This is a genomic window from Oligella sp. HMSC09E12 (assembly GCF_001808505.1).
In the GTDB taxonomy this organism is placed as follows: domain Bacteria; phylum Pseudomonadota; class Gammaproteobacteria; order Burkholderiales; family Burkholderiaceae_B; genus Oligella; species Oligella urethralis.
The window spans coordinates 8365-61148 of sequence record NZ_KV793551.1 but is presented as its reverse complement, the minus strand read 5'-3'; the positions used below and the strand labels follow the sequence as shown (position 1 = coordinate 61148).

General features: G+C 46.6%; 48 protein-coding genes. 21 read left to right on the top strand and 27 right to left on the bottom strand.

All coding sequences use genetic code 11. The annotated features are described in order from the left end of the window. Positions 1 to 187 precede the first annotated feature (187 nt). The 3 genes from HMPREF3179_RS03370 to HMPREF3179_RS03360 all read right to left on the bottom strand — a co-directional run bounded on the left by HMPREF3179_RS03370 (position 188) and on the right by HMPREF3179_RS03360 (position 1521). Positions 188 to 676, bottom strand: a complete 489-nt coding sequence (locus HMPREF3179_RS03370; protein ID WP_070469718.1) for a hypothetical protein — start codon at positions 674 to 676, stop codon at positions 188 to 190. Positions 677 to 901: 225 nt separating this feature from the next. Then, positions 902 to 1282: a zeta toxin family protein gene (locus HMPREF3179_RS03365; RefSeq protein WP_070469717.1), complete on the bottom strand. Its 381-nt coding sequence runs from the start codon at positions 1280 to 1282 to the stop codon at positions 902 to 904. A gap of 2 nt (positions 1283 to 1284) precedes the next feature. Further along, positions 1285 to 1521, bottom strand: a complete 237-nt coding sequence (locus tag HMPREF3179_RS03360; RefSeq protein ID WP_036558735.1) for a hypothetical protein — start codon at positions 1519 to 1521, stop codon at positions 1285 to 1287. A 16-nt stretch (positions 1522 to 1537) separates the two neighbouring features. Between HMPREF3179_RS03360 and HMPREF3179_RS12095 the strand changes: the two genes are divergently transcribed. Beyond that, entirely contained in the window at positions 1538 to 1753 is a 216-nt protein-coding gene (locus HMPREF3179_RS12095; protein WP_371441417.1) for a benzoate/H(+) symporter BenE family transporter, read from the top strand. A gap of 79 nt (positions 1754 to 1832) precedes the next feature. On the opposite strand, the gene HMPREF3179_RS03355 is transcribed toward HMPREF3179_RS12095, so the two are convergent. Then, a complete protein-coding gene (locus HMPREF3179_RS03355) occupies positions 1833 to 2111 on the bottom strand; it encodes a DUF4282 domain-containing protein (RefSeq protein WP_018026745.1) in 279 nt (92 codons plus the stop codon). Between the two features lie 186 nt (positions 2112 to 2297). On the opposite strand from HMPREF3179_RS03355, the gene HMPREF3179_RS03350 reads away from it, so the two are divergent. Together HMPREF3179_RS03350 and HMPREF3179_RS03345 are read left to right on the top strand one after the other, a co-directional pair. Next, entirely contained in the window at positions 2298 to 2990 is a 693-nt protein-coding gene (locus HMPREF3179_RS03350) for a M48 family metallopeptidase (protein ID WP_018026746.1), read from the top strand. 16 nt (positions 2991 to 3006) lie between these two features. Continuing rightward, entirely contained in the window at positions 3007 to 3264 is a 258-nt protein-coding gene (locus HMPREF3179_RS03345; RefSeq protein ID WP_018026747.1) for a hypothetical protein, read from the top strand. A gap of 67 nt (positions 3265 to 3331) precedes the next feature. Here the strand turns inward: HMPREF3179_RS03345 and HMPREF3179_RS03340 are convergent, their stop codons facing one another. Beyond that, positions 3332 to 5734 (bottom strand): Tex family protein, encoded by a 2403-nt coding sequence (locus HMPREF3179_RS03340; RefSeq protein WP_070469724.1) that lies wholly within the window; start codon positions 5732 to 5734, stop codon positions 3332 to 3334. A 140-nt stretch (positions 5735 to 5874) separates the two neighbouring features. On the opposite strand from HMPREF3179_RS03340, the gene HMPREF3179_RS03335 reads away from it, so the two are divergent. Then, a complete protein-coding gene (locus HMPREF3179_RS03335) occupies positions 5875 to 7944 on the top strand; it encodes a DNA repair helicase YoaA (protein WP_070469716.1) in 2070 nt (689 codons plus the stop codon). Positions 7945 to 7991: 47 nt separating this feature from the next. Here HMPREF3179_RS03335 and HMPREF3179_RS03330 read toward each other — a convergent pair whose 3' ends face one another. Beyond that, on the bottom strand, positions 7992 to 8816 hold the full coding sequence (locus tag HMPREF3179_RS03330; RefSeq protein ID WP_018026750.1) for an outer membrane protein assembly factor BamD: 825 nt from the start codon (positions 8814 to 8816) through the stop codon (positions 7992 to 7994). A 169-nt stretch (positions 8817 to 8985) separates the two neighbouring features. Here HMPREF3179_RS03330 and HMPREF3179_RS03325 point away from each other — a divergent pair, with 169 nt between their 5' ends. The 6 genes from HMPREF3179_RS03325 (at position 8986) to HMPREF3179_RS03300 (ending at position 15433) form a co-directional block, all read left to right on the top strand. Next, entirely contained in the window at positions 8986 to 9963 is a 978-nt protein-coding gene (locus HMPREF3179_RS03325; protein WP_070469715.1) for an RluA family pseudouridine synthase, read from the top strand. 20 nt (positions 9964 to 9983) lie between these two features. Further along, positions 9984 to 10835, top strand: a complete 852-nt coding sequence (gene pgeF / locus HMPREF3179_RS03320; RefSeq protein WP_070469714.1) for a peptidoglycan editing factor PgeF — start codon at positions 9984 to 9986, stop codon at positions 10833 to 10835. Between the two features lie 211 nt (positions 10836 to 11046). Further along, on the top strand, positions 11047 to 12696 hold the full coding sequence (locus tag HMPREF3179_RS03315) for a PHA/PHB synthase family protein (protein WP_018026753.1): 1650 nt from the start codon (positions 11047 to 11049) through the stop codon (positions 12694 to 12696). A gap of 164 nt (positions 12697 to 12860) precedes the next feature. Then, positions 12861 to 13604 (top strand): acetoacetyl-CoA reductase, encoded by a 744-nt coding sequence (phbB, locus tag HMPREF3179_RS03310; RefSeq protein WP_018026754.1) that lies wholly within the window; start codon positions 12861 to 12863, stop codon positions 13602 to 13604. 30 nt (positions 13605 to 13634) lie between these two features. Next, positions 13635 to 14216, top strand: a complete 582-nt coding sequence (gene phaR / locus HMPREF3179_RS03305) for a polyhydroxyalkanoate synthesis repressor PhaR (protein ID WP_070469713.1) — start codon at positions 13635 to 13637, stop codon at positions 14214 to 14216. A gap of 230 nt (positions 14217 to 14446) precedes the next feature. Further along, on the top strand, positions 14447 to 15433 hold the full coding sequence (locus HMPREF3179_RS03300; RefSeq protein ID WP_070469723.1) for a cytochrome-c peroxidase: 987 nt from the start codon (positions 14447 to 14449) through the stop codon (positions 15431 to 15433). 73 nt (positions 15434 to 15506) lie between these two features. Here HMPREF3179_RS03300 and HMPREF3179_RS03295 read toward each other — a convergent pair whose 3' ends face one another. Then, positions 15507 to 17000, bottom strand: a complete 1494-nt coding sequence (locus tag HMPREF3179_RS03295; RefSeq protein ID WP_070469712.1) for a CoA-acylating methylmalonate-semialdehyde dehydrogenase — start codon at positions 16998 to 17000, stop codon at positions 15507 to 15509. 116 nt (positions 17001 to 17116) lie between these two features. Between HMPREF3179_RS03295 and HMPREF3179_RS03290 the strand changes: the two genes are divergently transcribed. After that, positions 17117 to 18013 (top strand): LysR family transcriptional regulator, encoded by an 897-nt coding sequence (locus HMPREF3179_RS03290; protein ID WP_026156871.1) that lies wholly within the window; start codon positions 17117 to 17119, stop codon positions 18011 to 18013. 2 nt (positions 18014 to 18015) lie between these two features. Here the strand turns inward: HMPREF3179_RS03290 and purU are convergent, their stop codons facing one another. From purU to HMPREF3179_RS03265, 5 genes are all read right to left on the bottom strand, one after another. Continuing rightward, on the bottom strand, positions 18016 to 18873 hold the full coding sequence (purU, locus tag HMPREF3179_RS03285) for a formyltetrahydrofolate deformylase (protein WP_036558713.1): 858 nt from the start codon (positions 18871 to 18873) through the stop codon (positions 18016 to 18018). Positions 18874 to 18908: 35 nt separating this feature from the next. Next, positions 18909 to 20021: an NAD(P)/FAD-dependent oxidoreductase gene (locus tag HMPREF3179_RS03280; RefSeq protein ID WP_036558710.1), complete on the bottom strand. Its 1113-nt coding sequence runs from the start codon at positions 20019 to 20021 to the stop codon at positions 18909 to 18911. Continuing rightward, entirely contained in the window at positions 20018 to 20539 is a 522-nt protein-coding gene (locus tag HMPREF3179_RS03275; protein WP_018026761.1) for a flavin reductase family protein, read from the bottom strand. The genes HMPREF3179_RS03280 and HMPREF3179_RS03275 overlap by 4 nt, the downstream gene beginning before the upstream one ends. A gap of 33 nt (positions 20540 to 20572) precedes the next feature. Beyond that, entirely contained in the window at positions 20573 to 21205 is a 633-nt protein-coding gene (pdxH, locus tag HMPREF3179_RS03270; protein ID WP_070469711.1) for a pyridoxamine 5'-phosphate oxidase, read from the bottom strand. A gap of 145 nt (positions 21206 to 21350) precedes the next feature. Next, entirely contained in the window at positions 21351 to 22013 is a 663-nt protein-coding gene (locus HMPREF3179_RS03265) for a gamma-glutamylcyclotransferase (protein WP_083290683.1), read from the bottom strand. 111 nt (positions 22014 to 22124) lie between these two features. Here HMPREF3179_RS03265 and HMPREF3179_RS03260 point away from each other — a divergent pair, with 111 nt between their 5' ends. Next, positions 22125 to 22940 carry a tRNA threonylcarbamoyladenosine dehydratase gene (locus HMPREF3179_RS03260; protein WP_141743430.1) on the top strand — a complete coding sequence of 272 codons (816 nt, stop codon included), beginning with the start codon at positions 22125 to 22127 and terminating at the stop codon, positions 22938 to 22940. Here the strand turns inward: HMPREF3179_RS03260 and HMPREF3179_RS03255 are convergent. Together HMPREF3179_RS03255 and uvrA are read right to left on the bottom strand one after the other, a co-directional pair. Next, entirely contained in the window at positions 22931 to 23629 is a 699-nt protein-coding gene (locus HMPREF3179_RS03255; protein ID WP_036558706.1) for an SIR2 family NAD-dependent protein deacylase, read from the bottom strand. The genes HMPREF3179_RS03260 and HMPREF3179_RS03255 overlap by 10 nt on opposite strands. 18 nt (positions 23630 to 23647) lie before the next feature. Next, positions 23648 to 29383 (bottom strand): excinuclease ABC subunit UvrA, encoded by a 5736-nt coding sequence (gene uvrA / locus HMPREF3179_RS03250; RefSeq protein WP_070469709.1) that lies wholly within the window; start codon positions 29381 to 29383, stop codon positions 23648 to 23650. 290 nt (positions 29384 to 29673) lie between these two features. On the opposite strand from uvrA, the gene HMPREF3179_RS12205 reads away from it, so the two are divergent. Then, positions 29674 to 29814 (top strand): hypothetical protein, encoded by a 141-nt coding sequence (locus HMPREF3179_RS12205; RefSeq protein WP_018026767.1) that lies wholly within the window; start codon positions 29674 to 29676, stop codon positions 29812 to 29814. A gap of 272 nt (positions 29815 to 30086) precedes the next feature. Beyond that, positions 30087 to 31010 (top strand): glycosyltransferase family 2 protein, encoded by a 924-nt coding sequence (locus HMPREF3179_RS03245; RefSeq protein WP_018026768.1) that lies wholly within the window; start codon positions 30087 to 30089, stop codon positions 31008 to 31010. Between the two features lie 51 nt (positions 31011 to 31061). On the opposite strand, the gene HMPREF3179_RS03240 is transcribed toward HMPREF3179_RS03245, so the two are convergent. Next, the gene (locus tag HMPREF3179_RS03240) at positions 31062 to 31622 is read right to left on the bottom strand and encodes a hypothetical protein (protein WP_070469708.1); all 561 of its coding nucleotides are present in this window, start codon (positions 31620 to 31622) and stop codon (positions 31062 to 31064) included. Positions 31623 to 31810: 188 nt separating this feature from the next. Here HMPREF3179_RS03240 and ettA point away from each other — a divergent pair, with 188 nt between their 5' ends. Together ettA and HMPREF3179_RS03230 are read left to right on the top strand one after the other, a co-directional pair. Further along, a complete protein-coding gene (gene ettA, locus HMPREF3179_RS03235; protein ID WP_070469707.1) occupies positions 31811 to 33484 on the top strand; it encodes an energy-dependent translational throttle protein EttA in 1674 nt (557 codons plus the stop codon). Between the two features lie 243 nt (positions 33485 to 33727). Continuing rightward, the gene (locus tag HMPREF3179_RS03230) at positions 33728 to 33937 is read left to right on the top strand and encodes a glycine zipper 2TM domain-containing protein (RefSeq protein WP_018026772.1); all 210 of its coding nucleotides are present in this window, start codon (positions 33728 to 33730) and stop codon (positions 33935 to 33937) included. Positions 33938 to 34004: 67 nt separating this feature from the next. Here the strand turns inward: HMPREF3179_RS03230 and minE are convergent, their stop codons facing one another. The 7 genes from minE to HMPREF3179_RS03195 all read right to left on the bottom strand — a co-directional run bounded on the left by minE (position 34005) and on the right by HMPREF3179_RS03195 (position 40441). Next, a complete protein-coding gene (gene minE / locus HMPREF3179_RS03225) occupies positions 34005 to 34289 on the bottom strand; it encodes a cell division topological specificity factor MinE (protein WP_018026773.1) in 285 nt (94 codons plus the stop codon). A gap of 3 nt (positions 34290 to 34292) precedes the next feature. Then, on the bottom strand, positions 34293 to 35108 hold the full coding sequence (gene minD / locus HMPREF3179_RS03220; RefSeq protein ID WP_018026774.1) for a septum site-determining protein MinD: 816 nt from the start codon (positions 35106 to 35108) through the stop codon (positions 34293 to 34295). Positions 35109 to 35216: 108 nt separating this feature from the next. Next, positions 35217 to 35990 (bottom strand): septum site-determining protein MinC, encoded by a 774-nt coding sequence (gene minC / locus HMPREF3179_RS03215; protein ID WP_036558702.1) that lies wholly within the window; start codon positions 35988 to 35990, stop codon positions 35217 to 35219. A 28-nt stretch (positions 35991 to 36018) separates the two neighbouring features. Next, positions 36019 to 37770 (bottom strand): glutamine--tRNA ligase/YqeY domain fusion protein, encoded by a 1752-nt coding sequence (locus HMPREF3179_RS03210; protein WP_070469706.1) that lies wholly within the window; start codon positions 37768 to 37770, stop codon positions 36019 to 36021. A 171-nt stretch (positions 37771 to 37941) separates the two neighbouring features. Further along, positions 37942 to 38649: a hypothetical protein gene (locus tag HMPREF3179_RS03205; RefSeq protein WP_036558698.1), complete on the bottom strand. Its 708-nt coding sequence runs from the start codon at positions 38647 to 38649 to the stop codon at positions 37942 to 37944. A gap of 41 nt (positions 38650 to 38690) precedes the next feature. Beyond that, positions 38691 to 39392 (bottom strand): N-acetylmuramate alpha-1-phosphate uridylyltransferase MurU, encoded by a 702-nt coding sequence (murU, locus tag HMPREF3179_RS03200; protein WP_026156874.1) that lies wholly within the window; start codon positions 39390 to 39392, stop codon positions 38691 to 38693. After that, positions 39392 to 40441 (bottom strand): aminoglycoside phosphotransferase family protein, encoded by a 1050-nt coding sequence (locus HMPREF3179_RS03195; RefSeq protein WP_070469705.1) that lies wholly within the window; start codon positions 40439 to 40441, stop codon positions 39392 to 39394. Before HMPREF3179_RS03195 ends, murU begins: the two co-directional genes overlap by 1 nt. 181 nt (positions 40442 to 40622) lie before the next feature. Between HMPREF3179_RS03195 and HMPREF3179_RS03190 the strand changes: the two genes are divergently transcribed. Genes HMPREF3179_RS03190 through rsmA form a run of 3 tightly spaced genes read left to right on the top strand, consistent with a single transcriptional unit; the run spans position 40623 to position 45359 of the window. Continuing rightward, on the top strand, positions 40623 to 43040 hold the full coding sequence (locus HMPREF3179_RS03190) for an LPS-assembly protein LptD (protein ID WP_246824351.1): 2418 nt from the start codon (positions 40623 to 40625) through the stop codon (positions 43038 to 43040). Further along, positions 43041 to 44531, top strand: coding sequence for a peptidylprolyl isomerase (locus HMPREF3179_RS03185; protein WP_018026781.1), 1491 nt, complete (start codon positions 43041 to 43043; stop codon positions 44529 to 44531). Positions 44532 to 44555: 24 nt separating this feature from the next. Further along, complete coding sequence (gene rsmA / locus HMPREF3179_RS03180; RefSeq protein ID WP_070469704.1) at positions 44556 to 45359, top strand: 16S rRNA (adenine(1518)-N(6)/adenine(1519)-N(6))-dimethyltransferase RsmA; 804 nt, start codon at positions 44556 to 44558, stop codon at positions 45357 to 45359. Between the two features lie 64 nt (positions 45360 to 45423). On the opposite strand, the gene gloA is transcribed toward rsmA, so the two are convergent. The 5 genes from gloA to glyQ are packed head-to-tail and all read right to left on the bottom strand — an operon-like array spanning position 45424 to position 50299. Beyond that, positions 45424 to 45837: a lactoylglutathione lyase gene (gene gloA, locus HMPREF3179_RS03175; protein ID WP_018026783.1), complete on the bottom strand. Its 414-nt coding sequence runs from the start codon at positions 45835 to 45837 to the stop codon at positions 45424 to 45426. A 45-nt stretch (positions 45838 to 45882) separates the two neighbouring features. Then, on the bottom strand, positions 45883 to 46656 hold the full coding sequence (locus HMPREF3179_RS03170; protein WP_070469703.1) for a lysophospholipid acyltransferase family protein: 774 nt from the start codon (positions 46654 to 46656) through the stop codon (positions 45883 to 45885). A gap of 13 nt (positions 46657 to 46669) precedes the next feature. Further along, a complete protein-coding gene (gmhB, locus tag HMPREF3179_RS03165) occupies positions 46670 to 47233 on the bottom strand; it encodes a D-glycero-beta-D-manno-heptose 1,7-bisphosphate 7-phosphatase (RefSeq protein WP_018026785.1) in 564 nt (187 codons plus the stop codon). A 26-nt stretch (positions 47234 to 47259) separates the two neighbouring features. Next, the gene (gene glyS / locus HMPREF3179_RS03160; protein WP_070469702.1) at positions 47260 to 49389 is read right to left on the bottom strand and encodes a glycine--tRNA ligase subunit beta; all 2130 of its coding nucleotides are present in this window, start codon (positions 49387 to 49389) and stop codon (positions 47260 to 47262) included. 1 nt (position 49390) lies between these two features. Next, positions 49391 to 50299: a glycine--tRNA ligase subunit alpha gene (gene glyQ, locus HMPREF3179_RS03155; protein ID WP_018026787.1), complete on the bottom strand. Its 909-nt coding sequence runs from the start codon at positions 50297 to 50299 to the stop codon at positions 49391 to 49393. Between the two features lie 212 nt (positions 50300 to 50511). Between glyQ and HMPREF3179_RS03150 the strand changes: the two genes are divergently transcribed. Both HMPREF3179_RS03150 and HMPREF3179_RS03145 read left to right on the top strand, forming a co-directional pair. Continuing rightward, positions 50512 to 51282, top strand: a complete 771-nt coding sequence (locus HMPREF3179_RS03150; protein WP_070469701.1) for a crotonase/enoyl-CoA hydratase family protein — start codon at positions 50512 to 50514, stop codon at positions 51280 to 51282. Positions 51283 to 51367: 85 nt separating this feature from the next. After that, positions 51368 to 52784: fumarate hydratase (locus HMPREF3179_RS03145; protein ID WP_070469720.1), on the top strand; the 1417-nt coding region annotated here is incomplete at its 3' end.

Here is a 52784-nt window from a genome sequence, read left to right as displayed (position 1 = left end):
GCATTCTTGAGTTGTGTGCGTTGGCGGTTTTGCCTCGCAATTTCTTACTATGCTCAGTTTGAGCGTTAGTATTGTGTTGTTTAGTCATATATATAACCTCAATTACCACACAGGCGGCAAAGCCCACATCTTTATTTGTGGGCTTTTTCTTTTACAAACTAAAAATATTCTAAGCGGTTTAACCTATTTACCGCTCAAGATATAATTCAAGCAATTCATCAAATTGGCAATTGATAAAATCTTCCAGATCATACCAATCAATGTGCGTGAGGGTGTTTCTATCTACCTCATTCCCATTAGCATCAAAAAACATAACGTTATCATTACCTACAATTTTATCAGCGGTATATTTCTCATCATTTATTTGAACAGTCAAGTAGAATTGATTATGAGAAGTTTGTTCAGCGTTTTTGAATTCAATGGTGTTTTGAAAGTTATCAACCAACTCAAACCAATCTCTTTCTAAAAAGAGAACGTGCGCATTACCATCATAAGTGTAAGGAGCCGAAAATTCCAACGAAGGGTTGTCATCAATAGACACATTGTCAACGGCATCTATTGCTTGAGTCATTATGCTATCCCAAGAAATATTTTCTAAAGTCCTTTTTGAAAGGATTTTTTTGACTTCCTCAATAAATTTGGCTTCAGCCTCATTAGATCGAAATACATTAAACATATTCTACTCCTTGTGTGTTAATAACATGATCTGCCGTTCAACTCATTAACTTTATTATAGTGTATACACTATAATTAGTCAACACCTTTTATCATTTATTTTTGTGTACCGTAAAATGTGGTTTGTTGTACGCAAAGGGATTTATGTATTGTTGGCTGAACGCTATTTTGTGGGCACTGTATAAATCCCACATTTTTCCCACTTAACTTCCTGAAAGCCTTTGTTTTAAATGATTTCGGCTCTCCCCGTGGTTTCTAAGATAATATTATATTTTTCTTTAACCGCTTTGCTAAAAACTTGTTTTGTTATTTCCCAGGCAAACTCCCCTGTGTATTTTCCTGCGCCTTCACCATGTATTTTTTGTATTTCTTCATAATATTCATGGTATTTTCTATATTCATCCGTATTTATAACTAATACGTTATCTAGTGTTTTTAACAACTCTTCGATTGCTTGTGATTTTCCAGCCCCTGCTTGACCTCCGACAATAACACCGAAAGGTTTGTTATGTTCAGGCGTGACCCCTGTTGAATTCAAAAGAAAATCCCATATCAATGGTAATTTATCTTTTAAATCCTTATGTAGATCATAAATTTCTATATTCAAGTTTATCTTTTTAATTTAGGCAAGTCTTTGTATCGGTTGATAATGGTTCGGACGTTTTTAACAATATCATCAAAATCCAGTTTTTCAGGTTTTGAACGGTAGATGGTCATACGTAAATTAGCCAAGTATTTTATATCTTCGCTTTCCTCTAACTCAGCTCTTTGTAGTCTAGAAAGCATGGTTGCGCTTGCGGTTGCCACAAACTCAATAAGTACATCTTTTTCCATTAAAGTAGCCATTTAAAACTCCTTTTTAATTAATGTATTATATTACATCAGTTTAGCTTTTACTTTTTTAGGCTCTTCTTTTTTTCACCAAGCGGCGTTATTGACGTTTATTGCGACGGCTTCTGGCATGAGCTGGTTTGGGCTAGCTTCTGCCTTTTGGGGTATTCTGATCGGTATGTGTGCTGCCTTACTATTTAATCCTAAATTGCGTGGTGGGATCCGGTCTTTATTAAAGAAAGCCTAGGGGTGAGGAGTTAAAAACTTGCTAAGACAGGCTTTTTTGCGCATCACCCCTAAAGCACCAGTGTTTATAGTCAATGCACTTATGGCTCAATGGTAGGTGTGTTTTTATCCTGTTGTAGGGCTTTGCTGCTTAAAATAGCTAAATGCTCGTTAATTTTAAAGAGTACCACCGTTAATTCACAATAAATACGTCCGGCAATCACACCACCAATTAAAACCGCAAGACCGGATAAAATTTGACCGTTGATGATAGCGGACAAAGAAGCAATCACAACGGCCACCAAGATAAACCAATAAACGAAGGTGACGATTTTTGGGAAAATAAACTTGTCTAAATATAAAAAATCACGGAAATTCATAGCTATTCCTCCTAAAAAAAAATGATGATAAGTTGTCCAAAGGAGTGTGGATTTTTAGTTTAACAGCGTAAAGTGTAAATCAACAACCCTTTGTACAGGTGCTGAGAAAGCACAGCTTAGCCTAGGCTATAATAGCGATACCAAGTTATCACTAGACCTTCTCATAGATAAGATTAACGTCTTTTTATGAAAATTATTCGTATCGATTCCATTCCTATTAAGCTGCATTTTAAAGCGATTAAAAATCTGTATATTCGTGTGTTACCGCCCGCAGGAGAGGTAGTGGTGTCGGTGCCACAGAGGATGAGAGAGGAGTTGGCGCTGGCGTTTATTAATCAGCGTTTGTCTTGGATTAAGAAGCAGCGGCAAAAATTTGCTCATTATCAAGCCGTGCCAGCGCTGCAATATGAAACCGGTGAACGACATTATTTATGGGGCAAGCTCTACCCCTTGTATGTGTTTGAGGGTTATGCTAAGCATGAGATTTATCACGATGCGGAGGGCTTAAATATGTTTGTGCGAGACGGCACGAGTAGCAAAGGTAGGGCCTTGGTAATGCAGAATTTCTATAAAGCGCAGATACGGGCCGCTTTAAAGGATTATGTGCCCAAGTGGGAGAGACGCATGGGGATTAGTGCGCCTATCATTGATTTGCGCACTATGAAAAGCCGGTGGGGCAGTTGCCGCAGTGATGGACAACGTATTTGTTTAAATACGGAGCTGGCTAAAAGACCGCTTGAAAGTTTGGAGTATGTGTTGGTGCATGAATTAGTGCATTTGTTTGAGCAAAGTCATAACCAGCGCTTTCAAGCCTTGATGGATAAGTGTTTAGCGGATTGGCGAGAGCGTAAACAGCGTCTCAACCAGCCTTTAGTTTAGAGAGTAAGGAGTTTTGATGGCAGTGGTTTTATCCATGATTGCTAAGGGTTTATATATCATCGGTGGGGTGACGGTGTTTTTTGCGATTTTATGTCTCAGCACCTTAAATGCTAAGCCTAATGCCAAAAACCAAGCATTATTGGCGCAATTGAGTCCCGAACAAATAGCGCAGGGCAAGAAAAACGCTCGCAATGCCATTATCTATATTTTTTTGCTGGGATTAATCCTTGCATTAATCGGCTATGTGTTGAGTGTGTTTAGCGGTCGTTTATAGGGGGGTATCAGGGGCTTGCGCAATGGCAAACCCCTGATGATTGCTAGTGAGATGGGCGTTTATTCGTTTATTTTTTAAGCTTGGCAAAGGCCGCTGCCATTGCACCCATCGGCGCATCATCACGTCGATTTGAGGCGTGTGTGCCGGTACGCTGATGTTTGCTGCGATTATCACGCCGTTCATTGTTACGACTATCGCTACGTGCTGTGCGATTGCTGCTGCCAATGTCATCATCTAAACGCATGCTGAGATTGATACGATTTCTATCTACCTCTACTTCCAGTACTTTGACTTTCACCGTTTGACCGACACGCACCACCTCACGTGGATCAGTGACGTACTTATTGGATAAGCAGGAAATATGCACTAAGCCATCCTGGCCTACACCAATATCCACAAAAGCACCAAAAGCGGCTACATTACTAACCACACCTTCTAGAATCATACCGGGAATCAGGTCGCGTATGGATTCAATCCCTTCTTGGAAGGTGGCTGTTTTGAATTCAGGGCGTGGGTCGCGACCGGGTTTTTCTAACTCATTAAAAATATCTTTAACCGTTGGTAAGCCAAATTGTTCGTCAGTAAAGCTACTTGGCGAGAGTCCTTTGAGAGCATCGGTTTTGCCCATAATATCTTTGATATCAGCTTGAATTTTTTCTAAAATGCGCTCAACTACTGGATAGGCTTCGGGGTGTACCGCCGAGGCATCCAGTGGATTGTCGCCGTTTTGAATGCGTAAGAAGCCGGCTGCCTGTTCAAAGGTTTTAGGGCCGAAGCGAGACACTTCCAGTAGCTTTTGGCGATTGTCAAAGGCGCCGTTTTGGTCACGCCAGGCGACAATGTTTTTAGCCAGGGTGCTATTTAAACCAGAAACGCGCGCAAGCAGTGCTGCCGATGCGGTGTTGACATCAACCCCTACGGCATTGACGCAATCTTCAACCACCGCATCCAAGGAGCGGGCTAGCTCGCCTTGATTAACATCGTGTTGATATTGACCGACGCCAATGGCTTTGGGCTCAATTTTAACTAATTCGGCTAATGGGTCTTGCAGACGACGGGCAATGGAAACTGCACCACGTAAACTCACATCCAGATCGGGGAATTCAGTGGCCGCTAGTTCTGAAGCAGAATAAACTGAGGCACCAGCTTCGGAAACCACGATCTTTTTAACCTTATCGAGTTTAAATTCCTTAATCAGTTCGCTAATTAAACGCTCGGTCTCACGCGAAGCGGTACCGTTGCCGATGGCAATTAACTCAATATTATGCTTGGCCACTAACGCTGCTAGGGTATGAATACTGCCTTTACGGTCAAGGCGGGGTTCAAAGGGGTAAATGGTCGTGGTCTCAAGCACCTTGGCCGTGGCATCAATGGCGGCTACCTTGACCCCCGTGCGAATCCCAGGGTCCAAGCCTAGCACGGCTTTAGGACCTGCTGGCGCTGCCAATAATAAGTCCTTTAGATTGTCGGCAAAGACTTTAATTGCCTCTTCTTCAGCGCGTTGGCGTAACTGACTAATAAACTCAGTTTCAAAGGCGGTGAGTAATTTTACACGCCACGTCCAACGGCAAACATCGGCTAGCCATTTGCCGCGGGCTGAGGCATCTGCGTCAAATTCTGCACCCAAATCAAAGTAGCGCTCAATGCGCTCAATACAAGGATGCGGTACCAGCTCCTCCTGCGCTTCAGATAAGCCAATACGTAAATCCAAGCAGCCCTGTTGACGTCCGCGTAGCATGGCTAGAATACGGTGCGAGGGTAGACTCGCCAAAGACTCACTAAAGTCATACCAATCGCGGAATTTATCGCCTTCATCTTCTTTGCCGGCGACCACGGTGGAGTATAAAAGACCTTGTTGAGACAGGAACTCTCGCAGCTGTGCTAATAAATCCGCATCTTCGGCAAAGCGTTCGGCCAGGATATCGCGCGCACCATCCAATGCCGCTTTAGTATCGGTGATTTTATGCTCTGCATTTAGATAATCTGCGGCTAAGGTTTCAGGATCCGCAGTATGATCCTCTAGGATAGCATTTGCCAAGGGCTCTAAACCAGCTTCTATGGCGATTTGAGCACGGGTGCGACGCTTAGGCTTATAGGGAGCATACAAGTCCTCTAAGCGTTGCTTAGTGTCTGCCGCCATTAGCTGCTGCATTAACTCGGGTGTCAGCTTTTCTTGAGCATGAATCGATTCCAGAATGGCGAGTCGGCGCTCTTCCAACTCCCGTACATATAGCAATCGTACTTCTAGTTGACGCAACACTGTATCGTCCAAACCACCAGTCGCTTCCTTACGATAGCGTGCAATAAAGGGCACCGTGGCACCTTCATCTAATAAATTGACGGCTGCAGCAATTTGACTGGCTTTTACCGTTAGTTCCTCAGCAAGTTGTTGAATAATACGCGCACTATCGACTTCCTGTGGAATAGCTAATGATGAATGTTCAGGTTGTAGACTTACAGATTCGGTCATCTCACTCTCAAGTTTTTTGGTTTGAAAGCTTGTCATTTTGCCACAATTAGGTGGCTAAATATATTCATTGACTAGGATTGCTACAATTGCTTATGTGAAAATAAGCATAATAAGTGACGTCTTTTTTGTAGGAGCCGCTCTTGAGTTTTGATGTCAGTCGATTTTTTTCAGATGATGGGCCTTTTGCCGAATCTGTTAGTCGCTATACTAAGCGTCAGGCACAGACTGAGTTGGCGCAAGCGATAGAAAATACTTTCATGACAAAGGGCACGCTGGTGGCTGAGGCAGGTACCGGTACAGGTAAGACCTGGGCCTATTTAGTACCCGCATTATTAGCGCCTGGCAAGGTGATTATATCGACGGGTACACGCAATTTACAGGACCAGATCTTCACTAAGGATGTGCCACAGGTTTGCCAGGCCATGGGTATTCCAGCCTTGGTCGCTGTGCTTAAGGGACGTTCTAATTACGTTTGTCACCATTATTTAAAGCAGCTTGAGGAGTCAGATGCGGGTTTGCACTCTAAGCTAGAAGTGCCCATGCTGCAAGCGATACGCCGCTTTGCTGATACTTCCGCAACGGGTGATAAGGCGGATTGTGCTGCCGTACCTGAGACAGCGAGCATTTGGCAACGGGTGACTTCCACTGCTGAGAATTGCTTAGGTCAAGACTGTCAGTTTGCAGAGGAGTGCTTTACGAATAAGGCGCGGGCGCGTGCTCAAGAGGCGGATGTGGTGGTGATTAATCACGCTTTGTTTATGGCGGATTTGTCCCTTAGGCAGGAGGGTATTTTTGATTTATTGCCTAGCGCAGAGGCCGTCGTCTTTGATGAGGCGCATCAACTGCCGGATTATGCGACGCGCTTTTTAGGTGAGCAAATTAGCGGTCAAAAAATTGCTGATTGGCAAAAACGCAGTCTTAGCATCGTGCGCGCCCAGTTAAAAGGCATTGCCAAGGACATTGAGCCTATCGTGCAGGAGATAGCCAAGGCGCTGATGGAGTTTAGACTACAATTGATGCCGCTTGAGGAAATGCCAAATGCGCAGGCTTTGGTGCATAATCTGGAAAATTATGAACGAGTGATGGGGCGTTTTGATGAGTTGGCGCAGGCAATTCAGCAATTGGTGCGAACTTTATTAAACTATCAGGAATCCCATCCCGATATTAAAGCAGCAACCCGTGAGGGCGCGGCACTATATGATAGTTTGATGCGTTGGGCACGTAGCCATCAGCCAGCGGCTGATGCAGAGGGTGCCACGCAGGTCGCTGCAAGTAGCGCTAGTGATAGTCTCAGTTCCTTGGTGGCTGAGCAGATGGATGAAGAGCACCAAGCAGTGGCTGAGCTTGAAACAAGCTATGTGTGTTGGCTCAATTTAACTCAACACTATTTTCAGCTTCATCGGGCTCCCTTGAGTGTGCGACATTTCGGTCGCTTTAAGCAGGCAGATCAGGCCTGGGTCTTTACCTCAGCGACTTTGTCAGTGAATGGTAATTTTGATCATTTTGTTAATAATCTTGGGCTCTATGGTGCCATTGAACGGGTATGGGAATCACCCTTTCAATATCAGGATAAAACCATTATGCTGATTCCTAAACTGCCGTTGCCGGATGATTTTTCATTTAGAGAACGCTTTCTGGACGTGCTGATGCCTTTGATTGAAGCAACGCATGGCGGTGTTTTGTTGTTATGCACTTCCCTGAAAGCGGTTGATGAGTTTTCAGAGATGTTATTAGCGCGGCTGGATGAGGCAAATATTGATCGTGCTTTATTAAAGCAGGGGGATAATTCTCGCGCTTATTTGATGGAAAAATTCCGTCAAGAGGGCAATGCTATTTTGGTGGGTAGCTCCAGTTTTTGGGAGGGCGTGGACTTTCCCGGCGATTTATTGACCTTGGTGGCAATAGATAAAATCCCATTTATGTCACCAGATGACCCGGTGCTGGATGCACGCATTAGGGATTGTGAAAATCGTGGCGGCAGTCCCTTTTTTGAGATCCAGATCCCGCATGCTGCAATTGCTCTCAAGCAGGGGGCGGGACGTTTGGTGCGCAGTGAAAATGAAGCAGGGGTATTGCTCATTGGTGATGTACGCTTGGTGGAAAAAGGCTATGGTAAAAGGCTTTGGCAGGGTTTACCGGACTTTTATCGAAGCCGAAATCCAGAGGATGCCTTACAATTTTTGCGCTATTTGGCCGAGCAAGGTAAATAAAAAGTAAAAGGGGTTTAGTTTTCGAACTAAACCCCTTTAAGTCTAAACTAATTAAACCACGTTGCTGGTTTGAAAACATCTAACCAACTGGAATCCTTGTCAAGACCATGCTCCGGATAGTCGGAGTTTGGGAAGTTCTGTGTAAATACACGCTGAGCGTCAGCGGCTTGATCATGTAGGCCTAAAGCCTCATAGGACTTCATCATAATATACAGCGCACGCTCCGTTGCCGTTACTCCAGAGAAATCTCTTAATACCGCCTGTGCACGGTTAATGGCAGCCACATAGCCATGGCGCTCATAGTAGTATTGGGCGACATTGACCTCGTTTTCAGCGATGGTGCTAATTAACCAGTTTAGACGTAGTCGTGAGTCCTCGGCATAGCGACTCTGTGGGAAGCGCTCGACTAGCTCACTAAAGGCGGCATAAGACTCACGCAAGCCCTTAGGGTCACGCTCGCTCGGGTCCTGACCCGTATAGCTGCTTAAGAAAGCGCTCGGCGGGGTGAAAGTAATTAAGCCCTTAAGGTAGAGCATATAGTCGGTATGCGGGTGATTTGGATATAAGCGATGGAAGCGATCAATCACTGCCTTGGCTTGCTCCGGTTCGTCATCACGCCAGAGCACATAAGCCTCGTCAATCATGGCTTGCTGTGCGTAGCTGGAGTAGGGGAAGCGTGTGCCAATGGTATGTAAATAGGCACTGGCGGTATTCCATGAGCTACTACGAACGTTTTCGCGAGCCGCATCATATAGTTGAGGCGCAGACCAACCGATGGTCTCATCGTTAATCTTGTCACGGGTGCTTGAGCAGGCGGTTAATAAACTGACGCCAAGAACGAGTACTATGGATTTAAAGGTGTTAGTTTGCATATTTACAATTTAAAATAAGAATACTTGCGTGATATGATGCTTTATTCTGTTTAATAGAAACTATGATAACAGCCTTTTAGGATCCTATCGTTGCTGTTGATTACAATATTCGAAAAATCAACAGCGTATTTTGCCAGATCAATTAAAAACTCATTACACAGAGCCTGCTATGACCGACCAATCCCTTGAAACCGCTGAGCATTTCGACGACGATGCAGTAGAACCTGAGGCTTTGGAATTTGAAATGCCCTTAAACTTCAGCAGCGAACGTTTGGATAAGGTACTAGCTACCTTATTGCCGGCGCATTCACGCAGTCGCTTACAACAGTGGATCAGCGATGGTTGGGTCAAGGTCAACGGACAAGCAGCTAAAGTGCGCCAAACCATTCGAGCGGCTGATCGCATTACCGTAAGGGAACAGGCGGCACCGGAGCAAATGGCATTTAGCCCGGAGAATTTGCCGCTTGATATTATTGCGGCTACTGAGCATTATATTATTGTGAATAAGGCTGCTGGTATGGTGACGCACCCGGGTGCTGGCAATTGGTCAGGTACCTTATTAAATGGCTTGTTATACCATTTTCCAGAGTTGGCGCAGATACCGCGCGCGGGCATTGTACATCGACTGGACAAGGATACCTCCGGCATCTTAATGGTGGCCCGTACGGAAATTGCTCAAACCGATTTGGTGCGGCAATTACAAGCACGTTCGGTAGGACGTCAATACGTGGCTTTGTTAAAAGGGCATATTGCCGAGGCGGGTACGATTGACGCAGCGATTGGTAGAGATCGCCGCGTGGCGGTAAGAATGTCCACCGACTCACCTATTGCGCCCAAGGAAGCGCGCACGCATTTTCAACGACAGGCCTTGGGTACATGGCAGGGACATCCGATCAGTCGGGTTGAATGTCGTTTAGAGACGGGTCGTACTCACCAGATTCGAGTACATTTAAGTAGTCTAGGGTATCCGCTACTGGGTGATGGTTTATATGGTGGTCCAGCTTGGCTGGGGGCAGAGCGGCAGATGCTACATGCTCAGCAGTTGAGTTTTATGCATCCAGTGGATGGCGTGCCGCTGCATTTTACGGCACAAATACCCGCAGCGATGCAGCAGATAATAGATGCTGTTGATTGGATTGAAAGTTAATCGTAGCCGCAGGAGGCGTGATGGAGGTTCCTTTTTTCTATCCTAAACCCCATGCAGCGTATCGTGAGTTGCATGGTCTGCCCGTCATTAGTGGTCCTGCTATTGATGGTCTGGCGTATTTTAGTAGCACCGCTAGCAGTGGCCGCGACGTGTCGGCCAGCGGCTCAGCCGATCGTGATGCCTTTAGTGCAGCAGGATTTAATTTGGGCTTATCCACGGGCGCCGAGCGCGATTTGGTACTAGCCAACCGCAAGCGCTTACAAGAGGAATTGCCGGCGGCGCCGATTTGGATTGCACAGGTACATGGTGCAGCGGTTTTTGATGCTGACCAATGGCAGCCAGCTGATGAGATCACTCGAGCGGATGCCAGCATTACTACTCAGCCTGAGCGTGTGTTAGTGGTACAAACGGCGGATTGTATGCCGCTTGTGCTGTTGGGTGCAGAAGCACAAGTGCTAGGAGTGGTGCATGCGGGGTGGCGTAGTTTATTGCTTGGGGTGATTGAAAACACTATTGAGGCAATGAGGCAGAAGGTGGCTACGCCAATTGCTCATGTGTGGATAGGCCCTTCTATCGGTGCGGCTGCTTTTGAGGTGGGAGCGGAGGTGCGCGCAGGCTTTGTAGAGTCTAACCCAGCGTATGCGGCTTTTTTTACACCTTCTAAAACGCAGGCGGATAAATACTATGGTGATTTAGTAGCTATTGCCAATCATAAACTGCACAGTCTTAAGCCTCGAGGATGGGTGGCTGCAGATTGCGGGATCTACTTTTCAGGACTTTGTACTTATAGTCTTGCCAGTTGCTTTTATTCCTATCGTCGTAATGCGCAGACGGGGCGGCAGGTGACCGTGGCTTATTTAACTAAGCCTTAATTAATTCCAGTAAGCAGCTGTGTGCTTGCTAAGAGGGGCGCAACTCAGCACCGCCAGATGAATTTAAATTTGCTTGTCATAATTCTTATTTACAATAAAGAATTAGGTGTTTGTTCAGATAATTGGAATATTTCTTTGCTACACTATAAATAGAGATTCAAGTTCTATGCTAGACACCAAAGCCTATCGCATTCTTAGATGGAGATGATTAATGGAGCAGTTTAATTTAGCCAATAACCCATGGCTGGCCTCATGGAATAATTTGACCAGTTCAGCCGATTGGGAAGTATTTAAAAGTGATTTTGTCAAAAAGTTTCAACATCTGATGCAGCTTAGCCAAGAGGGTAATCTTCCGGAATTACGTGACCGTCGTTTCCGTGATGCGGCTTGGGCCGAAAATCCGCAGCTTCATTTATTAGCGCATTTATATGTTTTATCATCTGAAACAGTAGAAAAAATGACGGCTAAGTTTGATCTACCTAAGCGTATGCAAGAGCGTTTACAGTTTTCGGTAGATCAGTGGTTAGCGGCGATTGCTCCTTCTAACTTCTTTAGTTTTAATGCCGAGGCCTTAAAGGCGTTCCAAGACACTTCCGGTGAGTCTCTACAAAAGGGGATGCAGAACTGGATGGATGACTTACGCAAGGGTCGCATGACGCAGACCGATGAGACGGCCTTTGAAGTGGGCGTGGACTTAGCGGTGACTGAGGGATCGGTGGTTTTTGAAAATAAATTTTTCCAGTTGATCCAATATCAGCCGAAGCTTGATCAGGTGTTTGAGACACCAATGCTGATAGTGCCACCATGCATTAATAAGTTCTACGTGATGGACTTGCAAAAGGATGAGTCGCTAGTGCAGTACTTGGTAGAGCAGGGCCATAATACCTATTTAATTTCTTGGCGCAATCCTTTATCAAGCGATGATGATGGCATCAGCGAGGCGACGTGGGATGACTATATTGAACACGGCATTTTAAAGGCCATGGAGGTGGTGCAGGCCATTAGCGCTCAACCCCAACTAAACGTGACAGCGTTTTGTGTGGGCGGCACAATGACGGCCACCGCAATCTCTGTGTTAAAAGCGCGTGGTGTTGATATTGTTAAGTCCTTAACCCTCTTAACCACCTTCCTGGATTTCTCTGAGACTGGTGTGTTGGATGTCTTTATTGATGAATCCATGGTGCTTAGAAATGAGCTTAAAATGGGCAAGGGTGGCTTAGCTTCGGCTGATATGCTAAATAGCACCTTCTCGTGGCTCAGACCCAATGAACTGGTTTGGAACTATGTGGTGAGTCGCTACTTTAAGGGTGAGGCGCCAGCAGCTTTTAATATTTTATATTGGAATGCTGATAGTACGAATTTACCTGGTCCTTTCTATGCCTGGTACTTACGTAATACCTATTTGGAAAATAACTTAGCCAAGCCAGATCATGCCGTGGTTTGCGGTGAAAAGGTTAACTTCGGTCGGATTGATATACCATCTTTTGTATACGCTTCCATCGCCGATCATATCGTGCCTTGGGATTCTGGTTTTGCATCGGCTAAGTTGATTTCTGGTCCAGTGCGTTTTGTCTTGGGTGCTTCTGGTCATATTGCTGGTGTGATTAATCCACCGCACAAGAATCGTCGCAACTACTGGGTTAATGAAAATACGCCTGACGATCTGAACCGTGCTCAAAGTGCTGGTGATTGGTTGGCAGAAGCTACTGAAAAGCCTGGTAGTTGGTGGCCTGCGTGGGCTGAGTGGTTGGCACAACAAGGCGGTCGCAAGATCCGTGCCCGCAAGACCATGGGTAGTCGCCAGTATCCGGTCATTGAGCCAGCACCAGGGCGTTATGTTAAGGTTAAAGCAATAAGTTAATAATGCCAATTTTAAGTTTTAATTAATGCATATCAGCATCTGATAAATAGCGCTAATCCTAGGCGCTGCCTCGCTTGGAGCTTAGGATTACCCTTATAGACAGTATGCTGATGTGCAGTTTACAGTTAACAAACATTGTCATGTAATCAAAAGGAGAGTGGCTTATGAGCTCAAAGAAAAGAATAGCCTATGTTACGGGTGGTATGGGTGGTATCGGTACAGCAATTTGTCGTCGTTTAGCCGATGACGGCTTTACCGTAGTTGCTGGTTGCGGCCCTACTCGTAATTTTCAAAAGTGGCTGGATGAGCAAAAAGCTGATGGTTATGAGTTTCATGCCTCCGCCGGTAACGTCGCTGACTGGGATTCCACTGTCAAGGCTTTTGAAAAGGTTCGTCAAGAAGTCGGTGAGATTGATGTACTTGTGAATAACGCCGGTATTACGCGTGATGGCGTCTTCCGTAAGATGTCCGTTGAGGATTGGACTGCGGTGATGGACACTAACCTAAACAGCTTATTTAATGTGACTAAGCAAGTAATTGAGCACATGTATGAGCAACGTTGGGGTCGCATTATTAATATCAGCTCGGTTAACGGTCAAAAGGGTCAGTTTGGTCAGACTAACTACTCTACCGCTAAAGCGGGTATTCACGGTTTCACAATGGCCTTGGCGCAGGAAGTGGCAAGTCGTGGTGTGACGGTTAATACCGTTTCTCCTGGTTATATCGGTACGGATATGGTGCGTGCGATTCGTCCTGAGATTTTAGAGCAGATCGTGGGTACCATCCCTGTGCGTCGCTTAGGTGAGCCTGAAGAGATTGCATCGATCGTTGGTTGGTTAGCTTCGGATGATGCTGGCTTCTCTACCGGTGCCGACTTCTCGCTTAACGGCGGTCTTCACATGAGCTAATCAGTAGGAATTTTAGCTAGTAGTATTAATATGTCAGAAATTAAGCAAGATAGTTCTCGTGTTATTAAAAAGTATCCTAATCGTCGTCTTTATGATACGCAGGCGAGTAGTTACATCACCTTAGCCGATGTGAGGGATTTGGTGGTTGCCTCAGAGCGCTTTACCGTGATTGATGCAAAAACCAATGAAGACATTACACGGAGCATCTTGCTACAAATTATTCTGGATCTTGAGAGTGCTGGTGTGCCGATGTTTAGCACCAACACTCTCAGACAGATTATCCGTTTTTACGGGCATGCCATGCAGGGTGTGATGGGTACCTACCTAGAGCAAAACATGCAGGCATTTACTGAAATTCAACAGCAATTGAGTCAGCAATATGAGGAGCTTTACCCGACTCAATTTAAGCCTGAGGCATGGGCTGATCTGATGTCCATGCAAAATCCTTTGATGAGTCGCATGATGAGTAGTTATGTGGAACAGACTAAGGATCTTTATCTCAATATGCAAGAACAGATGCAAAATCAAACCCAGCAGTTGCTAAAGGTGTTTAGTCCTGCTGCTTTTAATCAAGCCGCCGAGAGCAAAAAGAGCACGAAGAAGTCCAAGTAGTTAGCTTGCTATATAACCAAAGCCTTGATTAGTCAAGGCGGATAATTCCCGGTTTTTAGCCTTATCGTTGGGAACCTTGATTATGATCAATCCCAATTAAGCCCCCTAACTTTATAATTGAACTACGGGTGATATCACCCAGTTTTTAACGATTCAAGGGGGAATCTTATGAATAATTAACAATGGCTTTATTGGCCTGTGGTGCTTTTGGTTTTGTGGCTGCACCTGCGATGGCGCAACAAGCGGAGGGTGAACGCTATAAGCCGAATAATGAGTTGATTCAAGTGATCGAAGCTCACAAAGTGGAAAATCAGGCTGAAGTGGAATTGGGTAAAAAGCTTTGGTTTGATAATCGTCTATCTCGTTCTGGTTTTATCTCCTGTAACTCCTGTCATAACTTGATGTTAGGTGGTGCGGACCATTTAGTTAGCTCAGTGGGCGACTATTGGGCACAGGGTCCGATTAACTCACCTACCGTTTTAAACTCTAGTTTAAACTTTGTTCAGTTCTGGGATGGTCGTGCTAAGGACTTGCGTGAGCAGGCCGGTGGTCCGATTGAGAATCCTTTAGAAATGGGCTCTACTCACGACTTAGCAGTCAGTGTTTTAAAAACCATTCCTGGCTATGTAGAAGAGTTTAAAGCCGTGTATGGTGTTGATGAGATCACGATCGAAGAGGTGACGTCTGCTTTAGCAGCTTTTGAAGAAACCCTAGTAACACCTAATTCGCGTTTTGACCAGTGGTTGAGTGGCAAGGATGATGCCATTAGCGATCAGGAGCTAAATGGCTATCTACTATTTAAAAACAGCGGTTGTGTGGCCTGTCATAACGGTCCTAACTTAGGTGGTAACTCCTTCCAGCGCATGGGTCTAGTTGAGCCCTACGTGACTGATAACGAAGCTGCCGGTCGTGCTGGTGTTACTGGACAGGACGTTGACCGCATGAACTTTAAGGTACCTACCTTACGTAACGTTGAATTAACCTATCCGTACTTCCACGATGGTGCTGCTAGAACCTTGACAGAAGCAGTTGATATCATGGGTCGCTTACAGTTAGGTAAGAAATTTACGGATGAGGAAAATGCCGATATCGTTGCTTTCTTAAAAACCTTAACCGGTGATCAGCCTGAATTCACCATCCCTGTGTTACATCCTAATAGTGATGAAACACCGATTGGTCAGCCTTGGGCGCCACAAGAAGCTGAGAAAAATAGCTAAGCTTTAAAGCGCTTCTTGCACATAGAAAATAGGCCGTGGTTTTATTACTCACGGCCTATTCTGTTTTAACACCTTACTTCATTGAGATGGTCGTGTTGACACTGCGGTTATGCTGAGACCAACGCGCAGTCACTGTTTTCGTTTGGGTCCAGAAAGAGAATGCTTGCTTACCGTTAGGGCCTAAATCACCCAGTTTGGAACCACGTGAACCGGTAAAGCTGAACCAAGCCACTGGCACTGGAATAGGTACGTTAATACCCACTTGGCCCACATCGATATTGTTTTGGAAGTGTCTGGCCACACTGCCATCTTGCGTGAAAATAGCAACACCGTTACCGTTAGGGTTGTCGTTGATGAAAGCGATAGCCTCATCTAGGGTGTCGACATTGACAATCACTAGCACAGGACCAAAGATTTCCTCGTCATAAATACGCATACCCTTTTTGACATCGGTAAAGATAGTAGGGCCAACAAAATTACCCTTTTCATAGCCGGGAACGACGTAATTACGACCATCCAACACTAAGTTTGCGCCCTCATCCACACCGGATTGAATTAAGCCTTCAACACGCTGCTTCGCAGACGGCGATACGAGTGGACCTAAGTCGGCGCTGTTGTCGGTACCGACATTCACTTTTAAGGACTTTGTTTTTTCTACTAATTCATCTACCCATTCGCGCGTCTCACCCACCATCACCGCTACGGAGGTGGCCATACAACGTTGACCGGCAGCGCCGAAGGCTGCGCCAATTAATTGGTTAATTGCTACCTCTTTGTCGGAATCAGGCATGACCACGCAATGGTTTTTCGCGCCCATCATGGATTGACAACGCTTGCCATTATCAGAGGCACGACGATAGACCTCCGTACCCACATGGGTGGAGCCAATAAATGATACCGCTTTAATATCAGGGTGCTCACATAAACGCTGCGCCACCTCAGGACCACCGTGCACCACGTTGAGTACGCCTGGCGGTAAGCCGGATTCTAACGCCAATTCGGCGAGGAATAAAGAAGCGCTGGGATCCTGCTCAGATGGTTTTAAAATAAAGGTATTGCCGGCGGCCACGGCATACGGGAACATAAAGCAAGGTAGCATCACTGGGAAGTTAAAGGCGGTAATACCGGCGACCACCCCTAACGGCTGGATTAAGGTATACACATCCACACCGGTGGCGGCGTTTTCTGAATATTCACCCATTTGCATACTGGCCACCGAGCAAGCATGCTCAATGGCTTCTAAACCTCGACCCACTTCACCGATTGCATCTGGCAGGGTTTTGCCGTGTTCTTTGGTAATTAAGGCGGCTAATTTTTCTGTGTTATCACGTACTAACTCTTGAAGCTTAAGCATCACACGCATACGGCGATTAATACCGGTATTGCGCCATGTTTTGTAGGCCTCTTTGGCATTGGCAATGGCGGCATCAACCTCATCCAAAGTACATAAAGGCACTTTTGCTACCACTGACTGATCGGCTGGATTGAGTACATCCAAGTATTTGCCAGAGGTGGATTGAACTTTTTCACCATTCACTAATAATGGAATCGTAGGAATATTCGTCATTTAAGTCTCCTAATCTTATGTCAGTTTTTATCTAGACCCATTTTGAAGTGTCTAGCGGCAAATATCAATATAATAAATGCACAATCATTGTGCATATTTACATATATAAAGGAGGCGTGATGGATTGGGATGGGTTACGTTATTTTTTGGCGGTTGCCAGAACCTCAAAAATATCTGAGGCAGGTCGTCGTCTAGGGGTTGAACACACAACCGTCGCCCGCCGCATTCGCCAATTGGAGCAAGCGATGGGGACCGTGCTATTTGATAAGTCGCGGCGCTACGGTTATCTGTTGACAGAAGCGGGTCATCATTTATTGCAACATGCCGAGAAGATGGAGAGTGAGCTGTTGCATGCCCAGCAAAGCGTGAGTGTGTTGGAAGAGGACTTGACGGGTAATATTCGTGTGGCTGCCACCGAGGGCTTTGGTATTTATATGTTGACGCCGTTGGCGGTGGAGTTTCAGCATCAATACCCTAAGACCAGTCTGGATATTATGCCTTTTCAGCGTTTTGTCGATCAGTCCAGACGCGAAGCGGATATTTTTATCACCATTGATCGACCGATACGCGGTAATTATGTATATCGTCGTTTAAGTGATTATAAGTTGCGTCTCTATGCTACACCCCAGTATTTAAAACGTCATGCACCGATCCGTAGCATGCAGGATTTGGCCTCACATCGTTTTATTGATTATGTGGATGAATTTATTATCAGTGATGAGTTGAAGTATTTAAGCGATTTGGTACCTGCGGCTAATGTGATCTTTAAATCCAATAGCCTAGTGGCTCAGTTGCAAGCGTGTTTGGGTAGTATGGCCTTAGCCGTCTTGCCTTGCTTTATGGCTCATCAAAACCCGGCCTTGCAAGTCGTACTGCCCGATGAGATTGTAATTAAACGCAGTTTTTGGATGCTCTATCATGAGGATCTGCGTTTGCTTAAGCGCATCGAGCTGTTTTCTAATTTCTTAAAAAACAAGCTCGAACAGCGCCAAAGCTTGATGATGGGGGAGTGATCTTATTTAAAAACGACCGTGCGATGACCGTTTAATAAAATGCGATGCTCAATAAAGCTTTTTACCGCACGTGACAGCACCAGTGATTCAATATCACTCCCTACCTGCGCCAGACTTTCGGCACTGAGTCGGTGGTCAACACGCTGCACATCCTGCTCAATAATTGGTCCCTCATCCAAGTCCGAGGTCACATAGTGGGCGGTGGCACCGATAATCTTAACCCCACGTTGATGCGCCTGATGGTAGGGCTTAGCGCCTTTAAAGCTAGGTAAGAAGCTATGGTGAATATTAATCGCCTTGGCTTCAAGCTTGTTTGAGAGCTCCTCGGAGAGGATTTGCATATAGCGTGCTAAGACCACTAAATCCACCTCTAACTCAGTAACTAAGCGGAAAATCTCCGCCTCTTGCTCAGCACGGTTGTCATTACTCACAGGTAGGTAGTGGTAAGGAATATCATAGCTCTCAGCTAGTTTTTCGTAGTCACGGTGATTAGAAACAATGCCCACAATCTCCATATTTAATAAACCGCTATGAGTGCGGAATAATAAATCGTTGAGGCAATGGCCTTGTTTACTCACTAAAATTAATACGCGTGATTTTTTAGTGGTGGCATATAAGTTTAAATCCATATTAAAGCGCGCTTTAGCAGGTGCCAAGGCAGCTTCAATTTGCTCCTGCGTGATGCTAGCGGGTACACTAAAACGAATTCTTAAAAAGAATTGCTTGGTATCTTCGTCCCCATATTGTTGTGAGGTCAGAATATTACCCTCCAGCTCCAATAAGGTACCAGAGATGTTATAGACAATACCGACTTGGTCGGGACAAGAAATCGTTAAAATAAATTCGTGATGGTTACTCATTTTTAAGCTGATAATTGTTTTTGTAAAATTGTAGTTTATAAATGATTTGCGACTTCTTCAGCAATGGCGAGCGCAGCAGTTAAGCCGGGCGACTCAATGCCAAATAAATTCACTAAACCGCTGATACCATGTACTGCTTCCGTACTGATAATAAAATCGGCCGCCGTGTGACCTGCTGCACTTAATTTGGGTCTAATTCCGGTATAGGCGGGCTGTAGGCTACCCTCCTGAAGACTAGGCCAATAGCGTCTGACTGCCTCATAAAATATCCTTGCCTGTTCGGCTTCTACCTGGTAGTTTTCCTGCGCTTGCCAACATACATCGGGACCGAATTTAATTTGACCGCCTAAGTCTAGGGTTAAATGAATCCCCAGACCGTCTTTATCGGGCATAGGATAAATTAAATGCTTAAAGGGTGCTTTGCCCGTATAAGAGAAATAGCGCCCCTTGCAGTAATAATAAGCGGTGGGGATATACTGCTGCTCAAGACCACGGAACTGCTTTGCTAATTCAGTCGCATAAAGACCGGAGGCGTTGATTAAGTTAGCACAACTAAGTTGAGTTTGGCTAGTATCATCAAAAGAGCAGATAAAATGATTTGCCCCTTGGATGCTCAGCTGCTTGAGGGGGGTCTTAAGTACTAATTGAGCCCCTGCATGCTCAGCCTCAGCTAATAAGGCGAGCATCAAGGCATGACTATCAACGATGCCAGTGGAAGGCGAGAATAAAGCCAATTCGGCATGTAATTCCGGCTCTAGGGTGGCAATGTCTGAAGCTTGTAGGAGGACTAAATCATGTACGCCGGAAGCCTTGGCATTGTTTTTGATCGCCATTAATTGTGCAATTTCAGCGGCTTCCGTTGCCACTAATAACTTGCCTAGGCGTTGGTGGGGTATCTGTCTGCGCTCACAAAAGTCGTACAAAAGCGCTTTGCCTTTAATGCAAAGCTTGGCTTTTAGGCTATTAGGTGGGTAGTAGAGACCAGCGTGAATGACTTCTGAATTTCTTGAGCTGATACCACTGCCGAATTGGGCGGCGGCCTCAACGATCAATACCTCTTTGCCTTGTTGGGCCAGTGCACGGGCAATGGCTAAGCCGACCACACCGGCGCCTACCACAATACATTCAATATCTACCGAGCTACTCATTTAGCAAATCGACTGGTTGGCGTCAAATCAAAGGTACCGGCATGAAAGACCAAGGGTAGCTTATTGGTGTGCTCACAGCGTTCGACATAGCCGACCATAATAAGATGGTCACCGGCAGGGTGTTGCTGCTCACTGGCGCATTCGAAAATTGCAGCGCAGTACTTAGCAGACAAGAGCGGGGTATTGGTTTCACTCATTTCCCAGTCAATATCAGCAAAGCGGTCTGGCACCTTGGCGGTGGAAAATTGCATGGCTAAGTCAATTTGGTCATTTGCCAGTATATGAATGTTGTAATGCCTTGCATTTTTAAAAACCGGCAAATTATAAGAAGCTAAGCGTAAGCACCAAAGCACCAGCGGTGGCTCGAGTGAGACAGAGTTAAAGGAACTGACGGTTAAACCCACCGGCTTACCGGTATCAGGGTTGGTGGTGGTGACAATCGCCACCCCAGTCGCAAAACGACCGAGAGCGAGTCGAAAATCTTTATCAGTAAAATCAGCAGTACGTTTAGTAGACATAGTAAATTTGTTGCTTAACAAGGCATAAGTAGGCTAGGGAGCTAGCCGCGTCATAAGCCATTGGTCCTTGGCTTTACGATAGCATAGGCGATCGTGCATGCGTGAGGGGCGCCCTTGCCAGAATTCGAAGCTTGAGGGTACCACTAAATAGCCACCCCAATGCGGCGGTTTAGGTACGGCGTCCGGATAGCGTGCGACATACTCCTCAAAGCGTTGCTCCAAGGTCTTGCGCTCAACCACTTGGCTTTGCTGGGAAGCCCAAGCACCGATACGAGAACCATAAGGGCGGCTATTAAAATACTCGGTGGAATCGGCAACAGAGAGTTTATGCGCCTGTCCATTAATACGGACCTGTCGCTCCTGATTAATCCAGAAGAATAATAAGCTGACCTGTGGGTTATGGGCAATGGCTTGACCTTTGGCCGAATCATAATTAGTAAAGAAGATAAAGCCCTCCTCACTATAGCTTTTTAGGAGCACCATCCGTGCTTCCGGTTCACCCGCTGCATTTACCGTGGCTAAGGTCATGGCGTTCGCCTCAATCAAACCGTCTTGGCTAGCTAACTGAAACCAACGGTCAAAGAGTGCAAAGGGGTCGGATCCCGCATCCTGTTCTAATAATTCGAACTTTTCGTAGCGGTGGCGCATATCTGCTGTTGAGCCCATGATGTATTATCCAAAAAATAAGCCGGTAAACTAAATAAAAGCTAAAAGGCATTTTACACCTAAGTGCTTTTATCTTCAGCAAATAGGCAAGAATAGCGATGGAAGCATGGTGTGATTGGTAAAAAGCTGAGGCTAGCTTGAGCTGCTAGCTGTGTTGCAGTCGCTCACGAATCAGCTCACTCAGGTGATAGAGTGCATCATCTTGGATACCGGCCTTTTTGAGTGCAGTGGCAGTTTCTAAGACATACTCGGTACAAGGGCCGTAATGACCATGCGCTCCTAAGACCACATCAATGGTTTCATCAACGCTGAGATTACCGACATAGGAGTGATCGTCAGGATCCATCACAAAAGCGAGTGCTTTTACCGTGCCTTTAGCCGTTTCACAATTTAACCACATGGGCAGATAGGAGCTGTTAGGCATCTCACGCTGCCAGAGGCGGCGCATTTTATCCATGAGATTATCATTCGATAGTTTGTATACCGTGCCTTCACACACGCCCGACTCAGCCAGACCGAAAACTAAACCGGGGCGCTCCGGGGTGCCACGATTGACACTGGACCATAAGCAGAGCGAGCGATGATAGCCAAGCAGGGTGCCGCGACGGCTTTCAAGATACTCAAACTCCGGTCGCCATACGAGAGAGGCATAACCGAAGATCCAAATATCCTTGAGCTCATCTAGTTGGGCAAGGGTTTCATGTAGAGAGGCTTCTCGTTCCTCTTCGCTCCATAGGCGAAAGTTTTTGATGTGTAGTTCAGCCTTGGCTAAAATACTCGAACTTAAATCAATGTAGTTGCTATTCACGAATAAACTTAATAGAAAAGTTAAAATGCTTAGTTTAGATTTTAGTATAACATTAGCCTTGTTTATCAGCGTGATGGACTGATGTTTCACAGGGTGATTAGGAGAGCGATTTTGTCCCTACATGATTATGATCTAGCGCGTCGTTTTGGCGGTTTAAAGCGTTTATATGGTGAGTCAGCATTAGATATTATAGGCGCCAAATCGGTGATGGTGGTCGGTCTCGGGGGCGTTGGTTCTTGGGCTGCAGAGGCTTTAGCTCGTAGTGCTGTGGGTCGTTTAGTGTTGGTGGATTTGGATGTGGTGGCCGAGTCTAATATTAATCGCCAAATTCATGCACTTAGCAGTACCTTAGGTAAAAATAAAATTGAAGCCATGGCTGAGCGGCTTGATGAGATTAATCCCGAGCTGCAATTGCTGTTGATTGATGAGTTTATTGAGCCGGCCAATGCCCATCAGCTGATTGCTGAGGCGAGGGTGGATGCGGTGTTGGATTGTGCCGACCAGGTACAGGCAAAAATTACCATGACCTTGGTGTGTAGGGAGTTAGGTATTTATCATATGATGTGTGGTGGGGCCGGCGGCAAGCAAAATAGTTTAGCCTTAAACTTCTCTGATCTGAGTCGAGCCCGCAATGATGCCTTATTAGCTAAAGTTCGTCAGCAATTGCGTAAGCATCATGGTTTTGCCAGGGGCAGTGATAGCCACGGGAGAGCACTTAAAAAGCTACCCGCTATGGGGGTACCATGCTTATGGATCGATGAACCGGCCCTGATGCCATGGCAAACTACCGTGGATAGCGCAGCGGGGGCACCACTTACTCAGGCGCCTCAGGGCTTGGCTTGTGCTGGCTACGGTTCATGCGTGACAGTCACGGCCGCCATGGGCTTAGCGGCGGCCAATCAGCTATTAAGGCATTTTTATACTTGATGCTGTTGTCGTAGCCGTGCTGCTAATTGACGCATGCCTTCAGAGGCGCCGCATTGGTAGAAGTTATCCGGGTGGCAAAACTGATTTTCTAAGCCTTTATCAATCACATAGAGTTCACAATGCGGAGGGATAAAGTCGATTAAACCAGCGGCTGGATAGACTTTCATGGAGGTACCGATGACCAGTAGTAGATCGGCGCTCGAGGCAATTTCCGCCGCTTCTTGCATGGCGGGTACCATTTCCCCAAACCATACAATATGCGGGCGTAATTGCACGCCACGCTCGTCCACATCACCGAGCTGTAAATCGTCCAGCCATTGGATAATGCCTGATTCTTCTGAATCGACTGGACGCACTTTACGCAGCTCACCGTGTAAATGCAGTACCTTGCTAGAGCCGGCACGCTCATGTAGGTCATCAACATTTTGCGTGATCACCTGCACATCAAAAATATCCTCCAAGTCGGCGAGGATTTTGTGAGCTGCATTTGGTTCTACGGTGTTAAGCTGCGCACGGCGTAAATTATAAAAACGCATCACCAGCTCAGGATCGCGATTGAAGGCATCAATGGTAGCCACATCCTCAACCCGATGTTCTTCCCAGAGACCGTCGGAATCTCTAAAGGTTTTTAAACCACTTTCAGCAGAAATCCCAGCACCTGATAAAACAACTAATTTCTTTTTTGACATTCATCCATCCCCTAAAATTTAATCATTTCTTTGCATGAAATCTTTAAGTGCTTGACCGGTGTGTGAGCGTTGATGTAATTTAATCAGCGTTTCTGGGGTGCCGGCCGCCACTAAGCGACCACCTTCGGTACCACCCTCTGGTCCTAAATCTAAAATCCAATCGGCTTCGGCCATAATATCTAAATTATGCTCAATGATGACGACTGTATTGCCTGCATCCACCAATCGATGAATGACTTGGATTAATTTTTTAACATCGGCCATGGATAAACCGACACTGGGTTCATCCAGCACATAAAGCGTATGTGGTGCCGAGGAGGCGCGACCACTCTTATGAATTCCCTCATCGAGTCTGGCCTTTAGTAATTCGCTCACTAGTTTAAGCCGTTGCGCTTCACCGCCAGAGAGGGTAGGCGAGGGCTGACCGAGGGTCAAATAGCCTAAACCCACATCCTGCAGTAGCTTTAAACCGCGATGGATTTTAGGATGTGCCGTAAAGAAATCAATCACCTCATCGACTTCTAACTTTAAAATATCCCCGATATTTTTATCTCGTACCTTAACGGCCAAGGTTTCAGGATTAAAGCGCTCACCGCCGCAGAGCTCACATGTTAGTTTAACATCTGGCAAAAAGCTCATTTCAATGGTGCGCATACCTTGTCCTTCACAGGCTGGGCAGCGACCCTCCCCGGTATTGAAGGAAAAACGTGAGGCATTCCAACCGTGTAATTTTGCTAGACGTGTTTCGGCAAATAAGCGTCGCACATCATCCCAAATGCCAATATAGGTTGCTGGGGTAGAACGAGGTGTTTTGCCAATGGGGGTTTGATCCACTTCAAGAATGCGTTCTAGCTTTTCCCAGCCGATAATTTCATCGCAGCCATGGTAGCTCGTGGTTGGCTCTTTTTGAGCAAGCTTTGTACGTAGATTCTGTAGTAACACATTGCGTGCTAGGGTTGATTTACCGGAACCGGATACCCCCGTTATCACACTGAGACGACCGATAGGTATTGCCGCATCAACGCCCTGTAAATTATGCAGGGTGGCATTTTTGATTTGCACCATGGGATGATCCTCTGGCACCTCACGTCGTGGCTGCATGGGGTGTTGCATCGGATGGCGTAAGAATTCACCTGTGAGTGAATGGGCTGCGTTTAAAATGTCCTCATAACTACCTTGAGCAATCACACGACCGCCACGGGTACCGGCACCTGGGCCCATATCAATAATATGCTGCGCCCGTTTAATGGTATCCTCATCATGCTCGACCACCACCAGGGTATTGCCATTACCTTCTAGATGAGTGAGCGCATTTAAAAGAATCTGATTGTCGCGTGGGTGCAGGCCGATAGTTGGTTCATCCAGTACATAGCAGACCCCCTGTAGATTCGATCCTAGTTGTGCTGCTAGGCGAATACGCTGTGCTTCACCGCCGGATAAGGTGGGTGCAGCGCGATCAAGGCTGAGGTAATTTAATCCCACATTGCGCATGAATCGCAGACGACTGCGAATTTCCTGCAACACGTCACGGGAAATTTGCTCTTCGCGCGCAGTTAATTTGAGCGCTAAAAAGAATTCCTCTAGCGCCTCTACCGAAAGCTCACTGAGTTTATGAATGGGTAGCTTTTGCCAAAGAATATTGCGCGCCACCTCATTGAGACGTGCTCCATGACAACTTGGGCAAACGCTATCCTCAGCTTCTGCTTCACGATTGAGCCAAGCCGTTTCTTCACCGCTTAACTCCTCATTAAAGCCTTTTAATTTTAAACCAGTACCGTAGCATGTCTCGCACCAACCATGTTTGGAATTATAGGAGAAAAGTCGCGGATCCGGTTCCGGGAAGCTGCGGGCGCAAGACGGGCAGGCACGTTTAATGGAAAAATGCTTTTGACTAAGATGTTCTGGCTTTAAGGGTTGCGCCGGGTCAAGCTCAAATAAAATACTTAATTGACCTTGACCATGGTGTAGTGCCGTATTGATGGCCTCACGTAGTTCCACTTCGTTTGCCGGATCCACAGTAATATCCAATACCGGGAGTTCAATCGTATGTTCTTTATTGCGATCCAGCCGTGGCCAAGGATTGACAGGAATAAATTCATTATCCACGCGTAGATGAGTGTAGCCTTTATTGTCCGCCCATTTAGCCAGATCCGTGTAATAACCCTTGCGTGCAATAATCAATGGCGCCATGATGCCGATACGCTGAGCCCGATGATGGCTCATGATATGGGCCATGATTTGTTCTGGGCTTTGAGGTTCCACCGGCACCTGACAACAAGGGCAATATTGTGTACCTAGTTTGACGTACAAAAGCCTTAAGAAATGATGAATTTCTGTCATGGTGCCGACGGTGGATTTATAACCACCGCGACTGGTTCTTTGTTCAATGGCTACCGTGGGCGCAATGCCGTAGATGGCATCGACCTCAGGTTGACCTGCCGGCTGTACAATTGAGCGGGCATAGGCATTTAGTGATTCCAGATAGCGGCGTTGACCCTCTTGGAACAGAATATCAAAAGCCAAGGTAGATTTACCGGAGCCAGATACCCCAGTGATCACGGTAAATTTATCGCGTGGGATAGTCACATCAATCCCTTTAAGATTGTGCTCGCGGGCATTCAGAATCTCAATGGCATGCTGGTTTTTTACGCGTTGGTGTACTTGACTATTTTCTTGATAAGCACGGCGCATACCAGGTTTGGAGGTAGTCACTGCGGCGTCTGTGAGTTCATGCTTTGGCTTGTTGCTTAGCGTTGTTAGTGAGTGCTTAGTGGTGTCAGCGCTGTGAACAATTTCCGCCTCATAGGCCGCCAGGGCCTGACCGGTATAGGATTCAGGCATGGTTTTGAGGGTCTCCGGTGTGCCTTGGGCCACGATGCGACCACCCTGTTCGCCCGCGCCCGGACCTAAGTCAATGACCCAGTCAGCAGCGCGTATTAAGTCCAAATTATGTTCGATAATAATTAATGAATGCCCAGCTGCCAACAGCTTTCTAAAGGCATGCATTAAACGTGCCACATCATCAAAGTGCAAGCCAGTGGTGGGCTCATCAAAGAGGAAAAGCGAGCCTTTTAGCGCGAGTTGCTTAGCGCGACTGCGACTACGGCTGCGCGCTGCCTCCGCCAAGTGTCCGGCTAATTTTAGGCGTTGCGCTTCACCCCCTGATAAAGTCGGTACCGGTTGCCCCAGTTTGACATACTCTAAACCCACATCAATTAAAGGTTGTAAGGCATTTTGTACATCTCTTAAGCCTTTAAAAAAGTTTAAGGCTTGGTGCACCGTCATTGCCAAGACCTCATCAATGGAGGCGGATTGACCTAAATGCTCAACCCGCACCTCACAGATCTCATCTCTAAAGCGCTTGCCATGGCAATCCGGACAGCGTAAATAAACATCCGACAGGAATTGCATTTCAATATGTTCAAAACCGGTGCCTTTACAGGTAGGGCAACGACCGTCACCACTATTGAAGCTGAAGGTACCGGCTTTATAACCCCGCTCAAGACTCAGCGGGGCATTGGCAAAGAGCTTACGAATGGCATCAAAGGCGCCAACATAGCTGGCTGGGTTGGAACGGGCCGTTTTACCGATGGGGCTTTGATCGACCATCACCACCGAGGCGATTTGTTCCGCACCTAAGAGATGACGGTATTCGCCCGGCGCTTCTGTGGGTTGAGCAAAATGCTTTAATAGGGCGGGGTAGAGTACATCCTGAATCAGGGTCGATTTGCCGGAACCGGATACGCCGGTGACACAGACTAAACGCCCTAGAGGAAAGGATACATCGATATTGTCCAAATTATTGGCCTTAACGCCCTCAAGCAGCAGTCGTGGTGTATTGGCACTGACCTTCATGGCTAAGGGCGATTCCACTCGCAGTACATCACCTAAATACTTACCGGTAATGGTGTCGGCCTGACGTAATTGCGCCGGCGTGCCGTCAAATACGATTTCACCACCGCGCTCACCTGGCCCCGGACCAATTTTCAGGATACGATCGGCCGCCACCATGACTTGGGGATCATGCTCAACCACGACTAAGGTATTACCAACATCGCGCAGGCGCTGCATGACTTCCACAATTCGACTCATATCGTGGGGGTGTAGACCGATCGAAGGCTCATCTAAGACAAAGAGGGTATTGACCAAGGAGGTGCCAAGCGCAGTCGTCAGATTAATACGCTGCACCTCACCCCCGGAAAGGGTCCGACTTTGGCGATCTAAGGATAAATAATCCAGGCCAACATCACACAGATATTGCAGTCGATGCCGTATTTCTTGCAGCACCAAATCACTCGCTTTATTGACTTCTTTATCAAAATACGAGCTATGAAAATAATCTCTTAAATGACCGATGGGCAATTGCATGAGATCATGAATTGCTAGACCAGGTAGCTGTGCTAGGGTTTCGTCAGACCAGCTGGCGCCGACTGGCATAAAACGCTTATAACGGCCTTCGGCATAATCATCTTGTTGGCCGTCGCCTAAACGCCATAAATTGGCCTCTGCTTTTAGGCGCGAGCCGTGACAAACCGGGCAGGGGGTGTAGCTTCTGAATTTGGATAACAGTATACGCACATGCATGCGATAGGACTTCGTCTCTAACCAGTCAAAAAAGCGCTGTATGCCGTACCATTGATGATCCCATGCGTTACGCTTGCCGCTCCATTCGGGGTCGCCTTCGATGACCCATTGCTTTTCAGCGGCATTTAACTCACGCCAAGGGACGTCGGTACGAATGCCCACGCGCTTGGCGTATTTCATCAGATCATCTTGCTGCTCTTTAAAACTCGGTGTCTGCCAAGGTCGAACCGCACCCTCGGCCAAGCTCAGACTTTCATCGGGTATTACGAGCCCGTAATCAATGCCCATGCTGCGACCAAAGCCGCGACAATGCTCACAGGCACCGATAGGCGAGTTAAAAGAGAAGGTACTTGCGAGCGGCTTATGGTAGGAAATATCACAGTGGGCGCAATGTAAATGCTGACTAAAAGGCCACACGAGTTGATCGCCACTATCCGTTTCTGCAAACACACGGCAAAAGCCTTGGCCATGCGTTAAGGCATGCTCCAAAGCCTCACTCACACGCTCACTTTCCGCTTTGGAAAAGCGGAATCGATCCTGTATCACATATTGTTTTTTCATTACTTGCAGCTTAGTTTTTTTACTTTTCTTATCGCTCACTTCACGAGTCACTTCCTCCTCGCTGTGAATGCGTGTATAACCTTGCTGCTCTAAAAAGCGCTTGACCTCCTCTGCGCTGAAATTGCTTGGCACTACAATAGGGAAGGTCACATACAGTCTAGGATCGCCATGTGCTTGGCTGAGTTCAGCTAGTTGTGCCTGGATTGATTGAATGGTGTCTTGCTGCACGGGGGCGGCACATTGGCGACAAAATAATTTCGCTGCATGCGCATACAGTAATTTAATATGATCATTAAGCTCTGTCATGGTCCCAACCGAACTGCGGGAGGTGCGTACTGGATTGGTCTGATCAATGGCAATGGCTGGCAAGATGCCCTCAATACGCTTTACCTGAGGCTTGTCCATGCGGTCTAAGAACTGACGCGCATAGGGTGAGAAAGTCTCTACGTATTTGCGTTGCCCCTCGGCATAGAGCGTATCAAAGGCTAAGGAACTTTTGCCAGAACCCGATACCCCCGTCAGCACGGTAATCTCGCCGGTCTTTATACTGAGATCAAGGTTCTTAAGATTATTTTGTTGAGCACCGAAAATACGAATGTGTGATGACATATGCTAATTAACTCACTATGCCCGTAGGGCTGATGGCCTATGGCGAAGATAGAATGCTGTGGGTATACGACTTAAACAGATGGCGGCAAATTACCGCTTTTCAAGCGACTTTACTGTGTAAACGATGGCTTCTATTATCGCCCGTAATATAGCCTAAAGACGACATTTTAAAGTTAGCTGCATAAAAACATAGGCTTAGCTAGCGTATCAGCAGAAAATATGCTAAGATTATCGATTACCAAAGTTTTTAGCAGTTTCATATTTTAATTAGTTTTTAATCAGAGGCAGTCATGGCAGAAATTAAACGTACGCGCCGTAACACGTTAGAGCGTCGTTGCATCAGCAAAGAGTTGAAGCGTTTATATTCAACTTCGCCAAAAGGCGTTTGGAAGATGTTAGAAAAAGTCAGCCAAGCGAATAAGCTTAAGTAGTACTTTTTAGCTTGGGTATACCTAGCTTATCAGTTTAGCTTTTAGGCATTAGTTTCTAAGTAGCTTAGAAATCAAGCCTAAGCGGTATTCAAGCAGGCATGGCCACCGTTCTTTCACGGTGGCTTTTTAGTTTTTACTCACATAGGATCGTTGATGCTAAAGCATCGTATCGCTAGCAGGCATGAAATGTTTTGTAAACAATCGTGCTATCTTGCGATGTGAATTAGGGTTACACTACCTTTTAGTTTAGCTTTTTCTAAGATCATCTTATTATGAATCAATACGGTTTTACCGTGCTCACGCCGACCTATAATCGGGCTGACACCTTGCCACGCGTGTATGAATCACTCAAAGCCCAAGATTTTGGGGATTTTGAGTGGCTAGTGATCGATGATGGTTCAACCGACAATACCGCCGACTTAGTCTTAGCCTGGGCAAATGAAGGTATTATTCCCATTCGCTACGCCTGGCAACCAAATCAACATAAAAAAACTGCATTTAATCACGGGGTCTCGATTGCACAAGGCGAGTTAATTGTTGCCCTAGATTCGGACGATACGCTCTTGCCAAATGCCTTATCGTCGATGTGGGAGACGTGGCATCGTATTCCGGCCATTAAGCGTGCAGGCTTTATTGCCGTGACCGGGCTTTGTCAGCGACCGGATGGTTCAATTGTTGGTGATAAGTTCTTTCGTGATGAGGTCGATATGAGCTCTATCGATATGTACTTTAAGCACCATCCTCGGGGTGAGAAGTTCGGCTGTCTCAATACTGAGATTTTGCGCTGCTTTCCCTTTCCTGAGGCGTATGATGGCTTTGTGCCTGAGAGTATTGTTTGGCGTGAAATAGCGCGTGCTGGTTATTTAACACGTTTTGTTAACGATGTTTATCGAGTGTATTATGACTCTGGCGATTCGCTCAGCCGACAAGGCGCCAGCAACGCTTCTCAGCATGCCTTGGGTTTGTTGCTGCTAGCCCATGATACGGTTGAAAAAAGCATTGCTTGGTTTTTTAAAAATCCACTCGAGTTTTTTAAAGCGGCTGTGCGCTATACCCGTTTTCGATTGCACCTTAAGGCCAAGGGGATTGCACGACCGGAGGCAACACGATTGCGCAACCCGGCCGCTTGCGTATTGGTGGCCTTAGGCTATCCGCTTGGTTTGGCCCTTTTTTTAAGAGATAAAGCGCTACCTTAAAAGCAAATGCCTCCGCTTCCTTTGAGCTACTCGGAGGCCTTTTACTATAGCTTAGTGCTCACTATCTTTATGAGAAGAGGGTAGGCGCTGCTGCTCAACCCAATCCTCATCATTATCATCGCTGTCCCAATCCTCGGTATCGAGCCAGTCGTCAATATCATCCACTTCACGTAGGCTAAAAGGCACTAGCTCCTCGATTTCATCGGCCGTGGTAACCAGCTCGAACTCATCATTAACCAAAATAAAGCGCTCGGCAAATTGTCCCTCATCAGCATTAAACATAATGCTAAATAATAGACGGCACTCGTAGATCTGGCTGCTGATATCCTCTAAGCCACCAGCACTACCGATAATCGTTGAATCGGCACCGCCTAGCAGTAGAAATTGACCTTCGTCTTCATCCTTGACCGCATGAGGCTCTTCGACCTCATCTGCATCGGCGGCTTGTTGTGGGCTAGCATTGGCGTCGAGGACCTGTGCAAAAATGGCCACTTCAACGCCCTCATCGGTGATGTTTTTTTCACAAAGCACACATTTACCGGTCCAGGCGCTTAAGGCATCGGCCGTTTTGGCTAAAATTTCGAGTTCTTCGTCTGTAAATACTTTTTTCATGATAAATTTGCTTGATTTATATACACTGAATCAAAACAATCGATCTTAATCTATGTCATGGTGCTTAGGCATCAGTCATAGCTATTTTCTAAACAATAAGTTGATAAATGGCGGTGGTTACAACAGTTTATCCCGCTTTTGATTACAATTAGCCTGTTTCTTACATCTTATTTTACTACTGATTATTTATGGCTCAATTCGTTTATACAATGAACCGTGTGGGCAAAATTGTCCCACCCAAGCGTCAAATTCTTAGAGATATTTCCCTATCCTTTTTCCCCGGTGCCAAAATCGGTGTGCTCGGTCTTAATGGCTCGGGTAAATCGACCCTATTAAAAATTATGGCTGGGGTGGATAAAGAGATCGAGGGTGATGCCATTCCGATGCCCGGCATCAGCATTGGCTATTTACCGCAAGAGCCGCAGCTTAATCCGGAGCATACGGTACGGCAAGCGGTGGAAGAGGGCTTGGGTGAGGTTTTTGCGGCGCGTAAGCGCTTGGATGAGGTGTATGCCGAATATGCTGAACCTGATGCTGATTTTGATGCCTTAGCTGCCGAGCAGGCAGAGTTGGAGGCGATTATTGCTGCAGCTGCTACTGGTGGTAGTGATGATATTGAACATCAGTTGGAAATTGCTGCTGATGCTTTGCGTTTACCTCCGTGGGACGCCAAGGTTGAGCATTTATCCGGGGGTGAGAAGCGTCGTGTCGCCTTGTGTCGTTTACTTTTATCTAAGCCGGATATGCTGTTGCTTGATGAACCGACCAACCATTTGGATGCCGAAAGTGTGGAGTGGTTAGAGATTTTCTTGCAAAAGTTCCGCGGTACCGTGGTTGCTGTGACTCACGACCGTTACTTTTTAGATAATGCTGCCGAATGGATTCTAGAATTAGACCGCGGCCACGGTATTCCTTGGAAGGGCAATTATTCTTCTTGGTTAGAGCAAAAGGAAAATCGCTTAAAGCAGGAAGAGGCTGCAGAGAGTGCTCGTCAACGCACCATTAGTCGTGAATTGGAGTGGGTGCGACAAAATCCTAAAGCGCGTCAGGCCAAGTCTAAGGCCCGTCTAGCACGTTTTGAGGAGCTTTCATCGCATGAGTATCAACGCCGCAATGAAACCCAGGAAATCTTTATCCCTGTGGCTGAGCGTTTAGGTCAGGAAGTGATCGAATTTGTGAATGTCACGAAGTCCTTTGGTGATCGGGTCTTAATTGATGATTTAAGCTTCCGGGTGCCGGCTGGTGCCATTGTCGGTATTATCGGTCCGAACGGCGCCGGTAAATCGACCTTATTTCGTATGATTGCGGGTCAAGAACAGCCCGATAGCGGTGAGGTGAAGCTAGGGCAAACGGTAAATCTAGCCTATGTGGATCAATCACGGGCTAGTTTAGACGATAAAAAAACGGTTTTTGATGTGATTGCCGATGGTCAAGATGTACTCACCGTAGGCCGTTTTGAAATGCCTGCGCGTGCTTATTTGGGTCGTTTTAACTTTAAAGGCTCCGATCAAAGCAAAATCACTGGTGAGTTGTCAGGCGGTGAACGCGGTCGATTGCATTTAGCTAAAACCTTAATTAGTGGTGGTAATGTCTTGTTGCTTGATGAACCGTCTAACGATTTAGATGTAGAGACATTACGTGCACTTGAGGATGCCTTATTGGAGTTTGCCGGTACGGTGATGGTGATTAGTCATGACCGCTGGTTCTTAGACCGTATTGCAACCCATATTCTTGCTTTTGAAGGTGATTCGCAGGTTTATTTCTTTGAGGGTAACTATCAGGAATACGAAGAGGATAAGAAGCGTCGTCTCGGCGAGGAAGCTGCTCAGCCTAAACGCATTCGCTATAAATTCTTAAAATAAAATTTTAAATTTATTATTTAGTAACAGGAACTTAAAAAGACTAGTTAAGGTAATATCTAATTTATAATGCTTTTCAAATGGATACATTTAAATAAGTATTCCAATAGCATTTGCGATTGATATAGGTTATGTTAGTAGTGCTGAGTGCGTGGTGGATTTTATTAGTTTACAACGCATACCAGTTTTAAGTTCCTCAGTTAAACCTGCCATTGACTGAGTTTTTAAAGCAAAATGAGGTGAATTATGAAAACTACAATCGGCAAGTATTTTGTGTTGGTGGCCCTAGTGGGTAGTTTAACTGCGTGCCAAAACCTGTCTACGCGTGATAAGAGTACGATCGCCGGTGCAGCTATCGGTGGTGGTGCGGGTGCCTTGATGACGGGTGGTAGTGCCTTAGGTACTGTGGGTGGTGCAGCAGTGGGCGGCGTCATTGGTAACCAGGTCGGTAAGTAATTAATACTTTCAGGCAAAAAAACCGAAGATACTCTCTTCGGTTTTTTATTGGGCGCGTGAGATTAATTTAGGCCTTTTTTGCTTCTTTGGCGGCATTAATCTCTTCTTGGCTCATTTCAATCTTGACTTCAAGTACCTCTAAGCTGTCTTGCTTGTCGAGCGATACCTTAATATCGTCAGGATTGACTTTAACGTATTTGGAAATCACCTCAATCAGCTCTTTTTGTAGCTCAGGCAAGAAGTCAGGACCGTCATTGGCATCGCGTACTAAAACAAAGCTGATACGCTCCTTAGCAATTTTGGCTGAGTCGGACTTTTTTCTTTCACCTAATAGTAATTTAAGTAAAGACATGAACTACTTCCCTCCGAAAATACGTTTGAGTAAACCCGTCTTTTCGGGGGTAGTGAAGCGCATCGGTTTATCAGCGCCTAAATAGCGATCAACCACATCCTCATAGGCTTGAGCAACCTTGCTGTCTTTCAGGTGAATCACTGGTGAGCCCGTATTGGATGCTTGTATAACATCGTCAGACTCAGGAATCACACCGATTAAGCCGATGCGTAAGATATCCTCAATGTCTTGAATTGAAAGCATATCACCCTCTTCAACGCGCTTAGGATTGTAGCGCGTAACGACTAAATACTCTTTAATCGGTTCTTCTGAGTTAACAGCACGCTTGGATTTTGAAGATAAAATACCCAAGATACGATCTGAGTCACGTACCGATGAAACCTCCGGGTTAGTCACAACTAAGGCATCATCCGCATAATAGGCAGCCATCAGAGCACCTGTCTCAATACCAGCAGGGGAGTCACATACAATATACTCAAAACCCATGGCTTTAAGATCGTCTAGTACCTTGCCCACCCCCTCAACGGTTAGCGCATCTTTATCGCGTGTTTGCGAGGCCGGCAGAATATAGAGATTATCAAGTTGCTTATCCTTAATGAGTGCTTGGTTTAGGGTTGCTTCCTCACTAATCACATTAATAAAGTCATAAACCACGCGACGTTCACAACCCATAATCAAGTCCAGGTTACGTAAACCCACATCAAAGTCGATAACCGCTGTTTTGTGACCGCGCATCGCCAGGCCAGCTGCAAAGCTAGCGCTAGTGGTGGTTTTGCCGACGCCACCCTTGCCGGAAGTTACAACAATAATACGTGCCATAGAGATTCCTATTGTTAAAAATTTGGATACTATCTTAACCCAAAATTAAAGCGGCTGTATACGCTTCAATGCTCCTGTAAAACATTGTTGCATATAGCTTTTTTGTTTTTAATTGAAGTCCTCACCGGAATGAAAGAGGAGGGACTCATGCTCCAGCTCGATAATGGCTGCTTTTTTATGAGTCTCTGGTGAGAAATCCTCATCAATCAGTCGATAAATACCGGCAATAGCGACTAATTCGGCATCCAAGTGTGAGGTGAAAATACGTGCGGCGGTATTACCGCGTGCACCAGCAATCGCACGACCGCGTAGTGGTCCATAAACGTGGATATTACCATCGGCAATAATCTCGGCGCCGGGACTAACCGCACCAATCACAATCAAGTCCGCATTGCGTGCATAAACGCGTTGGCCAGAACGTAATTGACGTTTTAACACCATGGTCGGTTTGCTAGCCTCAGTCGGTGCTTCCTCGCGTGCAGGCAGGTCCTGGACAGACGTGGTGGTTGCTGTGGATTCTAATACCACCGCTTCGGTCGTTGGACTGGGCTCCGGCGCTTCACGGTTAGGTAGATTATCAACATCAATAATGTACAAACCGCGCCCCTCGGCTTGCTCTAGCAGCTCGCCCTGGGCACTGACACCAATCACTGGAAGATTTTTCTTGTTAAGAAAATCTAGCAGTTCGGCCCAAGCTAAGGGCGCTTCAATCTCATTGACATCAATAATTAAAGGCTCATTTAAAAATAAACTGCCGGTTTTAGCTAATCTATCCTCCAAGGCCGCTTTAATTTGCTCAATATCATTGCTTTGCAAAATTAAACGTAGGGTATAAATAAAGCCACCCTTTAATTGCAAAACCGGTGCTGTTTGATTACTCACGCTAATGCCTATTTAAAATAAATAAAATTTAAACCCAGTTATCACGTAGCGTCGTACTACGATTAATCACTGTTTTGTCTTGCGCTTCGCCATCGACATAGAAATAACCTAAGCGCTCAAACTGCCAACGTGCGCCCGGGGTGATGGTCGTGCCCGGCTCAATAAAGCCAGTGACGGTTTTGACAGAATCGGGGTTAATAAACTCGAGAAAGTCTTGACCGCCCGCATCTGGATTTTCTACCGTAAATAAACGGTCGTAAAGCTTGACCTCAACCTCGTCGGCATGCGGCACACTGACCCAAGTAATGGTGCCTTTGACCTTGACACTAGCGGCACCAGGGGTACCACTCTTGGTGTCAGGTAGATACTCGGCGTAGACCTCAATCACATTACCATCTTCATCCTGTTTGAAGCCGGTACACTTGACGATATAGGCGTATTTTAAACGCACTAAATTATCCGGGAAAAGGCGGAAGTACTTTTTAGGTGGGTTTTCCATAAAGTCTTCGCGCTCAATCCACAGCTCGCGGCTAAATGGAAACTCACGCACGCCCTGTTCAGGATTATGTGGGTGCTTAGGCGCTTGGCAGAGCTCGGATTGACCCTCAGGGTAGTTAGTAATAATTAACCTAATCGGATCCAGTACGGCCACCGCGCGGTCAACCTTGGGATCCAAGTCATCACGCAGGGCCTGTTCGAGAATATTGTAATCAATGCGGGAATCTGCTTTAGATACCCCGATACGCTCACAGAATAAACGAATCGCTTCCGGCGTGTAGCCGCGACGGCGTAAGCCCATAATCGTCGGCATACGTGGATCGTCCCAGCCCTCAACAAAATGATCGTCCACTAAGCGCTTTAAACGGCGCTTACTGGTAACCACATGATTTAAGTTTAAACGGGCAAATTCGTACTGATGAGGGCGTTGCTCTGGCAGATGCCCTAGGGCAATTAATTTGTCAATGACCCAGTCATAAAAGGGTCGCTGATCCTCAAACTCAAGTGTACAAATACTATGCGTAATCATTTCAAGCGCATCCTCCAAGGGATGAGCAAAGGTGTACATCGGATAAATTGGCCAATCCATGCCGGTACGATGATGTGCCTCATGGCGGATTCGGTAAATCACCGGATCACGCATATTGATATTAGGCGATTTCATATCAACCTTGGCGCGTAAACAAAGACTGCCATTAGGGTGCTTGCCTGCACGCATCTCTTGGAACAGTGTCAAAGACTCCTCAACCGGCCGGTTGCGCCATGGTGAGTCCACCCCGGGCGCAGTCAAGGTACCGCGATTTTCACGAATTTGCTCAGGGCTTTGTTCATCCACATAGGCATCACCGCTTTCGATTAAGGCAAGCGCAAACTCATAGAAAAACTGGAAGTAATCACTGGCAAAGTATAAATGCTCCTTGCCGTCGTAGTTCCAATCAAAACCTAGCCACTTGACCGTATCAATAATGCTGTCAACGTAAGCTTGCTCTTCTTTTTCGGGATTAGTATCGTCAAAGCGTAGATGACATTCACCGCCATAGTCGCGCGCTAAACCAAAGTTTAGACAAATACTTTTGGCATGACCGATATGTAAGTAGCCATTAGGCTCGGGTGGAAAGCGCGTACGAATGCGGGCAGAGTCTCTTGGTGCGTCTTGCTGCACCGATAAGGGGCCTGGTCTGCCGGCCCAACGCTTATTTTGGAACTTATTTGCGCTCAGATCATTTTCAATAATGGTGCGCAGAAAATTAGAAACAGGTACGTCTGAATTAGATGCACTCATAGGTGATAAATAATGAATAATTAAATTTAAATAATACTCTCCATTGTGCCATATTCGACACCGGGATAAGCCTATTTAAGACAGTGGAAAGTAAATATCAACAACTCAAGCCGTGGCTTAGGCTCAGGGCTGGGCTCAGTCTTAGCAGCACCAGCCAGCGTCATCGCATGATTAGTTCACGTTAAAGGTACGGCGACCTAAGACCTCGCCACTAGCGGCGTTTTTAACGGTAAAGGTAACGACGGTAGCGGTTAGCGTACGTTGTGCTTCATCATACTCAAGTTCACCGCTTAGTTGCGTCATGGTACCCACGGTGGCATGAACAGCTGGGGGGCTGGTACGGCCTAGGCGACCATTGCGGTAGCGTCCCTCAATATTGCTCTCAATCGTGACCTCAATGTCGTCTGCTTGATCCTCTCTTTTCATGAGCAGTAGGTCGTAGTGTAATTTGCCTAATTCAGCCTTTAAATTAGCGTGTCTTAAGCCGACCGGGGTGGCGTTAGGATCCTGCGGAATGGCTCGTCTTAAGAGCTCAATTTCTTGCTTTAATTGAGAGATTTTTGCTTCCGCTTCTTGATGCTGTGTTAATAAACGACTGTTTTCAGTTTCGGTTTGTTGTAGGTTTTGGCTGAGCTCTTCGCCACGGGCCTGTAAGGCGTATTGCTCTTGGTTTAGCTGAATAATTTGTTGATTAAGCTGGTGTGACTCCTCGACCGTGATGCGAGTAGCGCCGTAATTGGTTTGTAAAAACCAATAACCGCCCGCACCGATAATAACGCCGGTAAATAAAATCACTAACCAACGTGGCATGCCCCGTTTGCGACGGCGACCAGTTTCGTAGACGGAGGGTTTAAAGGCTCGATTTGAGGATCTGAACATAAAAATTCCTATTAACTGCTAAATTCCTTAATGAATGGGGCTTATTTGCATAATTGATTGTTTAGTGCTTCAAGGCGCTCAGGTGTTCCCACATCTACCCACTGACCTCGATAATGCTGTCCCACCACTTGATCACTAAGCATCGCATGCTTAAGCAGGGGGGCTAAAGGTGCTTTTTGACCACTCGTAAGCCCTTTAAAAAGGCTTGGGTGATAGACCCCAATACCCGCAAAGGTAAGGCTGTCACTGGGAGCGCTTAAGTTGTTGCGAGGGTGTACTCTGCCATTGCTGTTTAAAATAAAGTCACCCTGCGGATTATGCGCTGGATTATCAACCAATAGCAACCAGGCTTGGGCCGCACCCTGATCAATGGCGTTAACATGATTCATCGCCTCGATAGGGTTCCAATCGCACCAAACATCGCCATTAATCACTAAAAAAGCATAATCACCTAATAGCGGTAGCGCTTTTGTGATGCCGCCTGCGGTTTCCAAGGCCTCATCACCCTCAGGCGAGTATACGATGCTGACGCCGTAGCGTGAGCCATCACCCAAATAGCTCTCAATCTGTGAGCCTAACCAAGCATGGTTAATCACAATATCAGTAATACCGGCCGCTTGTAAACGCTCGATATGATGCACGATAAGCGGCTTATTGCCAACCTCAAGTAAGGGTTTCGGGGTGTGGTCGGTGAGCGGGCGCATCCGTTCACCACGGCCGGCCGCTAGGATCATCGCTTGGATCAAAAGGTGTACCTCGCTTCAACAGTGATATTTTCCAGACGATCAAGAATGCGCGCAATAATTGCAAACTCATGATAACGATTAGCTACTTGGCGAATATAAGCAAGCACCCGGGGGATATGCTCCAAATACTGCTGTTTATGATTGCGTATGGCGAGGCGGGCAAACACACCTAAAATGCGAAGATTGCGTTGTAAGCTCATGGCCTCATATTGACGATAGAAATCGCCAAAATCCTCGGGCACCGGTAGCCCGGCTGCTCGCGCCTTTTCCCAATAACGAATGGCCCAGTCTAACTGTTGCGGCTCATCCCAGGTAGTGCGTGCATCCATCACCAGGGAGGCTAGGTCATAAGACAGCGGGCCGTATAGCGCATCTTGGAAATCAATAATGGCGGGATTCCTAGCCTCCTGCTCTGGTGACATTAGCATCAGATTAGGGGAGTGGAAGTCACGGTGTACAAAAACCTGTGGCTCTTCTGCATTGAATGCGGCGAGCGCATCCAAGGTGGGGTAGAGGAGTTGCTTTTCTAGGTCAGTCAGCTGATTCTGACAATGCTTTTCGACATACCATTCCTCGAATAAATTCATCTCCTCACGTAGGCGTGGTGCATCATAAGGTGGTAGATGAGCTGCAGGCGTTTGTTGCATCTGTACGAGTGCATCTAAGGCTTCACGATAGATGCCTTGTAGTGTTGCATCATCTAGGCCAGCTTGTACTGCTTGATAATACGTAGTTTGTCCCAGGTCTGAGAGTAATAAAAAACCGGCTTGCTGTTCCTGTTCCAAGATTTTGGGAACGGTTAAGCCCTGTTGCTCCAGTAGCTGGTCAATGGCGACAAACACCGCACAGTTTTCGTGTGGGGGCGGCGCATCCATAATAATCAGCGTCGTTTGTTGGGCGGCGCTGTAAATACGGTAGTAACTTCTAAAGCTGGCATCCGAAGAAGCCGCTTCCAAGGTATCAAAGTCGAATTGATACTTTGCTGTCAGTGCAGATAGCCATTGGTTTAATTGCTTTGAACGTTCGGCTGTGATTGTTAAGGCCATAAACAATAAATAAATTTAATAGGGTCAGAATTTAATGTAACTGAATGACTTGCTATAAAATATAGCGTTTACATCGTAAAAATATCAATAATTTTAGAACATACTAAGCCCTTATGTCTTTTAAGCTGGCTTAGTTTTACTTTTAGTTGCAGCAGGTTTTTGCTTTTCCCAATCGGAATACATGGTGTTTAGAGGCAGTGCTTTAGTTCTTATCGTTTTAGTCGCTATGGGTGGAGCCCAGGCCCAAAGCCCTGGTTTGCGTGTGCCGCTGCTGGAATCGCCGATGTTAGGTGAGAATAAGGCAGGGCAAGATGATATTGTCACCATCACCGATAGTAAAACGGTTGATGTGGTTGATGATACCAATAAACTGATCCTGCAGGGGGGCGCACAGGTCAGGCGTGCTGATGTGATTTTAAAGGGCGATCGTATTACATACAAACGTGAGCTCGGCCGAATCCGCTCCGAGGGGCATGCCCGCCTTTTACAAGAGGGTAATTTATTTACCGGAGAGGAAATCGAGTACAACGTCAATACAGAGAGCGGTGAGTTTCTGGGCCCGATCTATTCCTTTGCCGATGGTAGCTCCGGTCGTGCTGATTTTGCTGATATGTTGGATCGTAATCATCTGCGTTTATTTAATGCGACCTTTGCCTCATGCCCTTGCCCTGACCCTTCTTGGTATTTAGCTGCCGAGCGTGTTGATATTTACGATGATGAAAATGAGGGTATTGCTCGCAATGCTAAAGTCTATGTGGGTGATATACCGGTTTTTTGGTCACCGTATTTTACCTTTCCATTACGTCAGGAAAAGAAAACGGGTTTTTTAACCCCGACTTTTTCCTATTCTTCACGTAGTGGTGCTGACATTATTGCGCCGTATTTTATTAACTTAGCCCCTAATTACGATGCTACTTTGACGCCGCGTTGGTTATCTAAGCGGGGACTGATGCTGGGCGGTGAGTTCCGCTATTTGCAGCCGACCTATTCGGGTCAATTGACTGCGGCTTATCTACCTCGGGATAAGCATTTCAATAATCAGAAGCGTTGGACTTACGGTATTACGCATCGTCATCAACTGGGCAGCTTATTCGGTTTTAACTTTGGTTTTAATTTGAATTGGAATAAGGCTTCAGACGGTAACTATTTCCGAGATTTAGATGATTTGGAAGTTACGGAAGCCGATCGTACCTACTTAAATCAAAGTGCTACCTTAACGTTTTCTGGGCATCAGTACTGGAGCGGTTTTTTGCGTTGGCAGCAGTATCAGGGTTTGCATGATCTGAACTTAAATAGTGAGACCCCGGGTGCGGGTGTTTATCGTCAATATGAGCGTAAGCCTGAGCTATTAATTCGCGGTGCGCGCTATGATTGGGGTGGTTTTGACCTGAGCACGGTTAATACACTGACACGGTTTGAGTTTCCTAAGTTTCCGGCCGAGTTAAATGGTGCACATTTCTATTGGCCCAAAAATCGCGGTCATTCTAGGTATGATGGGACGCGTTTAAGCTCATACTCTACTGTCAGTTATCCTATTGTGCGACCGGGTTGGTATATTACCCCCAAGTTAGGCTTGCATTTTTCCCATTATGAAACGGACTGGTATAGGGATTTGCCCAACGGTGGTTTTTGGCCACAAAGTGGTCGTGGGGTAGCGCGTGATCGTGCTCAAAGTCGTACCTTGCCGATTTTTAGTGTAGACTCTGGCATGACCTTTGAGCGTGAAACCACGTTTTTTGGCAAGCCCTCAAGACAAACCTTGGAGCCTAGACTTTACTACTTATATATACCATTTAGAGATCAGTCGAGTATCCCGGTTTATGATACGTCGGTCAGTCAGTTTGGCTTTGGTACTGCCTTTACTGAAAATCGCTATAGCGGCGGCTGGGATAGAATTAATAATGCCAATCGACTGACCTTAGGATTGACTACGCGGTGGTTGGATGCAAATAGTGGGCTTGAGCGCTTGGCTTTGCAGGTAGCCCAAAGTTTTTCTTTTGAACCTCAAAAAGTCACACTTTCTAATAATGAGCAATTAGCTAATAACCGTTCCGAGTTTTTGGTTTCCCTAAGTGCTCGTCTTACGGATAAGCTAAATACTGAAGCAGCGCTACAATATGATCCTTATGAAAAGAAAATTGCTCAGTCAAGCGTTTCGCTGCGCTGGAACCCAAAGCGTTTGACCTCTTTGAGTTTATCGTACCGCTATCAGCGTGATCCTTTATTGAATGAAAGTGGTGGGATCTATTCCTATCAATTGCCTTCCAAAGAAAATTTGATTGTTGCCGGTCAATGGCCGATCACAGCAAAAGTGAATGCGGTTGGGCGTTTTGATTATTCATTTAAAGAAAGACGTTCTACTCAGAGCGTTGCTGGCATCGAATATCGTAGTAATTGTTGTTGGTCGGCGCGGGTATTATTCCAAAGATATGCAGTTGCACAAGAAAAAACGAATTCACGAGTGTTTTTCCAGTTAGAATTAAATGGTTTAGGTGCCTTAGGCTCAGATCCTATGAAAACGATTCGAGATAGCATTCCAGGATACGAATCGACAGAGGTGCCGGTACCGGTACGTTCTACATTTGAAAGGTATGAATAAATGCGTAAACAAGTTACATTACGACAATTGGCATTAAAAGCCTTGCCTTTAATGCTTTTGGCCTTGCCAATGACATTGGTCCAAGCTCAAACAAAGGGAGCTCGAGCCGCTCAACAGGGGCAATTTGCTGATGGTATTGCTGCGATTGTCGGCACCGAGGTTATAACCATGCGTCAGTTACAGGAGCGTATGGCGGCTAATCGTGTAGCAGGTAATGATCGTCGCGCTCAAGATCAGGTGTTACAAGGCATGATCGATGAGTTACTGGTTGAGGATGAGGCACAACGCTTGGGTTTACAAATCAGTGATGGTCGCATGCAACAGGTGATTGCTGAGATTGCTGCTAATAACAATATGACGCCTGAACAGTTACGTGAGGCAGCCCGTCAACATGGTATTGACTGGACTACCTATGTTGAGGGTTTACGTAACCAGGTCTTATTGGATGAGGTACGCGGTCAAATCTTAATGTCCCGTATTCATGTGACGCCAGCGGATGTGGAGGCCTATATTAAGCAAAATCCGACTGGTGTGTCACCTAATTATCGCCCGCAAGTGATTCAACCTGAAGCGCCACCGCCGGAAAAACGCATTGTCGTAGAGCAGAGCTTTGAACCCAAAGCCATTGCTTTCCAGCATATTTATATTCGGGTGCCCGATAACTCCTCAGAAGAGGTAGTTGAGGCGGCACGTAAACGCGCCAATGAGGCCTTACAAAAAATTCGTGGTGGCACAAGCTTTGAGGCGGTAGCCCGCGAGTACTCCAATGCACCTGAGGCAGCAGAAGGTGGTAATTTAGGGATTCGTTTATTTGAAGATTGGCCTAAATTATTCGTGGACCAGACACGTAATGTTCGAGATGGTCGCGTCTCAGGTGTCTTCCGTGCCCCAAATGGTTTCCATATTCTGAAGGTGGTTGAGCGTCGTGGTTTAATTCATGAGCGCCAACGTGAAGTCGTGGTACAAGCCCCTCGACCAGCTCCTATTGTGGTTCATGATCCACGGGTGCAGGCAGCACAGCAAGAGGGTCCGGTCGAAGTGACTGATTCACATGTGCGCCATATTCTGATTCGTCGCACTCCGATTATGACGGATGAGCAAGCGCATGAGCGCATTCTTCAAGTACAGCAAGCGATTCAGGGTGGTATGAGTTTCTCCGAAGCGGCAGAAAAGTACTCTGACGATTCCTCAGCACCAATTGGTGGGGATATTGGTTGGATCACACCGGGTCAAGCCGATCCGGCCTTTGAGAAGGCGGCCGATAGCTTACAAATCGGTCAAATCAGTGAGCCAGTACGTAGTTCATTTGGCTGGCATTTGATTGAGGTGATGGAGCGACGCACGGAGGACAAGCAAGCCTCTATCCGTAAGTCCTTGGCTAATGAGGCGATTTTTGAGGAGCGTGCGGCCGCCGTATTAGAAGATTGGATTGAGCAGCTCAGAGGTCGCACCTTTATTGATAATCGTCTTGAGCAAAAGCGTAACCGCTAGTTTTTGATCTATAGGTAGAGTGCATTGGCGCATCAAGCTCGTAAACGTTTCGGTCAGCATTTTTTAGTTGATGAGTATATTATCAACGCCATTGTGAATGCCATTGCTCCTCGTGAGGATGATCTGATGGTGGAAATCGGTCCTGGTCAATTGGCCATGACCGAACCATTGTTGGAGCGACTAAAGCAACTCACGGTGATTGAGATTGACCGCGACTTAGTGCAGCGTTTAGCCAGGCGCTACCCCGCAGAGCGTTTGCGCGTGATTGAGAGTGATGTACTAAAAGTCGATCTCAAAGCGCTCTTTGCTGAGCGTATAAGCGCATCGGCTAGGAAGCTGCGCGTGGTGGGTAATCTTCCTTACAATATTTCCACGCCGATTTTATTTCATTTGATGGAATATGTGGATTTGATTGAGGATCAGCATTTTATGCTGCAAAAAGAGGTGGTGCAGCGCATGATTGCTGAACCAGGCACTAAGGACTACGGTCGGCTTTCTGTGATGCTGCAACAACGTTATGCCATGGAGGGGCTCTTTGATGTGGGTCCCGAGGCCTTTGATCCTCCACCACGGGTTGATTCTGCCATTGTGCGCATGATCCCATTAGCTGAGGATAGACTACAGCCAAAAAACTATCAGCTATTTGCTGAGATTGTAGCCCAAGCTTTCGGTCAGCGACGCAAGATGATTCGACGTAGTCTAGCTCAATGGCGCTTGGATTTTGCGGCTTTGGGGATTGAAGCGACGGCCAGAGCTGAGGATCTTAGTTTGCAGCAGTTTATTGCCTTAGCGGATGCCGTGGATAGTGCAGGTGTAGGACAAAATTAAGTTCCTCCCGAGCGAGCGCTAACGCTTGTCCGGGAGGGTGAGTGTTGGGCGCTAAGGCTCTGTTCTACCGTAGGCCCGTGCCGGGGGCGTTCATATCCTTTCTTTCGATAAATTCGATTTTATAACCATCGGGATCTTCAACAAAGGCAATCACGGTTTCACCGCCCAGTACGGGACCGGCTTCACGCGTGACTTTACCACCCGCAGCTTTGACCTTGGCACAGGCTTCATAGGCATCTGGCACACCAATGGCAATATGACCATAGGCCGTACCCATCTCGTACTCCTCAACCCCGTAGTTATAGGTTAATTCGATTTCAGCTTGTTCGGGGTTGGAGGCGTAACCGAGAAAAGCAAGCTTATACTTATATTCGGGGTTATCGGAAGTACGTAATAAGCTCATGCCTAAGACCTTGGTATAAAAGTCAATGGATCGCTCCAAATTACCTACGCGTAACATGGTATGTAGTATTAACATGAAAACTCCTTATGAATTGGTTAAGCTTAGCATTGTCGTGCTATTTTAGCGCTTCTTTTTGCTCTGGGCATAGGGTGTGTCCGCTGGATCCTGGCTAGGATAATCCTCGGGGTTTAGGCGGATCATCTCTGACTCAATCCACTGCTCAACCGCTGCCATGATTTCCTCACTGCTACGATCGCCAGGACTGATGGCTGGGCCAAAGGAGAGGGTCACGCAGCCAGGCTTTTTAATAAAGGCATTGCGTGGCCAGACTTTACCGGCATTATGCGCGACCGGGATGATATCGCATTGCGCATGCATAGCAAGGCGTACACCACCTGGCTTATAGCGACCCTTGGTGCCAACCGGGGTGCGTGTCCCTTCGGGAAAGAGCACGGGTGAGCGCCCCTCTTTGATGCGTTTCGTGCCCATACGCAGCACTTGCCGCAGTGCCTCCGAGGCTTTGGCGCGGTTGATCGGGATATTGTTTAAGCTAGCTAGCGCCCAACCAAAGAGCGGGATATACTCCAAGCTCTTCTTATACACTAAGACCACTGGGAAGGGCGTAAACCACGGCAAAAATAGGGTTTCATAAGCGGATTGGTGCTTGACTAAATAGATCACCTGACGATCAGTGGGGATATTGTCCTTACCTTTGACCTCATAGCGAATCCCTAAAATCACCTTGGCTAAATAAATTAAAAGCCGTGGCCAAAGCACTGCAAAGCGATAGCGCTTAGCAAAGGGCAGCGGTCTGGCTAAAACAATCAGCGGACCTAAAATCAAAGCGCTGACAATAAAGCATAAGGCATAAATGAGAGAGCGAATAAAGTTCATCCGGCAACTCCGATTACATAGCGGCAGGCGTAACTTCAGCCAGCAAGCGATTAACCATGGCGGCCAAATCCTCACTTACCGGTGTATCTGTGTCAAAGGCTGGGTCTTGCTGGGTTTTTTGACCATTGCCGGTGAGTACTAGCCAGGGTTTAAAACCGGCAGCTGACGCTGCCTGTAAATCACGTAAGGAATCACCCACGGCATAGGTCGTTGCGCTGCGATCGATGTTATAGCGTCGTTTTATTTCCTCAAATAGTCCAGGCGAGGGTTTGCGACAATGGCAATTATCCTCAGGCTTATGCGGACAGATGAAAATGGCATCAATGAGGCCACCTTTTTCTGCCAAGAGTTGACGCAATTTGGCATGCATGGCATTTAAATCATCGATGGTAAAATAGCCGCGCCCAAGACCCGATTGATTGCTAGCGATCACCACTTTATAGCCAGCGCCATTGAGACGACTGATGGCTTCAAGACTGCCCGCAATAGGTTCCCATTCGGCAGCACTTTTAATGTAATCTGCGGAGTCTTTGTTAATGACCCCATCTCTATCGAGAATCACTAGTTTGTTGGGCATCTTGAATCCTATGTAAAGCTTAAAGACTAGGCTAAGCGAGAAATATCGGCAATCAAATTCATGGTGCCGTGAAGACGCTGCAGTAGTGCTAAGCGATTGGCGCGAATTGCGACATCCTCAGTCATAACCATCACATCATTAAAAAAGTCATCCACGGCGGGTCGTACAGCGGCTAGCCGGCTCATACCGCCAGGGAAGTCCTTGCTTTGAAAGAGCGCCATAACTTCTGGCTCCACAGCTTGCAAGGTGGTGAATAAATTCTTTTCCGCCTCATCCTGTAATAACGCTGCATCGAAGTTGTGCACTTCATCTTCAGAGCGACGTAATAAATTGCTGATACGCTTATTGGCAGCCGCTAAGCTTTCAGCCTCATCCAGTGCAGAGAAGGCTTCAATCGCAGCAATCCGCTCAGGTATTTGATCCAAAGGTGGATTGACGGCTAAAACCGCATCAATCACCGCTTTGCTATGCTCGGCTTGTAATTGGTTACGGTAACGCTCCAAAATAAACTCGTAAACTTCAGTGGCAGTATTAGGATTAAGCTCGCTGCTAGCATCAAAGAGGCTAAGGGATTTGGCTAAAAGCGCAGGTAAATCTAAATCAGCCGCACTGATGCCATCAAGATGAGCTTGTTCTAGCCATTCATAGGCACTGATAATGCCCAACGCAGCTCGACGTAAACCGTAGGGATCTCGTTCACCCGTAGGAATAGAGCCAATTCCCCAAATGCCGACTAAGGTCTCAACCCGTTCAGCCACAAAAAGAATGAGCGCAGTGATGCCGTCCTTGCTTGGCGCTAAGTTAAAGCGGACATCGTATTGATGCGCTAAAGCTTGGCAAACGGCAGAACTTTCCTGCTCGCCAGCGGCGTAGTAGGATGCCATGATCCCTTGTAGCTCGGGGAATTCACCGACCATTAAAGAAACTAAATCCGCCTTGGCTAAGTAGGCTGCACGTTCTGCTTCTTGCTTGTTGGTGCCTAATTGCTCGGCAATCAGTGCGGCCAAGGCTTGCACCCGCTCTGTTCTTTGCAGTTGTGAGCCTAATTTATTGTGATAGACCACATTGGCTAATTGTGCTACCCGCTCATTTTGTGGGGTTTTCTTGTCCGTATCAAAGAAGAATTCCGCATCGGCTAAACGTGGACGTACAACGCGCTCATTACCCTCAATAATATTTTTAGGGTCGGCTAAGTGCATATTGCTGACAATCAGAAAACGATGATCCAATTTGCCGTCTGCTTTATTAAAAAGCGGGAAGTACTTCTGATTTAAACGCATGGTTAAAATCAGACATGCTTGCGGTACGGCTAGGAATTTGCGATCAAATTGACCTACATAAACCGTTGGGTGCTCTACTAAAGCGGTGACTTCATTTAATAACTCAGCGACTTCAGGATCCTCACCCAAGGTAGTGTCTAGCGAGTCAGCAATACGGTGTAGTTGTTCACGAATCATGGCTTGGCGACGCTCAAAATCGGCAATTACCATACCCTCATCGGCTAAGCGTTGTTCGTATTCCTCCGCATCTGTGAGTGAAATCGTCTTGGCCCCCATAAAGCGGTGACCCTCGGTGATACGGCCAGCACTTAGACCAAGTGCTTGTACAGGTAAAATCTCATCGCCGTGTAATACCACTAAGCGATGTGCTGGACGGACAAAGCGCACGGTGGTTTGACGATCGGCGAGTTGATAGCGCATCACCTTAGGGATAGGTAATTGGCTAATACAATGCTCTACCACCTCTTGAATGCGATTCTTTAAGATGGCGCCAGGTGCCTTACCACGGGCAATTAAGAAGTCCTGTTTGCCATCGGATTCCTTGCTTAGATCAGCCACGCTCAAATGCGCTAAGCCCTTGGCCTCTAAGCGCTTAGTTAGGGCAGGGGTGGCGTTGCCTGCGGCATCTAAACCTACTTTGGCAGGCATCAGCTTTTCAACAAAGTCCTGCTCTGGCGCTTGTGGCAGCACCTTGTCAATCAGAATGGCTAAGCGTCTAGGGGTGGCAAAGTAACGATACTGATAGTCATCTGGCAATAAGGCCAGTTTTTTTAAATCAGCTTCAATGGTAGTGGCAAATGCTTCGCCTAAACGTTGTAATGCTTTGGGTGGTAGCTCCTCGGTTAGGAGCTCAATTAATAAGGCTTTAGTTGACATATTATTTTGCCTCCACGGGAGCTGCTTGTTTGAGCATCGGGAAGCCGAGCTTTTCTCTAGATTCGTAATAACATTGGGCGACGCTGCGGGAGAGATTGCGAATACGGGCAATATAGGTTGCACGTTCAGTCACACTAATCGCTCCGCGCGCGTCTAATAAATTAAATAAGTGGGCTGCTTTTAGCACTTGCTCATAAGCGGGTAAAGCTAATTGCAGCTCAATCAAACGCTGGGCATTTTTTTCATGATCATTAAAATGACGGAATAAGGTCTCCACATCGGCATATTCGAAATTGTATTTGGATTGTTCTACCTCGTTTTGATGGAAAACATCCCGGTAATAAACAGGGTTGCCCGCTAAATCTGTGGTCCAAACCAAATCGTAAACGCTCTCAACGTTTTGTAAATACATCGCTAAACGCTCAATACCGTAGGTAATTTCACCGGTCGTGGCTGAACAGTCTAAACCGCCCACCTGTTGGAAGTAGGTAAATTGCGTCACTTCCATGCCGTTGAGCCAGATTTCCCAACCTAAGCCCCAAGCGCCTAAGGTGGGGTTTTCCCAGTCATCCTCGACAAAGCGAATATCATGCTCTTCGGGATTAATGCCTAGGGCTCTGAGTGAGTCTAAATACAAATCGATGATATTGCTAGGTGCAGGTTTTAAAACCACTTGATATTGATAATAATGCTGCAGACGATTGGGATTCTCACCGTAACGACCGTCATTAGGGCGGCGCGATGGTTGCACATACGCTGCATACCATGGCTCTGGGCCAATGGCTCTTAAGAAAGTGGCGGTGTGAGAAGTACCGGCTCCCACTTCCATATCAAAAGGCTGTAGGAGGGTGCAGCCCTGCGCACCCCAATAATTTTCTAATGTAAGAATTATTTGCTGAAAGCTAAGCATGCTATGACATTTACCAAAAATTTAATTAACCTATAATTTTAGGATATTTAGCTTGATAAAACACAGAATCACTGCGCTCCTCGTAATTTCTCATGGCCTTTAAACTACGTCACACTATTTAGGTAGGAGCGCATGCTCTTTTGCTAGATAAGTATAAATAGCGGTAAAATCAACAGCAATTTTTAATAATAAAATCACTCTAGGAGGTATTGATGTCAGAGGCATTAGTCTTAACTGAAAAAATTGGTCGCGTATTAGTGATTACGATTAATCGTCCTCAATCACGTAATGCGCTTACTTATGACACCTCATTTGCCTTGGCCGATGCGATTGATGAGCTAGAAAATAGCGATGAGTTGTCATTAGGCATTTTGCGCGGTCAGGGCGAGCATTTTTGTGCCGGTATGGATCTGAAGGAGTTCGCTAAAACGCAGCGTCGCGCAGTGGTGCCTGGTCGCGGTTTGGGTGGACTGTGTGAGGCGGTGCCTAAAAAGCCGTTAATCGCCGCAGTTGAAGGCTATGCCCTGGCAGGTGGTTTTGAGCTCTGTTTAGCGTGCGATCTGATTGTGGCTTCGAATACAGCGAAATTTGGTTTGCCAGAGGCTAAGCGTGGTTTGGTACCGGGTTCTGGCGGTATGTTACGTTTTTCTCATCGTGTGCCTTATGCAATTGCCATGGAGTTCTTATTAACTGGCGATATGTTGAGTTCGCAACGGGCATATGATTTAGGCTTGGTTAACCATTTGGTTGAACCTGGTCAAGCGCTAGAAGCGGCCTTAGCCTTAGCCGACAAAATTGCGGCAAATGGTCCTCTAGCATTACAAGTGATTAAGCAGGTGGTCAATGAGGCCCGGACGTGGAGTGATCAGGATATGTTTGCCCTGCAGCAGCCACGGATGCAGCATATCTTCACCTCGGAAGATGCCAAAGAAGGGGCCACTGCATTTGCTGAAAAGCGTGAGCCAGTTTGGAAGGGTCGCTAGGGCGATCTTGATTTTATCTCGTAAGAACTACCAGACTGAGTGCTGAGAGCTCAGTCTTGGTTGATTTAAAGGTAAAGGATATATTATGACAACCATTATTAAAGAAGCTGATTTAGTTCAGTCAATTGCTGATGCAGTGCAATTTATCAGCTACTATCATCCAGCGGATTATTTAGCGCATTTAGCACGTGCTTATGAGGTGGAGCAAAGTCCAGCCGCTAAGGATGCGATTGCACAGATTCTGACAAACTCTAAAATGTCTGCCGAAGGTCACCGTCCCATCTGTCAGGATACTGGGATCGTCAATATCTTCCTAAAAGTCGGCATGGAGGTCAAGTTTGAACTGAGCGGCAGTCTGCAAGAGGCCTGTGATGAGGGGGTACGCCAAGGTTATTTAAATCCGGACAATAAACTGCGTGCCTCCGTACTTGATGATGCCATTTTTGAGCGTAAAAATACTCGTGATAATACGCCCTGTATTCTCTCGGTTGAGCTTGTGCCCGGCGATAAGGTCGAGGTGCAGGTGGCAGCCAAGGGTGGTGGTTCAGAAAACAAAACCAAATTTGCCATGTTAAATCCGGGCGAGGATATTGTCGAGTGGGTGCTTAAAACCGTGCCGACCATGGGTGCCGGTTGGTGTCCTCCCGGTATGCTGGGTATCGGTGTTGGCGGTACCGCTGAAAAAGCGATGTTAATGGCTAAGCAAGCCTTGATGGAAGATATCGATATGTACGAGCTCTTGCAGCGCGGTCCGCAAAATAAGCTTGATGAATTACGTATTGAGCTTTATGAAAAAGTCAATGCGCTTGGTATCGGTGCTCAGGGCTTAGGCGGTCTGACAACGGTATTGGATGTGAAGATTAAGAGCTTCCCGACGCATGCGGCCTCTAAACCGATTGCTATGATTCCTAACTGTGCTGCCACTCGTCACGTTCATTTTGAACTGGATGGTAGCGGTGTTGCCGAGATGCCGGTGCCGTCACTTGAAAATTGGCCGGATGTCGAGTGGGCGCCGGATTACAATAAATCCAAAGCAGTTAATTTGGATACCTTAACTCCGGAGGAAGTTGCCGCTTGGAAGCCGGGTGATACGCTCTTATTATCGGGTAAGATGCTAACCGGTCGTGATGCTGCCCATAAGCGTATTCAACAGATGTTGGCTGCCGGTGAGGAATTACCGGTGGACTTTAAAAACCGCGTGATCTACTACGTCGGTCCTGTGGACCCGGTGCGTGATGAGGTGGTAGGTCCTGCCGGCCCGACCACATCCACCCGTATGGATACCTTTACCGAAATGATGCTGGAGCAAGGGCTTATCGCGATGATTGGTAAAGCCGAGCGCGGTCCGGTGGCGATTGATGCGATTAAAAAGCATCAATCGGCTTATTTAATGGCTGTCGGCGGTGCCGCTTATTTGGTCTCTAAAGCCATTCGCGGTGCCAAGGTGGTTGCTTTTGAAGATCTTGGCATGGAAGCCATTTATGAGTTTGAGGTCAAGGATA

Coding starts and splice junctions, on each gene's coding strand:
- HMPREF3179_RS03330 (WP_018026750.1), bottom strand. CDS start 8,816: ATGCAAACTAACACCTTTAAATCCATAGTACTCGTTCTTGGCGTCAGT.
- HMPREF3179_RS03340 (WP_070469724.1), bottom strand. CDS start 5,734: ATGACCGAATCTGTAAGTCTACAACCTGAACATTCATCATTAGCTATT.
- HMPREF3179_RS03325 (WP_070469715.1), top strand. CDS start 8,986: ATGACCGACCAATCCCTTGAAACCGCTGAGCATTTCGACGACGATGCA.
- HMPREF3179_RS03360 (WP_036558735.1), bottom strand. CDS start 1,521: ATGGCTACTTTAATGGAAAAAGATGTACTTATTGAGTTTGTGGCAACC.
- HMPREF3179_RS03195 (WP_070469705.1), bottom strand. CDS start 40,441: ATGGCCTTAACAATCACAGCCGAACGTTCAAAGCAATTAAACCAATGG.
- HMPREF3179_RS12205 (WP_018026767.1), top strand. CDS start 29,674: ATGGCAGAAATTAAACGTACGCGCCGTAACACGTTAGAGCGTCGTTGC.
- HMPREF3179_RS03190 (WP_246824351.1), top strand. CDS start 40,623: ATGGTGTTTAGAGGCAGTGCTTTAGTTCTTATCGTTTTAGTCGCTATG.
- HMPREF3179_RS03245 (WP_018026768.1), top strand. CDS start 30,087: ATGAATCAATACGGTTTTACCGTGCTCACGCCGACCTATAATCGGGCT.
- phbB (WP_018026754.1), top strand. CDS start 12,861: ATGAGCTCAAAGAAAAGAATAGCCTATGTTACGGGTGGTATGGGTGGT.
- uvrA (WP_070469709.1), bottom strand. CDS start 29,383: ATGTCATCACACATTCGTATTTTCGGTGCTCAACAAAATAATCTTAAG.
- HMPREF3179_RS03370 (WP_070469718.1), bottom strand. CDS start 676: ATGTTTAATGTATTTCGATCTAATGAGGCTGAAGCCAAATTTATTGAG.
- gloA (WP_018026783.1), bottom strand. CDS start 45,837: ATGTTAATACTACATACCATGTTACGCGTAGGTAATTTGGAGCGATCC.
- glyS (WP_070469702.1), bottom strand. CDS start 49,389: ATGTCAACTAAAGCCTTATTAATTGAGCTCCTAACCGAGGAGCTACCA.
- HMPREF3179_RS03350 (WP_018026746.1), top strand. CDS start 2,298: ATGAAAATTATTCGTATCGATTCCATTCCTATTAAGCTGCATTTTAAA.
- HMPREF3179_RS03345 (WP_018026747.1), top strand. CDS start 3,007: ATGGCAGTGGTTTTATCCATGATTGCTAAGGGTTTATATATCATCGGT.
- phaR (WP_070469713.1), top strand. CDS start 13,635: ATGTCAGAAATTAAGCAAGATAGTTCTCGTGTTATTAAAAAGTATCCT.
- HMPREF3179_RS03280 (WP_036558710.1), bottom strand. CDS start 20,021: ATGAGTAGCTCGGTAGATATTGAATGTATTGTGGTAGGCGCCGGTGTG.
- minE (WP_018026773.1), bottom strand. CDS start 34,289: ATGTCTTTACTTAAATTACTATTAGGTGAAAGAAAAAAGTCCGACTCA.
- HMPREF3179_RS03275 (WP_018026761.1), bottom strand. CDS start 20,539: ATGTCTACTAAACGTACTGCTGATTTTACTGATAAAGATTTTCGACTC.
- ettA (WP_070469707.1), top strand. CDS start 31,811: ATGGCTCAATTCGTTTATACAATGAACCGTGTGGGCAAAATTGTCCCA.
- gmhB (WP_018026785.1), bottom strand. CDS start 47,233: ATGCCCAACAAACTAGTGATTCTCGATAGAGATGGGGTCATTAACAAA.
- purU (WP_036558713.1), bottom strand. CDS start 18,873: ATGAGTAACCATCACGAATTTATTTTAACGATTTCTTGTCCCGACCAA.
- HMPREF3179_RS03185 (WP_018026781.1), top strand. CDS start 43,041: ATGCGTAAACAAGTTACATTACGACAATTGGCATTAAAAGCCTTGCCT.
- HMPREF3179_RS03315 (WP_018026753.1), top strand. CDS start 11,047: ATGGAGCAGTTTAATTTAGCCAATAACCCATGGCTGGCCTCATGGAAT.
- HMPREF3179_RS03295 (WP_070469712.1), bottom strand. CDS start 17,000: ATGACGAATATTCCTACGATTCCATTATTAGTGAATGGTGAAAAAGTT.
- pgeF (WP_070469714.1), top strand. CDS start 9,984: ATGGAGGTTCCTTTTTTCTATCCTAAACCCCATGCAGCGTATCGTGAG.
- HMPREF3179_RS03355 (WP_018026745.1), bottom strand. CDS start 2,111: ATGAATTTCCGTGATTTTTTATATTTAGACAAGTTTATTTTCCCAAAA.
- HMPREF3179_RS03255 (WP_036558706.1), bottom strand. CDS start 23,629: ATGTCAAAAAAGAAATTAGTTGTTTTATCAGGTGCTGGGATTTCTGCT.
- pdxH (WP_070469711.1), bottom strand. CDS start 21,205: ATGGGCTCAACAGCAGATATGCGCCACCGCTACGAAAAGTTCGAATTA.
- glyQ (WP_018026787.1), bottom strand. CDS start 50,299: ATGCTTAGCTTTCAGCAAATAATTCTTACATTAGAAAATTATTGGGGT.
- HMPREF3179_RS03150 (WP_070469701.1), top strand. CDS start 50,512: ATGTCAGAGGCATTAGTCTTAACTGAAAAAATTGGTCGCGTATTAGTG.
- HMPREF3179_RS03170 (WP_070469703.1), bottom strand. CDS start 46,656: ATGAACTTTATTCGCTCTCTCATTTATGCCTTATGCTTTATTGTCAGC.
- HMPREF3179_RS03205 (WP_036558698.1), bottom strand. CDS start 38,649: ATGTTCAGATCCTCAAATCGAGCCTTTAAACCCTCCGTCTACGAAACT.
- minD (WP_018026774.1), bottom strand. CDS start 35,108: ATGGCACGTATTATTGTTGTAACTTCCGGCAAGGGTGGCGTCGGCAAA.
- HMPREF3179_RS03300 (WP_070469723.1), top strand. CDS start 14,447: ATGGCGCAACAAGCGGAGGGTGAACGCTATAAGCCGAATAATGAGTTG.
- HMPREF3179_RS03240 (WP_070469708.1), bottom strand. CDS start 31,622: ATGAAAAAAGTATTTACAGACGAAGAACTCGAAATTTTAGCCAAAACG.
- HMPREF3179_RS03230 (WP_018026772.1), top strand. CDS start 33,728: ATGAAAACTACAATCGGCAAGTATTTTGTGTTGGTGGCCCTAGTGGGT.
- HMPREF3179_RS03210 (WP_070469706.1), bottom strand. CDS start 37,770: ATGAGTGCATCTAATTCAGACGTACCTGTTTCTAATTTTCTGCGCACC.